57 protein-coding genes (2 of these 57 running past the window's edge) are annotated in these 57671 nt (G+C 31.8%); 20 read left to right on the top strand and 37 right to left on the bottom strand.

Annotation, left to right across the window (positions count from 1 at the left end):
- The 7 genes from PQF96_RS25595 to PQF96_RS25565 all read right to left on the bottom strand — a co-directional run.
- On the bottom strand, window positions 1-548 hold the 5' portion of the coding sequence (locus tag PQF96_RS25595; RefSeq protein WP_271769640.1) for a hypothetical protein. The gene continues 775 nt to the left of window position 1, outside the view; 548 of the gene's 1323 nt are visible here — the first part of the coding sequence; the start codon lies at window positions 546-548; its stop codon lies beyond the left edge, outside the window.
- Window positions 541-1176 carry a DUF4255 domain-containing protein gene (locus tag PQF96_RS25590; RefSeq protein ID WP_109433917.1) on the bottom strand — a complete coding sequence of 212 codons (636 nt, stop codon included), beginning with the start codon at window positions 1174-1176 and terminating at the stop codon, window positions 541-543. The genes PQF96_RS25595 and PQF96_RS25590 overlap by 8 nt, the downstream gene beginning before the upstream one ends.
- Window positions 1177-1417: 241 nt before the next feature.
- The gene (locus PQF96_RS25585; RefSeq protein ID WP_109433918.1) at window positions 1418-2329 is read right to left on the bottom strand and encodes a LytR/AlgR family response regulator transcription factor; all 912 of its coding nucleotides are present in this window, start codon (window positions 2327-2329) and stop codon (window positions 1418-1420) included.
- A 621-nt stretch (window positions 2330-2950) separates the two neighbouring features.
- Window positions 2951-3367 carry a DUF3052 family protein gene (locus PQF96_RS25580; protein WP_271769637.1) on the bottom strand — a complete coding sequence of 139 codons (417 nt, stop codon included), beginning with the start codon at window positions 3365-3367 and terminating at the stop codon, window positions 2951-2953.
- Between the two features lie 89 nt (window positions 3368-3456).
- Window positions 3457-5016: a PepSY-associated TM helix domain-containing protein gene (locus PQF96_RS25575; RefSeq protein ID WP_271769634.1), complete on the bottom strand. Its 1560-nt coding sequence runs from the start codon at window positions 5014-5016 to the stop codon at window positions 3457-3459.
- A gap of 16 nt (window positions 5017-5032) precedes the next feature.
- Entirely contained in the window at window positions 5033-5761 is a 729-nt protein-coding gene (locus tag PQF96_RS25570; protein WP_109433921.1) for a DUF4198 domain-containing protein, read from the bottom strand.
- Between the two features lie 14 nt (window positions 5762-5775).
- Window positions 5776-8208: a TonB-dependent receptor gene (locus tag PQF96_RS25565; RefSeq protein ID WP_271769631.1), complete on the bottom strand. Its 2433-nt coding sequence runs from the start codon at window positions 8206-8208 to the stop codon at window positions 5776-5778.
- 191 nt (window positions 8209-8399) lie between these two features.
- Between PQF96_RS25565 and PQF96_RS25560 the strand changes: the two genes are divergently transcribed.
- On the top strand, window positions 8400-9410 hold the full coding sequence (locus PQF96_RS25560) for a helix-turn-helix transcriptional regulator (protein ID WP_271769628.1): 1011 nt from the start codon (window positions 8400-8402) through the stop codon (window positions 9408-9410).
- 34 nt (window positions 9411-9444) lie between these two features.
- Here PQF96_RS25560 and PQF96_RS25555 read toward each other — a convergent pair whose 3' ends face one another.
- The gene (locus tag PQF96_RS25555; protein WP_143915682.1) at window positions 9445-9813 is read right to left on the bottom strand and encodes a hypothetical protein; all 369 of its coding nucleotides are present in this window, start codon (window positions 9811-9813) and stop codon (window positions 9445-9447) included.
- A gap of 95 nt (window positions 9814-9908) precedes the next feature.
- Here PQF96_RS25555 and PQF96_RS25550 point away from each other — a divergent pair, with 95 nt between their 5' ends.
- Entirely contained in the window at window positions 9909-10454 is a 546-nt protein-coding gene (locus PQF96_RS25550; protein ID WP_109433925.1) for a flavodoxin, read from the top strand.
- 4 nt (window positions 10455-10458) lie between these two features.
- Here the strand turns inward: PQF96_RS25550 and PQF96_RS25545 are convergent, their stop codons facing one another.
- The 8 genes from PQF96_RS25545 to PQF96_RS25510 all read right to left on the bottom strand — a co-directional run bounded on the left by PQF96_RS25545 (window position 10459) and on the right by PQF96_RS25510 (window position 21498).
- Window positions 10459-11286, bottom strand: a complete 828-nt coding sequence (locus tag PQF96_RS25545; protein ID WP_271769626.1) for a crotonase/enoyl-CoA hydratase family protein — start codon at window positions 11284-11286, stop codon at window positions 10459-10461.
- Window positions 11287-11298: 12 nt separating this feature from the next.
- Window positions 11299-12396: a heparan-alpha-glucosaminide N-acetyltransferase domain-containing protein gene (locus PQF96_RS25540; protein ID WP_271769623.1), complete on the bottom strand. Its 1098-nt coding sequence runs from the start codon at window positions 12394-12396 to the stop codon at window positions 11299-11301.
- Window positions 12397-12400: 4 nt separating this feature from the next.
- On the bottom strand, window positions 12401-14248 hold the full coding sequence (locus tag PQF96_RS25535) for an IucA/IucC family protein (RefSeq protein ID WP_271769621.1): 1848 nt from the start codon (window positions 14246-14248) through the stop codon (window positions 12401-12403).
- Window positions 14245-14871, bottom strand: coding sequence for a GNAT family N-acetyltransferase (locus PQF96_RS25530; protein ID WP_271769619.1), 627 nt, complete (start codon window positions 14869-14871; stop codon window positions 14245-14247). Before PQF96_RS25530 ends, PQF96_RS25535 begins: the two co-directional genes overlap by 4 nt.
- An 11-nt stretch (window positions 14872-14882) precedes the next feature.
- A complete protein-coding gene (locus PQF96_RS25525; protein ID WP_271769617.1) occupies window positions 14883-17342 on the bottom strand; it encodes a GNAT family N-acetyltransferase in 2460 nt (819 codons plus the stop codon).
- A gap of 7 nt (window positions 17343-17349) precedes the next feature.
- Window positions 17350-18510: an MFS transporter gene (locus PQF96_RS25520; RefSeq protein ID WP_271769616.1), complete on the bottom strand. Its 1161-nt coding sequence runs from the start codon at window positions 18508-18510 to the stop codon at window positions 17350-17352.
- A 131-nt stretch (window positions 18511-18641) separates the two neighbouring features.
- Window positions 18642-19979, bottom strand: a complete 1338-nt coding sequence (locus PQF96_RS25515) for a lysine N(6)-hydroxylase/L-ornithine N(5)-oxygenase family protein (protein ID WP_271769613.1) — start codon at window positions 19977-19979, stop codon at window positions 18642-18644.
- 13 nt (window positions 19980-19992) lie between these two features.
- Entirely contained in the window at window positions 19993-21498 is a 1506-nt protein-coding gene (locus PQF96_RS25510; protein ID WP_271769611.1) for a pyridoxal phosphate-dependent decarboxylase family protein, read from the bottom strand.
- Between the two features lie 242 nt (window positions 21499-21740).
- Here PQF96_RS25510 and PQF96_RS25505 point away from each other — a divergent pair, with 242 nt between their 5' ends.
- The 10 genes from PQF96_RS25505 (at window position 21741) to PQF96_RS25460 (ending at window position 32788) form a co-directional block, all read left to right on the top strand.
- Window positions 21741-22346, top strand: a complete 606-nt coding sequence (locus PQF96_RS25505) for a Crp/Fnr family transcriptional regulator (protein WP_109434448.1) — start codon at window positions 21741-21743, stop codon at window positions 22344-22346.
- Between the two features lie 69 nt (window positions 22347-22415).
- Window positions 22416-23045, top strand: a complete 630-nt coding sequence (locus PQF96_RS25500; RefSeq protein ID WP_271769609.1) for an NAD(P)H-dependent oxidoreductase — start codon at window positions 22416-22418, stop codon at window positions 23043-23045.
- Window positions 23042-23491, top strand: a complete 450-nt coding sequence (locus tag PQF96_RS25495) for a DMT family transporter (RefSeq protein ID WP_271769606.1) — start codon at window positions 23042-23044, stop codon at window positions 23489-23491. Before PQF96_RS25500 ends, PQF96_RS25495 begins: the two co-directional genes overlap by 4 nt.
- Before the next feature lie 4 nt (window positions 23492-23495).
- Window positions 23496-24224, top strand: a complete 729-nt coding sequence (locus PQF96_RS25490; protein WP_271769603.1) for a GNAT family N-acetyltransferase — start codon at window positions 23496-23498, stop codon at window positions 24222-24224.
- Between the two features lie 83 nt (window positions 24225-24307).
- Entirely contained in the window at window positions 24308-24724 is a 417-nt protein-coding gene (locus PQF96_RS25485; RefSeq protein ID WP_109433935.1) for an HYC_CC_PP family protein, read from the top strand.
- A gap of 107 nt (window positions 24725-24831) precedes the next feature.
- Window positions 24832-28548 (top strand): efflux RND transporter permease subunit, encoded by a 3717-nt coding sequence (locus PQF96_RS25480; RefSeq protein ID WP_271769600.1) that lies wholly within the window; start codon window positions 24832-24834, stop codon window positions 28546-28548.
- 135 nt (window positions 28549-28683) lie between these two features.
- Window positions 28684-29043 carry a four helix bundle protein gene (locus PQF96_RS25475; RefSeq protein WP_271769598.1) on the top strand — a complete coding sequence of 120 codons (360 nt, stop codon included), beginning with the start codon at window positions 28684-28686 and terminating at the stop codon, window positions 29041-29043.
- On the top strand, window positions 29040-30311 hold the full coding sequence (locus PQF96_RS25470; protein ID WP_271769596.1) for a TolC family protein: 1272 nt from the start codon (window positions 29040-29042) through the stop codon (window positions 30309-30311). Before PQF96_RS25475 ends, PQF96_RS25470 begins: the two co-directional genes overlap by 4 nt.
- Before the next feature lie 4 nt (window positions 30312-30315).
- Window positions 30316-31050, top strand: a complete 735-nt coding sequence (locus tag PQF96_RS25465) for a heavy-metal-associated domain-containing protein (RefSeq protein ID WP_271769593.1) — start codon at window positions 30316-30318, stop codon at window positions 31048-31050.
- A 1-nt stretch (window position 31051) separates the two neighbouring features.
- Complete coding sequence (locus PQF96_RS25460) at window positions 31052-32788, top strand: efflux RND transporter periplasmic adaptor subunit (RefSeq protein WP_271769590.1); 1737 nt, start codon at window positions 31052-31054, stop codon at window positions 32786-32788.
- Window positions 32789-32797: 9 nt separating this feature from the next.
- Here PQF96_RS25460 and PQF96_RS25455 read toward each other — a convergent pair whose 3' ends face one another.
- The 9 genes from PQF96_RS25455 to PQF96_RS25415 all read right to left on the bottom strand — a co-directional run bounded on the left by PQF96_RS25455 (window position 32798) and on the right by PQF96_RS25415 (window position 39092).
- Entirely contained in the window at window positions 32798-33961 is a 1164-nt protein-coding gene (locus PQF96_RS25455; RefSeq protein WP_271769588.1) for an acyl-CoA dehydrogenase family protein, read from the bottom strand.
- 48 nt (window positions 33962-34009) lie between these two features.
- Entirely contained in the window at window positions 34010-34840 is an 831-nt protein-coding gene (locus PQF96_RS25450; protein ID WP_109433942.1) for a DUF2306 domain-containing protein, read from the bottom strand.
- Between the two features lie 96 nt (window positions 34841-34936).
- Entirely contained in the window at window positions 34937-35389 is a 453-nt protein-coding gene (locus PQF96_RS25445; RefSeq protein ID WP_271769586.1) for a hypothetical protein, read from the bottom strand.
- A gap of 82 nt (window positions 35390-35471) precedes the next feature.
- Entirely contained in the window at window positions 35472-36161 is a 690-nt protein-coding gene (locus tag PQF96_RS25440; protein WP_271769583.1) for a DUF4386 domain-containing protein, read from the bottom strand.
- Window positions 36162-36242: 81 nt separating this feature from the next.
- The gene (locus tag PQF96_RS25435; RefSeq protein WP_271769580.1) at window positions 36243-36812 is read right to left on the bottom strand and encodes a GIN domain-containing protein; all 570 of its coding nucleotides are present in this window, start codon (window positions 36810-36812) and stop codon (window positions 36243-36245) included.
- On the bottom strand, window positions 36799-37179 hold the full coding sequence (locus tag PQF96_RS25430) for a GntR family transcriptional regulator (RefSeq protein WP_109433946.1): 381 nt from the start codon (window positions 37177-37179) through the stop codon (window positions 36799-36801). Before PQF96_RS25430 ends, PQF96_RS25435 begins: the two co-directional genes overlap by 14 nt.
- Window positions 37180-37181: 2 nt before the next feature.
- The gene (locus PQF96_RS25425; RefSeq protein ID WP_271769577.1) at window positions 37182-37934 is read right to left on the bottom strand and encodes a hypothetical protein; all 753 of its coding nucleotides are present in this window, start codon (window positions 37932-37934) and stop codon (window positions 37182-37184) included.
- Complete coding sequence (locus PQF96_RS25420; RefSeq protein WP_271769574.1) at window positions 37918-38769, bottom strand: ABC transporter ATP-binding protein; 852 nt, start codon at window positions 38767-38769, stop codon at window positions 37918-37920. Before PQF96_RS25420 ends, PQF96_RS25425 begins: the two co-directional genes overlap by 17 nt.
- Before the next feature lie 194 nt (window positions 38770-38963).
- Entirely contained in the window at window positions 38964-39092 is a 129-nt protein-coding gene (locus PQF96_RS25415; RefSeq protein ID WP_255412198.1) for a hypothetical protein, read from the bottom strand.
- 68 nt (window positions 39093-39160) lie between these two features.
- On the opposite strand from PQF96_RS25415, the gene PQF96_RS25410 reads away from it, so the two are divergent.
- Genes PQF96_RS25410 through PQF96_RS25380 form a run of 7 tightly spaced genes read left to right on the top strand, consistent with a single transcriptional unit; the run spans window position 39161 to window position 44978 of the window.
- Window positions 39161-39568, top strand: a complete 408-nt coding sequence (locus tag PQF96_RS25410) for a response regulator (protein ID WP_109433949.1) — start codon at window positions 39161-39163, stop codon at window positions 39566-39568.
- Window positions 39569-39588: 20 nt separating this feature from the next.
- Entirely contained in the window at window positions 39589-40134 is a 546-nt protein-coding gene (locus PQF96_RS25405) for a heme NO-binding domain-containing protein (protein ID WP_271769571.1), read from the top strand.
- Window positions 40127-41722 carry a PAS domain-containing sensor histidine kinase gene (locus PQF96_RS25400; protein ID WP_109433951.1) on the top strand — a complete coding sequence of 532 codons (1596 nt, stop codon included), beginning with the start codon at window positions 40127-40129 and terminating at the stop codon, window positions 41720-41722. The genes PQF96_RS25405 and PQF96_RS25400 overlap by 8 nt, the downstream gene beginning before the upstream one ends.
- Window positions 41723-41727: 5 nt before the next feature.
- Window positions 41728-42861, top strand: coding sequence for an FIST signal transduction protein (locus PQF96_RS25395; RefSeq protein WP_271769567.1), 1134 nt, complete (start codon window positions 41728-41730; stop codon window positions 42859-42861).
- 1 nt (window position 42862) lies between these two features.
- Window positions 42863-43924, top strand: coding sequence for a sensor histidine kinase (locus tag PQF96_RS25390; protein ID WP_271769565.1), 1062 nt, complete (start codon window positions 42863-42865; stop codon window positions 43922-43924).
- 3 nt (window positions 43925-43927) lie between these two features.
- Window positions 43928-44248 carry an Hpt domain-containing protein gene (locus PQF96_RS25385; RefSeq protein WP_109433954.1) on the top strand — a complete coding sequence of 107 codons (321 nt, stop codon included), beginning with the start codon at window positions 43928-43930 and terminating at the stop codon, window positions 44246-44248.
- Between the two features lie 13 nt (window positions 44249-44261).
- A complete protein-coding gene (locus tag PQF96_RS25380) occupies window positions 44262-44978 on the top strand; it encodes a LytR/AlgR family response regulator transcription factor (protein WP_109433955.1) in 717 nt (238 codons plus the stop codon).
- On the opposite strand, the gene PQF96_RS25375 is transcribed toward PQF96_RS25380, so the two are convergent.
- Genes PQF96_RS25375 through PQF96_RS25345 form a run of 7 tightly spaced genes read right to left on the bottom strand, consistent with a single transcriptional unit; the run spans window position 44973 to window position 50536 of the window.
- Window positions 44973-45779, bottom strand: coding sequence for a hypothetical protein (locus tag PQF96_RS25375; RefSeq protein WP_271769562.1), 807 nt, complete (start codon window positions 45777-45779; stop codon window positions 44973-44975). The two genes, PQF96_RS25380 and PQF96_RS25375, sit on opposite strands and share 6 nt — an antisense overlap.
- A complete protein-coding gene (locus PQF96_RS25370) occupies window positions 45776-46393 on the bottom strand; it encodes a hypothetical protein (protein ID WP_271769560.1) in 618 nt (205 codons plus the stop codon). Before PQF96_RS25370 ends, PQF96_RS25375 begins: the two co-directional genes overlap by 4 nt.
- Window positions 46390-47493 carry a glycosyltransferase family 4 protein gene (locus tag PQF96_RS25365; protein WP_143915654.1) on the bottom strand — a complete coding sequence of 368 codons (1104 nt, stop codon included), beginning with the start codon at window positions 47491-47493 and terminating at the stop codon, window positions 46390-46392. The genes PQF96_RS25370 and PQF96_RS25365 overlap by 4 nt, the downstream gene beginning before the upstream one ends.
- Window positions 47494-47880, bottom strand: a complete 387-nt coding sequence (locus PQF96_RS25360) for a hypothetical protein (RefSeq protein WP_109433959.1) — start codon at window positions 47878-47880, stop codon at window positions 47494-47496.
- A 6-nt stretch (window positions 47881-47886) separates the two neighbouring features.
- Complete coding sequence (locus PQF96_RS25355; RefSeq protein WP_143915653.1) at window positions 47887-48816, bottom strand: hypothetical protein; 930 nt, start codon at window positions 48814-48816, stop codon at window positions 47887-47889.
- Between the two features lies 1 nt (window position 48817).
- Window positions 48818-49969 carry a glycosyltransferase family 4 protein gene (locus PQF96_RS25350; protein ID WP_271769557.1) on the bottom strand — a complete coding sequence of 384 codons (1152 nt, stop codon included), beginning with the start codon at window positions 49967-49969 and terminating at the stop codon, window positions 48818-48820.
- Complete coding sequence (locus PQF96_RS25345) at window positions 49970-50536, bottom strand: LemA family protein (protein ID WP_235010876.1); 567 nt, start codon at window positions 50534-50536, stop codon at window positions 49970-49972. It abuts the gene before it with no gap.
- A gap of 300 nt (window positions 50537-50836) precedes the next feature.
- Between PQF96_RS25345 and PQF96_RS25340 the strand changes: the two genes are divergently transcribed.
- Window positions 50837-54847, top strand: coding sequence for a DUF6923 family protein (locus PQF96_RS25340; RefSeq protein ID WP_271769555.1), 4011 nt, complete (start codon window positions 50837-50839; stop codon window positions 54845-54847).
- Window positions 54848-55143: 296 nt separating this feature from the next.
- On the opposite strand, the gene PQF96_RS25335 is transcribed toward PQF96_RS25340, so the two are convergent.
- The 5 genes from PQF96_RS25335 to PQF96_RS25315 form a co-directional block, all read right to left on the bottom strand.
- Window positions 55144-55662 (bottom strand): hypothetical protein, encoded by a 519-nt coding sequence (locus PQF96_RS25335; protein ID WP_109433963.1) that lies wholly within the window; start codon window positions 55660-55662, stop codon window positions 55144-55146.
- Between the two features lie 2 nt (window positions 55663-55664).
- Window positions 55665-55790 carry a hypothetical protein gene (locus PQF96_RS25330; RefSeq protein WP_271769553.1) on the bottom strand — a complete coding sequence of 42 codons (126 nt, stop codon included), beginning with the start codon at window positions 55788-55790 and terminating at the stop codon, window positions 55665-55667.
- 127 nt (window positions 55791-55917) lie between these two features.
- Window positions 55918-56598: a hypothetical protein gene (locus tag PQF96_RS25325; RefSeq protein ID WP_143915650.1), complete on the bottom strand. Its 681-nt coding sequence runs from the start codon at window positions 56596-56598 to the stop codon at window positions 55918-55920.
- A gap of 26 nt (window positions 56599-56624) precedes the next feature.
- Window positions 56625-57410 (bottom strand): hypothetical protein, encoded by a 786-nt coding sequence (locus PQF96_RS25320; RefSeq protein ID WP_271769551.1) that lies wholly within the window; start codon window positions 57408-57410, stop codon window positions 56625-56627.
- Window positions 57411-57540: 130 nt separating this feature from the next.
- Window positions 57541-57671: the 3' portion of a hypothetical protein gene (locus tag PQF96_RS25315; protein WP_271769548.1), read on the bottom strand. It continues 385 nt past the right edge of the window; 131 of the gene's 516 nt are visible here — the last part of the coding sequence; its start codon lies beyond the right edge, outside the window; the stop codon is at window positions 57541-57543.

The raw sequence follows: 57671 nt of genomic DNA, 5'->3' as shown, positions 1-57671 counted from the left end.
ATAATCGGATTTGGAAGAGCATCAGCATCAATAAATATCTCGCTGGCTTCATAAGCGTAGGAATCATTAAAATCTGAAACGGGGCTGCTTAGATATAGAGTTTCATTATTCACTACATTATTTACTCTATTTGAAAAATAATATATGAATTGATCTTTGTTTTCCAGATCACTTTCTAATCGAACATTTGTAAAGTTATAGAAATAAGGGTTTTGTATATAAACAGCAAACTGTAAACTAAACGGTTCATCCAATGGAATAAAGGGAGTAAACAAATCACTTCCTAATGGACTGACTTGACCTGAAACAAAAAAACCTCGACTATTTCTTTTAAAAATTAAACGGTTATCCTTTAATAGTTTTTTAGTCGTATCGATGGGTTCTATATAGAGGTCACGCTCAATATTATATGTATTCACCTGATTTTCGAGTACATCTTCCATTAGATTCTCTGGTGTATTTTGATATAATCCAGCTTCTTCTGTCAAATAATAATCTATAAGCAGTTGAACTGAAAAAAGAGGACGATATTGAAAGAGGCTACTCATGGATATGGTTTATTTTGGTTTGAACATCTTGAATTAGGCCTCCTCGTGCAGTAATCTTTTCTCTTTTGAGTGGTAATACACGAGCTTTGTACATTACAAAAGGCATTTGTTTTCCACCAAGTGATCCCCATAAGTGATTTACTTGCTCAAAAGTTAGAGGATAGAGGTCAACAGCAATTCGTATATCCTGAAGCGATGGGTTCTGAATAATATCCATAGCAGGAGAATTTTGTGCTGTAAAAATATTTTGACTTTGAAAAAATTCAATTACCGTAGACAATAAAGTAATCCCATTATTATATGGAATTTGACTACTGCTTCCTGCTCCTTGTGGACTAGTAAAATTCGATGTAAACAATAAAAAAAGATTAACAAAAATAGGAGGGTTTTCTACTTCTGGCTGAAAAGATGCGCTACGATATGGAGATGAGTTTTTCATCGTAGTCTCTTCTATAAGATTTACCAAACTCAAAACAATTTTATCCTGCATATAGGATTCACTTCCTCCTAAAGCATTAGATAGTCCTATATTTCCGAGTACTACCGGAGGTTCTTCTATATCTTCATTTACTTGAAGTATATAGGAGGTTAATTGATTAACTAATAATTGTAAAATTGTTCGAATCATAATATAGCTATGAACTGCATGTATTATTGTAAAACTCTTTCTGGGGTGGGTATAGAATTATTTTACACTTTACTTTACATAGTAATTATCAATAGAATAACATCTGTTTTCTATTCTATGAAATGCATTTATAGCATATGTAATACGTTGGTTAAAATAATTCTACCTCTAAATTGAATGATTTCTATCAGTTTTACAACACTGATCTGACTATCGGTTTAGAATTAGGAAGCAACGTTTACTACCGAGGAATAATAGGAAACTTCAAATCTCTTTTAATACTCTGTAAAAACAATTCTTTTCTTCTTCGAGCAAGAGGTATATGGTGCCCACTATTCATAATAATAGAACCTTCTTTATAGTATTTCCTAATTTTTGATAGATTGATGAGAAAAGATTTATGTGTAGAGAAAAAACCAAAAGGGTGAAGTAATTTTACAAACTCTCCAATATTATAAGAACTAATCAAATTCGATTCGTTATTTGTAATAAGTTTGGTGCACTTCTGCATACCTTGACAACAAATAATATTCTCAATAGGCAAAAATTCATAACCTTCTAATGTTGGAATCCCAATGATATCTTTTTGAGATCCTATTCTAAAAGTATTCTCTAATAACTCTTTGCTTTTTTTTATCCTATCCTTTTGCTGTATGATCTTTTGTTGTACATCCTTTACAACATTCAATAATTGAATTTCTTGAATGGGTTTACGTAAATAACCAAAAACATTTTGTTGTAAAGTTGCTACATTTAAATATTCTTTTTCGGTAATATAAATGACTTCAAAGTTTGTATTACCTGTTTTTTTCAATGCACTAAATTCGTTTTTCTGTTCGGTGCCTATGCCAAAAAATACCAAATCCAAAGATTTCGTATCAATCCATGTCTTTGCTTGGTCTACACTATTGAGTTTTCCCGTTATAGTAACATATGGACAGTGATAGTTGAGCATGTTCTCTAGAATATTACATGCATTTATATCGGAATCAATGAGGAGAGAGGTGATTTTCTGTGAATCTTTATAGTGAATATGTTTTTTATCCCAAGCCTTTTCATTATAACCAGTCAAAGGGGGAATCATTGTTTCCATATCTGATACAGGAGTAGAAATTCTACTCATCTCATCTTTATAAATGTATTTTGTTGCCATAATTTTTAGTTAAATTATGTTCTCTCATTTATGATAAATATTCTTAAGTAATAGTCTCTGTTTATTAAACTATGAATTGTATCAGAACCTTCTTTTACTAATAACCGATATTATCAAAATTATTTTCCTTGCTAAGAAATTACATTTATATCCTAAATAGCCTGATATATCATATAATTCCTAAGCTTCAAAAAGAAACAGTCTAATTGGGGTAAGTTTTATTATTCAATTCAATTTTTAGATGAAAACAGTATAGAAATTGCTTTCATTAAGCTTATCTAAATATACAAAATTAAATAACTGAAAGACAAGGGTAAAACACCCTAAAGCTTAAGGAAAATACCTTAAAATTATTTTGATTTTTCAATACAATTACCTGAAAATCTATGCTATATAAAAACTTCATTAACAATAATATTAACCATAAGGATTAATATTATTTTGTATTATATAGTCTATAATATTGCTTTGGGATGGTTTTCAATATGAACCGTTACAAGCCATATCAAATCACAGATTTGTTTTTTGTTAAAAAACAAAGCATTCTATTTTATCTAAAGATAAACTCTTATCTCAATATTAATATTGTGAAAACGATTCAGGATATCATTCTCAAACGAGTTAAACTATCCTTCTATTTTCTTTTCTGATAACGATTTTCAGACCTGACCAAACAGCACTTACACTACATACCTTTATATCGACAAGTCCCAAAGGGAATGCTATTTCTCTAATGGTGTCTTCTGTAATATTTGTCTCTACTTTTGAAGTTTTTTTAGGCCAGGATACCCAAATCATTCCATTTTGTTGTATTTGCGAAATACCATTTACAAGGTACTCTCTAAGTTTTTCTTTATCCTTAGCAAAAATGTGCATCATATCTGCCAAATCTTCTCCTGATACTTTTGTTGGTTGAAATGGTATTTCGAGCCATTGATAATACGCTTCTGGTTCATTATAAAAAAGAACTTTATAATCTTCTTTGATTCCTAATTTTTGGTATAACGGTTTTCCTGAATATCCTGTTCTGGTTTTCATCCCAAAAAGATAATCATTTCTATCAAAATTGTCACTATTGGTTACGCGAACGATAGGCTCAGAACTATTATCTTGATATTATCGATGCATTAATTTTTAATCTTTTTCCATTTGTTAAGGGACAAAATCAACAGTATACTAACCGCAACCATCCATCCTAAAAGAATAATCTCTGACGTATTTGAAGCTTCATGTAAAATCGCTTCAACAACGTGATACGTATTAAATAACCCAAGCAGTATTGCCCATACAAAAGAAGTTATTTTAAACCATTTTTTAGTGAGTTCAAGACTAGCGAGTGATAATATCAAGATAATAATTTCAAATAATATTCTGTAATAGTGTGCCCATCCCGGGGTTTCTCCATTAGCCCCTTCTATAGCTAGTTCTTTACCAAAATAAATACCTGCTAATCCATAAATATGATGCAGTATGAAACCTACTGCAAGAAATAACCATAATAGTGCTATTTTATTCTTCATTTCTTCATGTTTTTGTTCTATTATCTCTTCATTTTGAATTGTTTCGGTTACAATTCTTTTTTTCTTTTTTCTTTTTTTTCTTCGATTCATATAAAGCATAACTCCAGTCACAGGTAATGATGCTCCTATAAGTCCAGCCAGAAATACTAATATTTTGCCCCCTAATCCTAATAAACTTCCTGTGTGTATATCATAATATAAACTGTTCAATTTCTGGCCTGCATTTTTTTCTTCATCGAACTTGATAGAAATAATCGATCCAGAACTGGGATCTGCATAATAATTATCGCTATTCCCAAAACGATCATCTCCGGGAGAGCTCATCACACGAACAGGTTCGGTGTTTGTATTAGGTAAAAAATAAATAAAGAGATCTTTATCTTCTCTCTGCGGTAGAACATACTCTTTTAATGCATCTAGCGATGTTGTTCTAAAATTAGTGCTATCGATTGCAATAGGTTTTTCTTCTTTTTTCTTCTCAAAAGTAACTGCTGTATACAAAGCATTATCAACCCAGGTAAATGTCCATGCAATACCCGTTATTGCAAGTACTATTAAAATGGAAGCAGCATAAAATCCCAAAACCTTATGTAGATCATAAGTAAATTTCTTTTTTGGAGCATTAATTTTTATCCCGAATTGTGATTTTCTCCCTTTCTTATTTTTAAAAACTCTGTTATTCTTAGGAAACCAAAGAATCAAACCACTAATTAGCGATATAATAAACACGATAACAGACCAACCTATGATTTGAGTGCCAATCTCTCCTAACAACAAATTCATATGAATATAAAGAATAATGGTAAAGAAGTCTCTTGCCAGAAATACTTCATTTAATATTTCTCCGGTATATGGATTAATGAAAGAATAATAATATGCTTTATTCTCTATAGTGAGTAGCATTGTTGATCGAGATGGTTCCTTAAAATCATAAATTCGCAATACCTGATGCTCGGATTGTTCTTGATAAGCATGTACAAGATCAGATAATGCTAATCTACCTTTTGCACTTTCCTCAACTTGATAGTATGGGTATACTAATAATTTAATTTCTTTTTGAAATGCATAAATAGATCCGGTAAGACAAACAATAAATACGACTAGGCCTGTAGTAAGGCCTAGCCATAAATGGATAAATCGAATCGTTTTTTTAAACGTGTTTTTCACAATGTAATAGGTAATTTTAAAAAGATTCATTGACAGTTAAGACTGCACAATGCCATGTAAATTGATATTTCAAACCATTATAACTTCCTGGTACTTTGTCCTCATGAGTTGCTTCGATTACATACCTGGTTTTAAATGGGAGGTTAAAAACTATCATTCCGTTTTTATCGGTATTTATCTTCTTTGACCAATTATCTTTCATAAATACAGTAACTTCTGCTTCTGCTAGAGGTTGCTCTTTAAAGAGCACTTGGATTTTTACCTTTTCTTTTTCTGAAGAAAGATCAATTATTGTAATGCTTTCTGGATTAACAGCAGCCGTTTTATGTTCGATATTATTGCCTATCTCTACCTTAGTAATCGAATGGTATTGAGGTCTAAAGATTCCATAATCATACTTAGTATAATCCAGAACTTTATATTTCTTATTATCAAGGATTATAGAATATGTACCCTCTAATTTTGGTATAAACTTACCTGTATAATAAGATTCGGTTGCAGTGGTCTTCAGTTCTGTTTTATTGCCTTTTTGATCAATAACCCAAACTATAAAATGTTTAGCATCTTGAAAAACTTCGCCATTGGTTTTTTCTACGACATTACTTCCAAATTCTCCAAAATAGATTCGTACTTCATGTTCTTTGTTAATAGTCCCTTTAGTATTTGTTTCTATCCAAAAGAAATGTGCAAAAGATTTTGTGCTGATCAATAACAATAGCAATGCTATTTTAAGTGTTCTTTTCATTTTTATTATCTTATCTAAAATCTATAAGAGACACTAGCTAATAAGCTTCTTGGTTGTTGCGCATTTAGGGTAGACCAACCTCTAAAATATTCCTTATCAAATGCATTATTAAGTTTTAGTGCCACTCGATAATCTTTGTTCTGATAGAATAATGAAGTATTCACTATGGTATAACTTGGAATAATAAACGTATCGGTTATCGAACTATCTAATGTTTTTCTATCACTTGCATAATTGAATCCTGCACCTAATCCAAAACCTTTTAAGGCAGATGATTCCTGGAATGTATAACTCGCCCATAGGTTAGCTAAATCCTCAGGACCTGCATTATCGGGTCTTCTTCCTACTTCATCAAATGGTCCTGGATTATTTGTAGATGTTAAAATTTCACTATCGTTATGACTGTATCCGGCAATAATATTAAGCCCAGGAACAGGATTCGCTACAATCTCTAATTCGAACCCTTTACTTTCTACTTCTCCTCCCTGAACGAATTCAAAACCTATAGGAGTTCCTGTATTGTCCAAAATAACATTTTGGAATACTCTATCTTTAACTTTTATATTATAATAACTTGCCGTTGCAGAAAGTTTCTTATCAAATAGGTCTGTTTTCACACCAAATTCATATTGATTTCCTTGCTCTGGATCAAAAGTTATTAATTCTCCAGTAGCAGAAGTATTAGGAGCTACATTTCTAAAACTGTTTTGATAGTTTCCAAAAATTGACACCTGATCTTTAATCGGCTGGTAGACCAATCCAAACTTTGGAGATACTGCAGTTTGATCATAATCATCATCTTCATTAAATTGATCACCTTCATTATCAAAAATATCTACTCGTAAACTTGCCATAACCGAAAGTTTTTGAGTACTTTCTTCTGGTAATATATCTAATTGATCTGAAGCATAAAATCCATATACATGTTCTTTGGTTTTTATGTTATTAATAGGATTATTTACTAATGCTCCATCTACAGAAGAACGATTTAATGGTAGATTAGTAGGCCCAGCTGTTCCATCAGAACGAAAACTCCCAATAGTAACAAAATTCGTATCACTATTATTCGTTATAGTACGATTAAAGTAATCAACCCCAATCAACACTTTATTTCGTAAACCTCCTAGGGTGAAATCACCTCTGAAATTTTGCTGAATATTAGTTGTTTCTGTAGTCGAATTTTCTTGCTTAATGAATTGTGCAAAGTTAAACTGACCATCGACATCAAATAAGAAAGAGTAATACCCTGTTGATTTTGTTACTCCGCGAGAAACCGCTGTCTGAGAATTCCAATGCTCAGAAATTTTATAATTCATTTGAGCTTGTAAATTGAAGGTTGGATTTTTTAATGTAAGATCATTACTAGTAAAAGATCTATCTCTATTAATACCAACATCATCTGCATTGAGAACCGCTGATGGAGTAGCTCTGTTTAGAAAAATAAACGGTTGATTTGTTTGTTCTCCATTTTTATATTCTGCCACTATCAAAAATGACAATCTATCATTGGCTCGATATGATAATGTAGGTGCCACAAAAAAAGATCTTTTAAAACCAGCATCTTGCCAACTTCCTCTGTACTCGTAAGCACTAGTTAGTCGAAATAAGTATTTCCCTTCTTCATCAAGATTGGTATTAATATCTGCCGTTATTCTATTTAATCCATAGGTTCCGGTTGTATACGATACTTCACCTCCAAAACCTTGATATGGCTTTTTGGTCGAAATATTGATTAACCCTCCATAGTTAGTTAAAGGTCCTCCATATAAGGTTCCCGAAGGTCCTTTTATTACTTCTATCTTGTCTATGTTGATTGGATCTGGACTACCATTTGTAAGTGCCGGTAAGCCATTAGAAAAATTGGGTTGAGCCTCAAAACCTCTAAGAACGAAGTATCCTGCCCCATCATTAGCTCTACCTGTAGATTCCCATAATCTATCTAATCCAGCAACATTATTTAATGCATCATCAAAAGTTGTCACTACCTGATCTTTTATTAATTCTGCACTCACTGTATTATACACCTGAGTATTTTCAAGATTTCCTAAAGGAAGTTTTGACACTGCTATACTCTCTTTTCTGGAAAATTTATTTACTCTATCGCCATTAACCATTACTTCATCTAATGACTGAACAGATTTATTTAAAACAATATCACCCATAGTACTAGTCTGACCTTCGGTAGCTGTAACCGAAATTTGTTTTGAAGTATATCCAATAAAACTTATTGTAAGTGTGTATGTTCCTACAGGTACATTAGAAATTTCGAATGTACCATCTGCCATTGTTTTGGCCCCTAGATTTGTATTCTTTAAAGCTACATTTACATTTTCCAGTATATTGCCTGTATTCGAAATCACTTTCCCATTGATGATTCCGGATTGTGCTAAAATAAAGTTAGAAGCACACAAAAAAGCTATTGCAAATAGCCAGTTTACTTTTTTCATTTTGATTGTAATTTTTGTTGATATAAAAGTGAAGACAAGAACAAAATCTACGCTTAAAAAAAGATTTGTTTCCTTTTTTGAAATAAGGATTTGTTTTATCCGTTCTCATTTCACTATCTTTGTTATTTATATTTAATCTAAATAAATTTAATGCAAAATTAGTGTCTAGGGAAAGAGAAAAATGACGCATTATGGATAAAAAAAGACGCGATAAAGAGCGTTCAAAAATATTACATTTAGAGAAACAAAAAAGATGCACATTACGAACTGTAACCGAGCTTATTAAATCACAAGAACATTGTGGTGTACGTTCTAGAAAATTTAAATTTTCTCCAGAATTTGGAGATGGATATTTTGAATATAATCACTTTGATGGGTTGTTTATAGGAATTTTTGATGTGTCCTTAAAAAAGGATGTTAAAACTTATGCTAGAAGTAGTATCAACGCTTTAGAACTATCGTATCTTATTGACGGTGAACAAATTATCAGAATTGATGGGAAAAATCATGACTTTATATATGAAAGTCAGGAAAGTTATCTTGTTTATATCACTCAAGTGTCTGGATCAATACAATATCACAAAAATAAATATTTTAAAGAAGTCAAAATACGTATGTACCCTGATTTTATCCAAAAGCATAAACTTAATTCGACATACGGAATCAGTAAAAAATATGCGTTAGATAAAATAGATCAAAACTCTATTCAGCCTTTATGTTCTAAAACGCAAGAAATACTTACTGAACTGTTAACCGATACCAGACAAGGATTATTAAAGCGTCTATTTCTAGAATCAAAAGTATTAGAGCTCCTAGCACTACATCTTGATATGGATAAGGGTACCAAAACTGAAGTATCCAACACAGATCATCTGATAAAAAAACTATATGAAGTTCAATTTATTATCAGTTCTGACCTCACCATTCAATACTCAGTACATGAATTAGCACGTAAAGTTGGACTTAATGACTTTATGCTGAAGAAAGAGTTTAAACGTGTTTTTGCCACTACTATCTTTGAGTATGCATTACAACTAAGAATGACCAAAGCAAAAAAGTTATTAAACCATAGTAAAAAACCTATCTATGAAATTTCAGAATTGGTAGGTTATAAAAACTCTACGCACTTTACAGCAGCATTTAAAAAGATTGAAGGTATTACTCCAAAAAAATACAGACAAAAAGGTCTACAAACTACATGACAACACCTTCCTTTTCAAGAAAACAAAAAAATCTTTAGCGCATATTTTTTATACTATTATCTTTTAAAATATTGTCATATTCTCCATAAAACAAAATTCCTAAAACCAGTTCCTCTAAACCATCCAAAATTTCTGGAGTTAATTTAAAATTGATTTCTGCATGTGGCGTATTACATTTTATTGTTTTATATGGAGCCTTACAATTACAGTCTTTACATTGACAACCTTTCTTTGCCGAACGAATAACTGTAAGAAATGCTTTTATTTCTATAATATCCATATAAATAGCAATATCACCTATTTGCAATTGTATTTTCTCTTTAACTTCCCCTGTTATATCTGGATTTTTTATACTAAAAGCAGAACCTGTGCTATTCTTAAATAATGGATCTAAAATATACATACATCTAAATTTGAATATTCAAATTTATTATATTATTTTTATTTAGAATAATTAAAAATAATATATTTTTGTAGAAATATTTAATCGATACTTATATGAAAAAAATAGCTTTATTCTATGGATCAGATACAGGGTGTACAGATGATATCACCAAAGATTTTTCTTCTATATGGGGAGATGAAAATTTAGACATCAGAGAGATTGGAGATGTATCCAAGAGTGACTTTGATCAATTTGAAATTTTCATTTTTGGATTATCAACCTGGTATGATGGAGATCTACAAAGTGATTGGGAATCCTTTTTTGATGATTTTCAAGAAATTGACTTCAGTAACAAAGTGGTTGCAATTTACGGATTAGGAGATCAGATAGGGTATGGTGAGTACTTTGTTGACGGAATAGGGATTTTGGCAAAAGTTGTCATAGAAAATGGAGGTGAAATTATAGGTCATTGGCCTATAGAAGGATATCGTTTTACCGATTCTGTTGCTTTGATAGAAGAAAAAGAAGGGTATTTTTATGGCCTGGCCTTAGACCATGATAATGAATCTCAATTAAGTGATGAGCGATTAGAAAAATGGGTACATCAAATAAAGCTAGAGTTAAAACATTATTTGACCAAAGAAGAAGTCACTCTTTAATCTATTAGAGTACAGCTTTTGTTTTTCTATATTGAGCTTTGGCAAGAATTTCCATTCTCCTTATGTCGAATAACTCTACTTTCATACAGGCATCAACCCAGATATCTGTAATATCTATTAATTCTGCTTTATCAAGCGGGAAAATCTTTTTCTTACATACATTATGATGATATTCAAAATTATAACGTTCTCTGGTTTTGGTTATATAAGAAAATAGTGTTTGTATCGATTTGTTTTCATTACTCAACTTATCAATACATCCCAAATCATATAATTCTTCTGCTTGGTAGATTTTTCCAGCCTTTAAAACAGTGTTAGCATCTTTTGTATTTAATTTTCTGTAGAGTAAACTATACGCTCCCATACCGGGAAAAAGGTTAAACTTATTCTCTGGCAAACAGAATTTTGCTTTTCTTTCTGCGATAATAATATCATGGCTCAAGGCACATTCAAACCCTCCCCCATATGCATTTCCTTCAACCATTGCAATGGTAAGAGCTTGAAGCCCAAATGAAGTATAAATCTCATAAATAGCATCAATACATAAATGTGCATATTGTGTTAACGCAGTCTTATTACAAGATTTGATACTTTCTACAAAAAAAGGTAAATCACCTCCCATATTATAAACACCATCATGCTCTGAAGCAGAAACAATAAATTTAACAGGCCTTTCTGGATGAGAAAAATAGCTTCTAACCCAAATCGCAAACTCTTTAAATTCCAGCAACCCTTTTAAGCAAAAATTAGGCATTCCGGTATCTTTTATTTTCCAAAGTAATACCTCGTGTTCTCTATAGTACTCTACATTCAGACAATTAAACTTTCTCATTACTACTGTATTTTATACTATTGACTTTCGTGATATTACCTTATTATTTTTTACTTTTTTCGGTGTCAAAAGTATATCTAACCCCTTTTGTAATAAAAGTGTAATTATCGTAAATATCGGCAGCAAAATCAAAACACCAGTTATTCCAAATTGTTGATATCCTAGTATGCCCATTCCCCAACAAATGATTACCCATTGAATAATGTAAATCGTTGTCACCCTTTTACTACAGTAATACAGAAAATCAAAGACCTTGTTAGGTTGAATTCGAGTGACCATCATAAATGCAAATCGCAATAATAGCAAGTTAAAACCTGTGAGATAGATTGCTCCTCCAGGGCCTAAATGAAAGTAATCTCCGAAATGATATTCAAAATTATAATAGCATAAACCACCTCCTATCAGCATTAAAATAATTCCAGCCGGTAACATTCTAACAAATATGTATCGTTCACTTTTATTATTTTCTTTGTACCACATTCCAAAGAACATCCCAATAAGTATAAAAGAAAACCATGGAAATACCGCAAAATACACATTCCATTCTGCTCCCCACATTAGATCAAATATATAATCCACTCCTGATATCCCTAGTTGAAACCCGTGTACTTCCTTGGTAGTAAGTATTATTAAAAATGCAATAATCAAAGGAACATACTTATTTTTTGACAACTTATTTATCACTCCCATAAATAATAGTGACACTCCTGCCAGTTGCAATATATCACCGGTTAATAACATAAAAAGCATATTATCCATATTGGCTGGAGGTGTCCAACCATAAGCTTCTATAAAAGAATCAGGAGTCGTTCCTATAATAGTTGGAACAACAAACTTTAATAGATTCATAATATATCCTGCCAAAAGAATATAGATTCCTCTTTTTATAGACAATATCATATTTTGATTTCTAGATAATGTAAACGATACTCCCATTGCCAGAAGAAACATAGGCGTTCCTTTTCCTATAAAATGTATTACTTCTCCAAGCCAGGTATCACCTTGTGTAGATAAATCTCCATATATCCATAACGTATGTACCATGATGACCATAAGTACACTTACTCCCCTAGCAAAGTCAATTGCTAAAATTCTTTTATTATTTTCCATTCTATTATTTTACTATATTATGTTGAGAAAATGATGCTTTAACTGTTCTTGTTTTATATACTGCAATAGGGTTTTTGAGTGTTCCTACTAATTGTAAACTCTCTATTGGATCTGCCAAATTCAACATTTGTTTTGTATTACTCAGTTGTAATCTATTCAGGCAGCATCGATCAAATTCTGGTGTAAAAAGATCATATCTCTCAAATTTTGCTTGTAATTCAGGATGTTCTTCCTGATAATTCAAAATACAATCAGCAACCAGTTCCCAAAATAGTTCTTCGGGATATTCATCGTGCTCTGCTAGTATATCTCCCATAAACCTAAAAAAACAATCAAATACATCTGTAAAAATTGATAACACCTTCATTTTATCAGAAGTTTCTGTATACAATCGTTTGACTTTTCCCGGTAGATCTAATTCTGAATTAAAAACAATAACTTCTTCTGTTATATCTTTCATTAATACTCTTACAGGGGTATGATGTTCCATCACCATAATCAGGTTTTCTCCATGAGGCATAAAGACCATCTCATAAGTATAAAAGCAATGTATCAAGGGGCTCAGATAACAATACAAGTATTTTTTTAACCAAGTCGTCGTATCAAAAGGAGATGCTTTTATCAACTCACTTAATAAAGAAGTACCCTCATCATCTATATGTAAAAAAGCAGCCATTGTCATTAATTGTTGACCTTCTTTAATTTTTGACATTGGTGATTCTCTCCATAATGCCGAGAGCATTTTATTATGGGCATTTGTTTTTCCTAAAACTTCGTAATTAAGGTTCCTATATCCAACTGTAGCCACTTCTCCTAACATTGTAAAACCAGTTTGCTTTAGATATTGATCGCTCATCAATAACGTTGTTATCCATGCTGTAATACTTGGAGTACTCTGCATGTAATATGGAGAAAGACCACGCATGAAGCCCATATTTAAAATAGAGAGTGCTGTTTTGGTGTATAGTTTACCTGGATTGGTTTTATTATATAATGTTCGGATAGATTGTTGTGCTGAATATTGATCATCTCCTTTTCCTAAAAGCACAAGGTTATTATTTGCTATATCAGCAGCAAAAACATGCAGTATTTTAGTATTCCATTGCCAAGGGTGGACAGGTATAAAAATATAAGAATCCAGATCTAAGCCTAAATCTTCTAGTATCGTATTAAATTTTGCAATAGTTGAAACACCAAGTTCTTGCCGCATTAATGATTTATATTCAAATCCTTTTATTGCAGTAAATGTAGCTTTGGTTTTATGTCCTGCTACCCAAATTATCTGAAAAGGGTGATCAGCTTCTGGCGAATACTTCATATAATCCTCTGCATCAAAACCGATTCTTCCGTTATTAGCAACAAAACAAGGATGTCCTTCTGTCATAGCATGTTCTATTAATTGAAAGCTGCCCTGCGTTAATTCTGAGGATGAATATCTTTTATTACAATATTTATACGCAGCTCCAGATAGTGTACTTGTGATCTCTTCGAAATAAGTAGGTAGCAGATTCGTTGGAATTTTCAACGTACTATTAAATTCCCAAATAAAATGTAATGCATCCAGTACTGTTGGGTTTCCATCTTTTCTTTTTATGATGCTATTTTCATTGATATTCCAATGATCCAAACACCTTTTTTTGGCGCAAAATTCATACGTAATTCCGGGGATATCAGAAATCAAAACATAACGTCCCCAATCCTTTTCCTGATATTGCAGTTTTGGTTTTATAAGTAGTTCATGCGCAAATTCACTAATTGCTTTTTTGACTAAAGTTCGATTTACTTTTTTCCAAATCTCGGGCTGTAGATGAGCAAAATGTACGGGTAAACTATTTAATTTTTTACCGCTCATGGCTTTTCGTTTTTAAGAGTACTATTTTTATTTTTCTTCTCTTCTAATAAAAGTGCTTTCTTATATGCTGATCTTTTACAGAAGGCAAGGGCTGCTTTTTTATGAGGTAATTGAATCTCCTTATGATATTGAAATCCGGCTCTTTTATTAAGCACATGGATTTTTTCATTTCTCACATCGGGTTCTACAACAATACGTTCTGTATGAATATCACTAAATAAATAGTCAAGTATCGTAGAAAATATGTGCCATGTAAAATTTGGGATCTTTTTTTGTGGAGGACTCACAAGAATATGCATGCCAATATCTCCTTTTTTTACATCATAATATGTCGATATTGGATCTTCTGAAACTTGATACCGTTCCATTAAAAAAATAGGTTGATTATCTAATATTCCTATAAATGCATCATGATAATCAGATTCAATAATTTCCTCGTACCCGATCCTTACTTCTTCCAAAGGGTATTCTTGCATACCCCAATAAGAAGCGTATGGTCTGGTAACCCAATCATGAACGGTTTCAATATCATTTTCTAAATCCAAAAAACGCAGGTGTATATCTCCAAGACCATGAATGGTTTTAGAAAAGATAGGTTTTGATATGATCTCAGTGTTATTCATAAACAGGTAACTTATACTTGTGATGTAGATTCTTCTTTTTTAAAAGTTGCAATCGGATTTTGTAATCTTCCTGCAAACTGAAGTAGTGCTACGGGATCATCCAGATCAATCATTTGCTTATTATTATTTAACTGAAGTCGATTGAGGCAGGATAAATGAAAATCTGATGCAAAAAGATCATATTGCTCAAACTTTGCTTTCTTCTCTGGATAACGATCCTGATAATCCCATATGTTTTCTGCTACAAGTTTCCAGAATTTTTCTTCAGTATACTCGGCATGCTCAACCAGAACATGAGACATGAATCTAAAAAAACCATCAAAAACATCAGTAAAGATCGAAAGTAACTTTACATCTTCAGGAACTGGAGCATACATTCGTTTTAAATGCTCTGGTAATTCAACATCAGGACTAAGAATACAAGCTTCTTCTGTAATATCTTTAAGTAATACTTTTATCGGAATATGATCTTCTAAAACCATAATGATATTTTCACCGTGAGGCATGAATACCAAATCAAAATGATAAAAGCAATGTAATAGCGGACTTAGATATGCTTTAAGATAATTACGTAACCAGTCTGATATCGACAGTCCCGATGTATCAATAATTTTAGGAAGAAATGCCTCTCCATGATGATCTATATGTAAAAAAGCTGCCATGGTCATCGGCTGTTGTTCTTTTTCTATTGCAGACATAGGACTCTCTCTCCACAACGAGGCTAACATTTTATTATAATCATTGTGCGGACCAAACTCTTCAAAATATGGGTTCACATAACTAATCGATCCTATTTCACCAAGCATTCTAAAGCCCGTTTCCTGAATATACGGGTCACTATATAATAATTTTTCTAACCACACCGCCATTTTTGGAGCTGTTCCCAAATAGTATAATGGTAATCCTCTCATGAATCCCATATTTAGAATAGAAAGTGCCGTTTTGGTATATAGTTTATGGGGATTAGAGATATTAAATAGGGTTCGGATAGATTGTTGAGCAAGGTATTGATCCGGCCCATAACCTAAGCAGATTAGGTTTCCCATAGCAATTTCTGGTGAAAATATATTGGCTAGTTTGTTAAACCATTGCCATGGATGCATTGGGATAAAGAAATAATCATCAGGATCAAAACCTTTATTTTTTATTGCTGTATTAAATGCTAAAATCGTTTCCTGATCTAATTCTTGTTGAATTAATTTATCATAGGGCAAGTCTTCTATAGCTGCATATACCGTATTTTTTTTATGCCCGGCTAACCAGATAAGACTAAAGGAATTTCCGGCTTCGGGAGCATACGATCTATAATCACTACTATCAAACCCAATACGACCATTATTCGCTACAAAACCAGGATGCCCTTCCATCATAGATTGCTCTATGGTTTGAAAATCTGCAGCTACCAAATCTTTAGCTTCTGGATTTCTTTTGATATGCTTAAAAGCACTTCCGTACAGTGTGCTAATGATTTCTTCCAGATAAACCGGCATTGCATTATCCTTAATTCCTAATTGTTTTCTAAATTCTTTAATGAATAAGATAGCATCAAGTTGTATTGTCATTGCCTCTTGATACTTTTTAATAGAAATTTCATTAATCCACAAATGATTTAATGCTAAAGGCTTTGCGCAAAATTCATATTGAATAGTAGAATCATCTGTTTTTAAAAGGTATCGATTCCATCCATCTTCTAGCTTTTCAATGATCTTAGGTTGTATAAGCAATTCGTGACTAAACTCACAGATTGCTTTTTTGATCAGTAATGTATTTACTTTTACCCATAATTCTGATTGTATATGAGCAACAGATTGTTGGGGTGAAACGGCGTTATCTAAAGTATTCATAGCACTTCGTTTATTGATTTGTGGAACTAATTTAAGTTGTTGGTGTTTTTGTCTGGTTAAGAATGCTAACTGAGCCGTTTTATGAGGGAGCTCTACTATTGCATTAAGCTGAAATCCTACTCGCTGGCATATCGCAAACATTTTTTTATTTCTAATATCGGGTTCTACCAATATGCGATGTACTTGTTGATTTTGAAAAATAAAATTCATGATCGTATTGAACATGTACCAGGTGAAGTTCTTTATTTTATTTTCTGATCGTGGAGCCACGATGATATGTATTCCGCAATCATTTTGCTGCGCCTTATAATAGTCTTTAATGATATCTTTTTGAGGATGATAACGCTCTACTATAAAAACAGGTTCTTCTTTATACATACCTACAAATACATCATAATGATCTGGAGTCATTAATTTAGCATATTCGGCTCTTACCTGTTCAATCGAATAGTGCTGCATACCCCAAAATATTGCATAATCACGATTTACCCAATCATGTAATACAACGCTATCTTTTTCTACATTAAAATGCCGTATATAGATGTCTCCAAAGTTTTCATAGGTAGATGAAAACTCATACCCTTCTTTTGACGTGGCTACAAAATCTGTTTGTTGCTGTACTGACATAAAATCTTTATGTTTTTGCTAGTTGTTTCACCTGTTTTTGCCTAAATACTCTATGAAATATGAAGTAATACACTCCAAGAGCTATTACAAAACCTATGCTAGTTATCACAAATGGAATTTGGAGCCCTTGAAACTCTACAAGAATTCCAACTGAAAAAGAAGCTAGTAATACACCTAAGTTTTGAAAAAAATGTACTTTACTATAATCAATTGCATAAGAATCTGGAGAACTAAATTCGAATAGTAATACATCAAAGCGAACTACTGCTTGAAAAATTGCCCACCCATAAATTATTCTGCCTACGATCACAATTACATCAACAGGAAAACCTTGAAGTAATGCCCCAATTATTCCCAAAAACAATGCAGATATAATACCGCTGTGTTTCTCTTTTGGGCTTCGTGTTTTTTGATGCCATAATGCAAACAAAGCAATGAAACCAGGTATAGCATATATAAACCCAGAAATTATTTTACTACTATATAACGATATGCTTTCCCAGTATAAAGAGAAAAAAGGACGAATTAGAAAATCACTGAAATATAAAACCATGGTCACTAATCCAATCTTAAGGATAAAGCCTTTGGGGATAATTCTATCCTTAATCTCAGGAGTGATTTTTTTTGTAATACTCTTATCAGTATTATATTTTTTACTTTGTAATAGAAATATACTCATCCCCATTTGGACAAAATCTCCTATCGCCATAATCAAGAATATATAACTGGCGTCAATCAAATCAACAGTTAAACCGCCGATTACTGCTCCCAAAATACCGCCTAAATGAACCACAACAGAGAGTACTCCTATTGTATTAACGTGTTCTTCCTTAGTAATAATTTTAAGAATATAAGGGTATACTAAAAGATAACTCCCTTTAAACAAAACCATACTTAGAGATACTATCCAGAAATTAAAATAAGAAGTTGTCCAATAGCAATATAAAGCCAATATCCCTGCTATACATTGTGTATAACTTAAGATATTAAGTTCGGCGACTTTTTTAGATATATAAGCCCAAAATGGAAACGCAATCATCACCATAAAACAAATAGCAGCAAAATAATAGCCAACATATTCTGGATTTGTAACCCCAAAACGAGCTTCAAAAAACTGTGGATAGAAAGGGTGAAGCAAATAATCGCTAACCACTGCTATCAAAGTCATGAGTATAAGAAAGTTTTTAAGATTCATTTGTTATTTTAAAGATCTGGCTTGATAAGTTTCTTTTATTCTACAATTTTTTCTTATGTATTAAACCTCACAGGTCTTAAAGATCAGTGAGGTTTGGAGATTTGTCATTTTAAAATGGGCTCTTCTATAGTTATTTCTTCTTCCTTGGTTACTTCAAACTGTTGGAAAGCAATGCGCTTTTCTATAGCGTAGTATTCTTTTCCTGTGAGTTCTTTAATGATAAAAGAATTACGATAACATGCCATTCCCAAATCCGGAGTTACAAACCCATGAGTATGCAATTCTGCATTTTGCACAAAAATGTCTTTAGCTTGTTTATCAATACTATAATTGCGATGCACAGCGTATCGACTTTGATCATCCCATTGAATTCGATCTGCGACACCATCAATAAACTCAGGTATTTTATAAGTATAACCTGTGGCTAGCACTAATGCTTCAGTTTGATGTCTATACATCTTATCTTGTTCGGTTTGGTGTAATTCTAAATTAAAAACGTCTTGATTGTATTCATATTTAGCCTTGGTCAATTCAGAATTAGTACGTAAACCTATCTTGATATTATCATTAGTCAACTGCTTTGTATAGATCATATCATAGATATCAGCAATAAGATTTTGATTAATACCCTTATATAAATGTTTTTGATTTTTAATCAAATCATCTTTTTTGATTTGCGATAGATTATAGAAATAATCAACATATTCTGGAGATGTCATTTCTAAAGTTAATTTAGAATACTCCAATGGAAAAAACCTTGGAGATCTTGTAATCCAATTAAGATGATATCCTTTTGTATCAATATCCTGAAGAAGATCATAAAAAATCTCGGCAGCACTTTGTCCGCTACCCAATATCGTTATAGCTTTTTTAGATTGTAGATCTGATTTATACTGCAAATAAGATGAAGAATGAATTGCCTTTCCTTCTAACTCTTTACAGCATGCTGGAACGTAAGGATGTGTTCCTGTTCCTAAAATCAACTTCTTTGCTCTATATATTTTTATTTCTTCTGTCTGTGTGCATCTAGAAGTTATAATATAACATTGCTCACTTTCATCATATTGAGTATGAATCACCTCAGTATTAAAAAATAAATTAGGTAATTTTTGTATTGCCCATTGACAATACTGATTGTATTCATTACGAAGCAACAAGAAATTTTCTTTAATATAAAAAGAATACATACGCCCTTGTTCTTTACTATAATTCAAAAAACTAAAAGGGCTTGTAGGATCTGCCAAAGTCACTAAATCTGCCATAAATGGAATCTGAAGTGTTGTGTCCTGAAGTAACATACCGGGATGCCAATCGAAACCAGAGCTTTTGTCTAAAAAAACACCTTTGAGATCATCAATTGGATTCGTTAAACAAGCCAACCCCAGATTAAAAGGACCAATACCTACTGCAACAAAATCTAATATTTTACTATCATTCATCATTATCTTATCTTTTTTAATTATTTGTAGTATAGTTTAACCCTTGTTCTTTAATCATTCTGATCACCTCAAAAAGATCTTCTTTTGTACTTCTTGGATTTAAAAGCGTAAATTTTAAATAGGTTTTGCCATTTAGTTTTGTACTAGCCACAGAAGCTTTCCCAGATTTGAAAAGTGTATTCTTGATATGAAGATTTGTAGTATCCAAAATCTTATCATCTTCAATTCCGGGAATTTTAAACCGAAATACAAGTGTACTTAGTTCTGGTTGATGCGCTACTTCAAAATAGATATCATCTTTAATATTGTGATATACCTCCTGCGCCAGATGATGCACCTTTTCCAGGAAAGAACCTAATGTTTTCTCTCCTGTAACCTTCAAAGTGAACCACAATTTTAATGCATCAAACCTACGAGTGGTCTGAATGGATTTTTCGATTAGATTAGGAAACTCTTCATCTCTACTTTCTAATGGATTTAGATAATCAGCATAGTAAGATACGTATTGAAAATGTTTAGTATCTCTAACTAGAAAAGCACTAGAACATACAGGTTGAAACAAGGTTTTATGAAAATCTATGGTTATAGAATCTGCATATTCAATTCCTTTAAGTTGGGTTTTGTGAGTATCGGTTAACACATAACATCCGCCGTAGGCACCATCGACATGAAACCATATCTTATATTCTTTTGCTATTTTGGAAATCGTTTCCAAAGGGTCAAAACTTCCAAAATCAGTAGTTCCTGCCGTGGCTACTATAGCAATCGGTATATTTCCTTTTTGCTTTTCTTTTTCAATAGCTTGTACCAGAGCATCCGTCTTCATTTTTAGTTTATCATCGGTATCTATTGGTATTACAGAATCGTATCCCATACCTAGTAATGCAGCATTTTTTTTAATACTAAAATGCGCTTTATCTGAACAAAAAATACGGAATTTGCTTACTTCATCAGACCAACCATTCTCTTTCAGGTTTATTCCGTAATGGGTAAATGCATAATGATCCCGAGCCATCAAAAGTGCTTTGAAATTTGATTGCGTTCCTCCACTGGTAAAAACACCATCAGATTGTGTAGGGAAATTCATCTTATTGCAAATCCAACGAATTATTTCCTGTTCGATCAATGTTGCAGAAGTACTTTGATCCCAGGTTTCGATAGCCGTATTAACAGATGAAGCTATAAGGTCACCCACTAACGCAGGTAATAATACAGGACAATTGAGATGTGCTACATAATGTGGATGATGAAATGAAATTGCATGATCAAGGAATACATCCTTAATTTCATGCAATGCGTCATCCAACGTTATATTTTCTTTAGCATTTACAGCAATACTTCTTTTACGAGACCTCAATTCTTCTACAGATGCTCCACTATAAAAAGAGGTATTGTCTAAAAAGTTTTTTATGTACTGTACTGCTTTCTCTATATGAGCTTCATACTCATATTTAGAATGAGCATCAAAAAGATAATCAACCGCCAGGTCAGGTTTTAGAGTAAGTTGGGTTTCTGATAACATAATTATTTTTATTTGGTCTAAATAAGCAAATCACAAAACTATGGCTACATAGAAATAATTAAATGACGTAAATCGGATAAAAAATGACGTGGATTTATAAGGCTCTATAAATTAGTATTCTTCTAACATTACTTTTATATTTTCTTAATACATAGTGTAAAAGAAACAATGCATTACAAAAAGTAATTGATATACCATTATTTTTGTATCACACTAGCCCGATATAAAACTTAAAAGTGAAAATGATAATGGATGAAGAAAAATACATTGATGATCTAAAATCAAAATTTGAAAGTTATGCTCCTATCAGTCGGGAATCCTGGTTACAAATTGAGTCGTTAATTACATTTCAAATTCTAAAAAAAGATGATACTTTATTAAGAAACGGACAAGTTGCAAAAAACATTCATTTTGTTTGCAAAGGAGCCTTAAGGGCTTTTTTTACTGATTTTGAAGGTAACATTTACAATAAAAACATTTTTCTTGAACACGATCTGGCAGGTTCTAAGGTTTCTCTTCTTCAAAAAACCCCTTCCAATTTTACCTTAGAAGCTTTGGAAGATACTGTTCTCATCAATATTAATTATACAAATTATAGAAAAGTAATTAATGAAAATGATGACTTAAAAGCCTTTTACATCGCTTATCTCGAAAAAAATTGGGTTATCGAAAAAGAAGAAAGAGAAATTTCATTAGTAATGCAAAATGCTACCGAAAGGTATAGTAAACTTATTGCACTACATCCGGATATCAATCAAAGAATACCTCAATTACATATTGCTTCACATTTAGGTATCACTCCAACACAATTGAGCAGAATAAGAAAAAGTTTAAAGAAAAACCTCTGAATCAACATATGTAAATGCACACCTTATCCGCTGAGTTTATTTTTGCTGTAAACTTTAAAAAAAAGTGATATGCATTTATTAAAAAACTCAAAATGGCGCTATGCGACTAAATTATTCGATACTTCTAAGAAAATTACTCCTGAAAATCTTGAGAAAATAAAAGAAGTAATTCAATTATCCACCTCCTCCTATGGGCTTCAATTATATAGGGTACTCATTATAGAAGATCCAGAAATTAGACATCAGCTAAAATCTGCTTCATGGGGACAATCCCAAATTACAGACGCTTCTCAACTCTTTGTGTTTTGTAATTATACCAAAGTACAACATAAACATATTGATGATTATTTAGAATTAACAGCAAAAACCAGGCAAATTAATATTGATAGTTTGCAGGGTTATGGAGATTTCATGAAACAAAAAATTAAAGAAAAAACTAAGATAGAACTACATCATTGGACCATAAGACAAACATATCTCGCACTAGGTAATTTACTAAATGCTTGTGCCGAATTAAAAATAGATGCCTGCCCAATGGAAGGCTTCGAAAATGATAAATACAATCAAATATTAGGGTTAAAAAACAAAAATCTTAATGCCGCAGTTATTGCCGCCATTGGGTATCGATCTAAAGAGGATAAGTCGCAATATTTTAAAAAAATCCGTAAACCTATAGATCATATATTCGAAATACTATGAATCAATACATATTATCTATTATAGCATTCATCGGAGGTGTCTTTTTAGCCGCTCAAGGAGGTCTCAATGCCCACTTAGGTGTTCTTCTTAAAAATCCAATACTCGCTTCGGTGGTTGCATTTTTCTGTAGCACTATTTTTGCTGTTACCTTTATCCTGTTAACCGTAAAGGATATTCCTACTTGGACGGATATAAAAGAGATCCCTGTTTACCTTTGGTTTTCTGGTGGGTTATTTAGTGTATTAGGTGTTAGTTTATATTATTACACTATTCCCAAATTAGGAATATCTACCATGATCTCTCTTGGTCTGTTTGGACAGTTAACATTCTCTATACTTGCTGGTCACTTTGGATGGTTAAACTTACCAACCGAACCTATTACTATTAAAAAAATAATTGGAGCAATTTCAATGATAGCTGGAATCGTACTAATCAATTTAAAATAAACTCATGAAAGATAAACATATAACACAAAATATTAATAACCTCACTTCACTTTGGAAAACCGCTAGTGCACCTTTTGATTCCCACTTTAAAAACTCGGTTTTTGAGTATTGTGAAGTCAAAGATTCTGATTGGCCAAATAGATTGTGGTTTAATCAACCCATAGACCAGAGTTCTATTGATATGGCAAAAAAGAAACTATCTACATTATCTTCTCCCCTCACCATCCCATATTTTAATATTAATACTAAAAATACATATGAACTCTTAGAAAAAAATGATTTCAAATTACAATTTGAGCAGGTTGCAATGTTTCTAAAATTAGAAGAAACCTTTAAAATTAGCAGTAATTTGACCATGGTTCATATTTCAAATGAAGCTCAAGCCGAATTATGGGCAGCTCTTTATCCAAGAGCATTTGGGTATCGCATCCCTAAAAAAATAATCACTAGCACCTGGAATGATATCCACTATTTCTTAGCATATTATCAAAACCAGCCCATAGGAACTGCAATAACATTCCAGACACAAAAAACAATCGGAATTCATGGTGTAGGCATCATTCCTGAAATGAGAAAAAGAGGTTTTGCATCAGAAATTATGAAACATCTAATCAATATAGCAATCGGTGGCGAAAGTGATTTTATGACCCTACAAGCATCCAGCATGGGAAAAATTGTATATTTAAAACTTGGATTTAAAGAGCAATTCCTGATCAAAAATTATGCTTTATAATATTTAATATATCATGTGTCATACCTTAAACTTTTATCAAAGAAAAATCTCTTATATTAATTTTTTGTAGTTTTGTATATCAGATGAAAAAAATAGTTCACAATATATCAGCATGCCTTTTAGCATTTGTAGTGTTATTTTCTACACTATCATTTACTGTAGACATGCATTATTGTGGAAAGACTTTGGTAGATGTTTCACTTTTCAAAGAAGCAAAAACTTGCGGAATGGAAATGCAAAAATCAAAAACAGCTACCACCTGTGCTATGACAAAAAAGAATTGTTGTTCTGATAAACATCTAAATTTTGAAGGACAGGATGAACTTAAAATTTCATATGATAAGTTCACTTTGGAGCAATATATTTTTGTAGCATCTTTTTACAATGCATACATTGACCTTTTTGAAGGTTTAGAAGAACATATAGTTCCATTTAAGGAATATTCTCCTCCGCTGGTCGTCAGGAACATTCAGCAACTTGACGAAGTATATTTAATTTGATTTTCAAACAATAGACTACAGTATCTAATGGACTTTTCTCCATTAGGTCAACCCTTTGTATTTGGTGTTTTTACGCACCCACGTCTAATTGTTTAATAATCAAATAAATGCTCAATAAAAGCATCAAGTTTTTAATAGAAAACAAACTGGTAGCAGTACTATTACTCCTCCTTTTTATAGGTTGGGGAAGTATTAATTCACCCTTTAATACCGATTTGAGTTTCTTACCAAACAATCCGTTAGCAGTGGATGCTATACCTGATATTGGAGAAAATCAACAAATTGTATTTACAAAATGGGATGGTCGTTCACCACAAGATATTGAAGATCAAATTACCTATCCATTAACTGCTTCTTTACTTGGGATTCCTGGAGTAAAAACTATTCGTAGCTCTTCTATGTTTGGTTTTTCTAATATTTATATCATATTCGAGGAAGATGTAGAGTTTTACTGGAGTCGAAGTCGAATCATCGAAAAACTGAATTCCCTCCCAAGTAGCTTATTACCAGAAGGTGTTCGCCCTTCATTGGGACCAGATGCCACAGGATTAGGTCAAATATTCTGGTATACACTCGAAGGTCGTGATGAAAATGGAAATGTAACTGGTGGTTGGGATTTACAAGAACTACGAAGTATCCAAGACTATTATGTCAAATATGCATTGTCCTCTGCAAATGGTGTTTCAGAAGTTTCTTCTATTGGTGGGCATGTACAGGAATATCAAGTGGATGTTAATCCAGAACTGATGCGTCAATATAACATTGGATTGAATCAGGTTGTAAAAGCAGTTAAAGAAAGTAATGAGGATATTGGAGCGCAAACTTTAGAAATTAATCAAGCAGAATATTTAGTTCGTGGTTTAGGATATATAAAATCAACTTCAGATATAGAAAATGCTGTTGTTACCTCATCTTTATATACAGCTATCAAAATTAAAGATATTGGTAAAGTTTCTTTGGGACCGACCACTAGAAGAGGAATATTAGATAAAGAAGGAGCAGAAGTTGTTGGTGCCGTTGTAGTTGCTCGTTATGGTGCAAATCCTTTAGAAGTCATTACTAATGTAAAACAGAAAATTAATGAATTAAGTGCTGGATTACCATCAAAAGTATTAAAAGACGGTAGAACTTCTCAAGTTACTATAGTTCCATTTTATGATAGAACAGAACTTATTCAAGAGACATTAGGTACTCTCAATGAAGCATTAACTTTAGAGATATTAATTACTATTTTGGTGATTATCATTATGGTTTTTAATCTCAGAGCTTCTGTCTTGATATCTGGATTATTACCGGTAGCTGTTTTGATAGTATTTATTGCTATGAAGTTTTTTAACGTTGATGCAAATATTGTAGCCTTATCGGGGATTGCAATTGCTATCGGTACCATGGTAGATATAGGAGTGATCCTTTCTGAAAACATCATAAGACATGTAGACGAAAACAAACAAAACCTTCCTATAAATACTATTGTTTATAACGCAACTACCGAGGTGTCAGGAGCAATTTTAACAGCAGTATTGACCACAATTATAAGTTTTATTCCTGTGTTTACTATGACTGGAGCAGAAGGCAAACTGTTTAGACCATTGGCATTTACAAAAACTTTTGCCTTAACCGCATCTGTAATCATAGCGTTATTCTTAATACCTCCTTTTGCCGCTTTCTTATTTAAAAAAAGATCTTTAAAAAACACAGTACAGTACACCCTGAACAGTATTTTAATACTATTAGGAATGTTTGCTATCATTTCTGGTTATTGGCTTGGACTCATACTAGTCGCATTTGGAGTTATCACATTTTTAAAATTAAGTAATAAACTCTCAGAAAAACATGCAAATCTTATCATCATATGTATATCTGCGGTAACCATTATATTTCTGTTAGCAGAATATTGGAGACCCTTAGGGGTAGACAAAAATATATTCTGGAATCTCATTTTTGTAGGTATAATATGTTTTGGTCTATTAACCGTATTTACACTATTCAGGAAGTATTATACTAAAATTCTTCAATGGGCATTAGGCAACAAAATTCTATTTCTTTCAATACCCTCTACCATTGTTATATGTGGGTTTCTCATTATGAAAAATACAGGGAAAGAATTTATGCCTTCTCTAAATGAAGGTTCATTCTTATTAATGCCTACATCAATGCCGCATTCAGGAATAGAAGAAAATAAACGTGTGCTTCAGCAATTGGATATGGCAGTAGCTAGCATTCCTGAGATCAAGACTGTTGTCGGTAAAGCTGGACGTACAACTTCTGCCCTGGATCCTGCTCCACTTTCTATGTATGAAAACATGATTCAGTATAAACCAGAATATATGCTGAATTCCAAAGGAAAAAGACAACGCTATAAAGTAAATGATGACAGATTATTTGAATTAAAAAATGGTGGATTTGTAAAAAATCCAAACCTAAATACAGAAGAAGATAATACATCAACAGCATTTCCTGTAGCTGCAGACAAATTGATTCCAGATCATGATGGTGAATATTTTCGCAATTGGAGACCTCATATTCAATCTCCAGATGATATTTGGAATGAAATTGTTAAGGTGACTCAATTACCTGGAGTAACTTCTGCTCCAAAATTACAACCTATAGAAACTCGTTTGATCATGCTACAAACAGGTATGAGAGCACCTATGGGGATAAAAGTAAAAGGGCAAGATTTAAAAGAAATTGAAGTTTTTGGCCTACAATTAGAACATATCTTAAAACAAGTCGAAGGTGTAAAAAAAGAAGCTGTTTTTGCTGATCGTATTGTTGGCAAACCCTATCTACTAATCGATATAGATAGAGAAAAAATCGCACGTTATGGTATTTCTATTAATGAAGTTCAAAACACATTAAAAGTTGCCGTTGGCGGAATGGTTTTAACCAAAACGATTGAAGGTCGGGAACGCTATGGAATTAGAGTGCGCTATCCCAGGGAATTAAGAGCGACTCCTACAGATCTGGAAAATATTTATATTCCGGTTCAAAAAGGCAACCCAATTCCATTAAGTGAACTGGCCACCATACGCTATGAACAAGGTCCACAGGTTATAAAAAGTGAAGACACTTTTTTAGTAGGATATGTATTGTTTGATAAATTAGATGGTTTTGCCGAGGTTAATGTAGTGGAAAATGCACAAAAATTACTACAACAAAAGATTGATTCTGGGGAATTAACAGTTCCAAAAGGAATTAATTATCAATTTACCGGATCCTATGAAAATCAATTAAGGGCAGAAAAAACCTTATCCATCGTTGTGCCTTTGGCATTGCTTATTATCTTTTTAATTCTCTACTTCCAATTTAGATCTACAACAACTTCATTAATCGTATTTACAGGAATTGCCGTAGCATTTGCAGGTGGTTTTGTAATGATATGGCTCTATGGTCAGGGTTGGTTCATGAATTTTAGTGTGTTTGGTGAAAATCTAAGAAACATATTTCAAATGCATCCTATTAATTTAAGCGTTGCGGTATGGGTAGGTTTTATTGCTCTATTTGGCATTGCCACAGATGACGGAGTCGTCATGGCAAGCTATTTAACCCAAACTTTTGATAGAAACACACCCAAAACAAAACAGGAGATTAGAGCTTCAATTATTGAAGCAGGAGAAAAACGTATCAGACCTTGTTTAATGACTACAGCCACAACAATTTTGGCCTTGTTACCAATTCTTACTTCGACAGGACGAGGTAGCGATATTATGATACCAATGGCAATACCAAGTTTTGGGGGTATGTTAATAGCTCTGATTACACTTTTTGTAGTACCTGTGCTATTCAGCTGGAGAGAAGAGATGAAAGTGAAAAGTGAAGAGTGAAGAGTGAAGAGTGAAAAGTGAAATACATAAGAAGTATTAAAAAACGTATTGTCACACTGAGCTTGTCAAAGTGATTCAGAAAACGGAAAGTTAGAAATGAAAAAAGGTTAAGTTGAAAATGAAAAAACAGAAATTATGAGTAAAAGTATATTAAAAGATAAAAGTTATGCTTTTGCAATCTTAATTGTGAAGTTATCTCAGTTCTTAGTTTCTGAAAAAAAAGAATATGTTTTAAGCAAACAATTATTACGAAGCAGAACAGCTATTGGCGCTCTAATCCATGAAGCTGAGTTTGCACAAAGTAAAAACGATTTCATTCATAAAATGAGTATTTCCCTTAAAGAAGCAAACGAATCTATGTATTGGATAGACCTGCTAAAAGATACGGGTTACATTAACAAAAAACAACATGAGACATCTCTTCTAAAGAACAAAGAATTAGTGGCAATGTTAGTGAGTAGTATCAAAACTTCAAAATCAAGTATTTCAAAATGAAAATAGTAAAATACATCTCAGGTTTTTGTAATCTCATATTCTGTTCTCTATGTAAAAGAGTAGTTGTTTTCGGTTGTTCACTTTTCACTTTTCACTTCACTAGTGGTCAACAACTCGAAACTTATATTGAAGAGGCACTAGCAAATAGTCCAGAAATTCAAAAATTCGAACTGCAATATCAAATTACAACAGAGAAGACAAATGAAGTTCGTACCATCCCCAATACAGAAATTGGTGTTGGATATTTTGTGAGTGAGCCTGAAACCAGAACAGGAGCTCAAAAAGCAAAAGTATCTATAAAACAAATGATCCCCTGGTTTGGTTCTATAACAGCGCGAGAAAATTATGCGAGTGCTATTGCAAATGCCAAATACGAGGATATTGTCATTGCAAAAAGAAAATTAATCGTTGCTGTCTCACAATCCTATTACAATTTATACAGGATTAATGCACAACAAAAAATCCTGCTACAACATATTGAATTACTAAAAACATATGAAACACTGGCTCTAACAGCTGTAGAAATAGGTAAAGCTTCAGCAGTCGATGTGTTGCGTTTGCAAATTAGACAAAACGAATTATCACAGGTATTGGCCGTATCAGAACAAGACTTTCTTGCTGAGCAAACCGTATTCAACACCCTTTTAGATAGAGATAAGTCTATAGAAATCCAGATCGTGAACGAATTAACTATTCCTTCAGAAAATGTATCCTTTACTTCTACTACTTTAGCATTACATCCTGAACTTATCAAATATGATAAATTATACCAATCTGTAGAGCAATCAGAACTATTGAATCAAAAGAAAAGTAATCCTATGATTGGATTTGGTATCGATTATATAGCCGTTTCAGAACGACCAAATATGAATTTTAGCGATAATGGAAAAGATATTATAATGCCTATGGTGTCATTATCTATTCCTCTTTTCAATCAAAAACACAAATCAAAAACAAAGCAAAATCAATTAAAGCAGCAAGAAATTAAGGTTCAAAAACAAGAACGACTTAATACATTAAAAACTGCACTGGATAAAGCAATTACAGATAGAAAAACAGCAAGAATACGTTTTGATACTCAAGCAAAAAATTTAAAGCAAGCAAAAGATGCAGAAGAAATATTGGTAAAGAGTTATGAAACCGGAACCATTGATTTTAATGATGTTCTGGACATTCAGGAATTACAACTAAAATTTCAAATGAATCAAATAGCATCGGTGAAAGCATATTTTAATGCTACAACCATCATCAATTATTTAAGCAATTAAAAACATGGAACACACATATACAATACAAGGAATGACCTGCGGCGGATGTAAAGCTTCTGTTGACAAATATTTGAGAAAAGTCGATGGAGTGACTCAAGTTTTAGTAAATCTGGAAAAAGCTGAAGCCAAAGTGACAATGAATACTCATATCCCAACTTCAATCTTACAAGAAGGGTTACCCGAAAAATATACAATTGCAGAAAAAGAATCTAAAAACATTTTCGAACCTAAACAAGATTCTAATACCCTTGTAAAAGAAAAAAATAAATTACAACAACTACAACCACTATTACTAATTCTCTTTTACATAACTGTAGCCAGTAATTTGTTACATTATAAAAACTGGAGTGTTAGTGAGGTAATGCTAGATTTCATGGGGTTGTTTTACATTGTTTTTAGCTTTTTTAAAATGCTGGATTTAAAAGGGTTTCCTGCATCTTTTAGCATGTATGACCCATTAGCAAAACGTTTACCTATCTATGGTTGGATATACCCATTTATCGAAACCGCTTTGGGAATCTTGTTTTTAATGCGACTCGAAATACAAATTGCTTTAATTAGTACACTTGTTATTTTGAGTATTACCACAATCGGTGTTACAAAAACACTTCTTGATAAAAAAACAATTCGCTGTGCCTGTCTGGGTACTGCTTTAAAACTCCCTATGACCGAAGCTACATTTATAGAAAATGCTATTATGATCATTATGGCAATATTTATGTTATTAAACATTTTTTAAGATGAAAAATTATCTCGTATATATTATAATATTAGCTACTGGATTATTCTTTGGATGGTTATTTTTTGGAAGCTCTTCTAACGAAAGTACTGTTCATAATCATGACAAACATGAGAAAACCGATCAAATGTGGACTTGTGCTATGCATCCACAAATTATGTTACCTGAATCAGGAGATTGTCCTGTTTGCGGAATGGATTTAATTCCTGTTGATACTGAAAACTCCGGGTTATTAGCAAATCAATTTAAACTGACAGAAAATGCAATGGCATTAGCCAATATTCAAACATCTATTGTTGGTCATAATGAGACTGAAAGTAACACCATAAAACTGTCTGGTAAGATTGTAGAAAATGAAGAAGCAAATACAGTGCAAGTCAGTTATTTTTCTGGAAGGATAGAACGTCTGAATATAAATTTCACTGGAGATCAAGTACGTAAAGGTCAATTATTGGCAACTATATATTCTCCAGAATTATTTGCAGCACAACAGGAATTGATAACTGCTGCTTCTTTAAAAACATCTCAACCGGCATTATATAAAGCAGTACGCAATAAGTTAAAACTATGGAAACTTTCTGAGCGTCAAATTAATACCATAGAAACATCAGGCCAGGTAAAGGAGAATATTCCTGTATACGCTACGGTTTCTGGAACAGTTTCAGAAAAACTAGTAGAACAAGGTGACTATGTTAAACAAGGGCAACCTCTTTTGAAAGTGGCAAACTTAAATACCGTTTGGGCAAATTTTGATGCCTATGAAAAACAAATTACCGGACTTAAAGAAGGCCAGCCTATATCGATTACTACAAATGCAAATCCAAATGCGACTATTAATGCAAAAATATCATTTATAGATCCTGTCTTGAATACTAAAACAAGAACAGTAATAGTAAGAGCTGTTTTAGATAATACAGCACTTCAATTTAAACCTGGAATGTTTATTGAAGGTAGCATTAGCGGTGATATTAATATGAACAAAAAGCAACTATTAAGTATTCCTTCAACTGCTATTTTATGGACGGGAAAACGATCTGTAGTGTATCTCAAAACAGACCTCAACGCTCCTGTTTTTGAAATGAGAGAAGTTACTTTAGGAAATAAAATAGGTGACCATTATGTAATAGTTGATGGTTTAAATACAGGAGATGAAATTGTTACTCAAGGTACATTTACGGTTGATGCTGCTGCACAATTACAAGGCAAAAAATCTATGATGAGTACAAAAAACTCAAAAACAAAAGAGCATCATGCCGTAGATGTATCAAATGCAATGACAAAGAATGAAACATCGTTAAAATTTCAAGAGCAATTAAAAAAAATACTCGATGAGTATATACTTTTAAAAGATGCTTTGGTAAAAGACGACGCTGATATAGCTAAAAAAGCGTCGATTGCTATGATCAAAAATATAGAAGCCATCAATGTAAAATTACTTATCGACATATCGAATCAGAATCAATGGATACAAATAGAAGATCAAATTAAGCGAGCTACACATGCTATAATCAACGCACCTGATATAAAAGAACAAAGAAATCATTTTATAGGTTTGTCGATAGGGTTAACCAATGCAATTCAAACCTTTGGTATTTCCCAAAAAGTGTATAGTCAATTCTGTCCTATGGCAAATAATAACAAAGGAGCATCCTGGTTAAGTTTAGATAAAGAAATTCGCAATCCATATTTTGGAAATAATATGCTCACCTGCGGTAGTATACAACAAACGATCGAATAAAACATGGATTTAAGTTTCATGATGCATCGCTTTTGTCCCAAAGTAATTTTTGATATCTAGATCAGTCATAGGCTGTAAAGGCCCATATACTATTTCTTTATAGATTTTATTGGTTATTGTACCAGGAGATAGAAACTTTGATCCCATTAAGGATCTGATTTTAGTAACAATTTCTTCAGCAATATGTGTAGAATAATATTTTGATAGCACAGAAGTTTCAAACATCTTTTCTAATAGTACCGTATCTCCTTTTTTAAAATTCGAAATTGACACCCCTGTATATTTACATAATTGATTTGCAGTTTTATACTTCATCATTAATTCTCCAATACTATCCAGGAAATTATCTGACTCAGAAAGTAATTTATCATGTCTGATTTTTTTCCTGCTAAATTCCTTCAAACACAAAATAACACTTAACGCTGCTCCCAAATAAGGCGCAGATATCAGCCCCTGGAACCAGGATCTTTGATAGATCAATAACTCATACTTTTCCTCTTTGGCACTGTTTAATTTAATAACGTTATTGCTATTAACATTTAAATTATCGAATCTTACTGATTTTGTAAATGATCCTAACATTTCATCTCCGAAGGGAGCATCATGAAATGTAATTCCATTAGTATTTGACGACACAAAAAACACGAGCTTATCCTCTTTTGATAACTCAGCAGTAAACACTATATAATCAGCAACTTCAGACAAAGACATAAATGGTGCTTCTCCATTAACTATATAGTTGTCTTTTTCTATTTGTGTAATTATGTTTTCATTTATAGAAGCATCTTTAAATGTTCGTATCGAGCCCGTGTTAGCTATCAACAATTTTTCTTTTCTAATTTTTTTTAATAACATTTCTCTTTTCCAATATTCCATACTTTGTATAGAAAAAGGATATGATGATAAAGATGCTAAAACATAATAGTGCATTGATAATGCTACGGCAACAGGAATTGAAATCTCACCAATACTATGCAAAGTATCAAAACATTCCTGATAAATCGCTTTTGCCTTTCTTTCATAACAGGGTATAAAGGGAACTTGTGTCGTTTTTATAAAAGTATAAAATGCTTTATAATCCTTAGTCTTTTCAAATTCTCTGAGTTTTATACATATTTTTTCTAATTCGTTTATTTTTCTATCGTGTTTATTCTTGATTGTTATCGTATTCATCTTCTAATATTTTTAAGAGAAAATTAGTTTTTGATTGAAACTCCTTTATTATATACGAGGTAACCACATCCCCATAGTAGCAGCAAAAATCCCAATACCCATTAAAATGGTCAATACTCCAAAACCAGTTGCCATAAGAATACGTCCAAGTGCACCTGAATTATTTTGCACATACAAATAGAGTTCTAAAATAATAAGCGGAATCACATATTGCCCAAACCCAAGAAAAATAAGAAATGGACCTCTAAAGGTTTCTGGATCAAATCCAACAGGACCACCATGGATAAATAACCACAGCATCAGGCCTATACGAAAAAACCAAACACCATTTACTACTAAAAACAGACGAAGTACCCACCGACGATGCGCATCAAACTTACGGGCAACAGCGGTACGCCAAGCAAGTGCTGCAAAAAGCATAATAAGGATTCCATTAATACTAACACTAATGTCGCCTATCAAACCGCTAACAGTTCCTTTGCTTAAAACCATATACACTCCACTAAAACTAATCACGAAAGCAGTTATGATGTATAATCGACCATTCCAACGGTGAAAGGATCTTGCACGCGTTCTAAGTTGCGGAATAAACTGAAGTGGACCTCCTACCATCATAATCACAGCTAATAAAAGATGAATAGCTACGGCAAGATTCCCCATGGTTTCACCTGGCGTGTATCCGTGTGGTAATACCTGATTCCATTTCATAAGGTCGCCTTGTAGAGCTGCTCCTCCATAAAAGGCAGTTACATAATAGGCAAATAACCATTGACCTGCTACTGCAACAGTAAACCAAAAAGTAACGGTTGCATTAAGTACTTTATCTGCACCTCTTTTTTTACGTTGCGGTGTAGCGACAACACTATGTTGTAAACTCATAATATTCGTTTTTTAACTGATGATGATTGATGAAACGGTTCTTGGTCATTTTACCAAAAACCTAAATTAAATACGTATATATCTAAATAACTTTTATTATCTAAACTTAAAAAAGCCCTTGATGTAATGTATCCATACGTATCCCCATGGAATCACAATAAGATCTACTGGAATTGCAATAAGAAATGGTCTAAGAAAATCTGCTGAAACCGAATCCAATTGATCCGCCGACCATAAAGGATATGCAATACCTATTAACCATACCGATTTATAAAATAATTGAAGTAATAAAAGTGGTAGCATTTTTATCGGATATCGAATTCCAATACCCATCAAAGTGGCATACGCCGCCCAAAAACTAAAGGTAATACCATCATAAGGCCCCCATTTTTCACTAGGTATGATAATTTCTAACCATGAATTGTATCCTAAACTCAAGAACGTAAGAAGGTAGAGTCCTCTCATTAAATACAATCGTATTTTTGACAGTTTTTTTTCACTTTTAGGGTTGCGTTGTTGTGTGTCCACAACCTGATTTTCTGTGGTCATAATATTCGTTTTTTGATTGATGATGATTTTAACTGCCTTGTAAAAAGCAATTGTATTGATGATGTTAAATATATTCTACGCTTTATGTTGCAGACTTAGTAATAATTGCGGATGGATTAAATCCTTTAACCATAAGCCATATAGAAAAAAATAATAGATACACTCCATTTTGAACGTAAAAAATAAAGTTTACGGTATAGTCAAAAACCTGTAGCATCGATGCTGAAAAGACCATTATGACTGCAATAAGCCCCCATATTGATAAAAACCGTGGAATCAACTTTGTTTTAAATAATGTATAATATAAAATTGAAGCTCCTAAACTAAAAGTGATTAATATTAAAAAATGTGCCCAATAATATTCTTCTACTTTTAGAAGACTTAACACCCTTAAATAGTTTTCATCCAGAGCTACACCTTTAGCTAACTCCTGACATAATGATATAAAAGATAGATGAGTGATATTACTCATTACAGTTATTGTAAATCCTACGACCAATACACTAACATACCCAATAGCTATTTTTTTGTTGTATTGTTTTAGAATAGAAAATAGTATGATACCAATATAAACTCCAATACCACTTGCAATTAAATCTAAAAGAATGGCTATTTTCATTTGTATTAAATCTTCTAAAACTTGGTTAAAAAAATTTTGAGATGCTATAAGAGACAACGACAACCCTCTAAGTGAATTACCCGTGGCACCGGTTATAATCATAAGCAAGAATAAACCTCCTGCTATTTTTCCGATTTTTTTATGTGATTCCATAATGTTCGTTTTTTGATTGATGATTGATTGATGATTGATTGATGATGATTTTATATTTTAAAATTTAAAATTTAATTTTCATTATTTTTCATGATATGTGGTAAAGTTTATTTCCTCTGTATCTCCTGTTAACGTTACATTACAACCTGGTGCAGTTTTACATTGCACAGACTCATAATACAATTCTAAATTCCCAGTATTATCGCCGTTAAATTCTAGTTTTAAATCTTTTCCTGAAACTTTTCCTATGGTTTCAAAATGTACTCCTGTACCCATGTTAATCTCCTCTAACTTATTTGCAGAGACAAACACTTTAATTGTATCTTTTTGTTTTACCCTCTCAATTTTTTCTATTACTAGTTTTCCATCTTGTACTTCGGTTTTAACGTAAGGCATCAAATTTTCCAGAGTTTCAACTTTCAACTGTATTACACTGTCTTGGTGAAAAAAAACTTGAATTCCATGTTTTACTGATATTTTACTAAAGTCTAAAATTGATCTTTTTTCAGTTATAACATTTCTATTAATCACTATCTCTTTTTCTTCTCTCTCTTCTTTTACCACATATCGATGTACCGATAATTGAAATGCCAGAAAAAAGAAAAAAATGACAATTAATACACTTAATAAGATCAGGTTACTTCTCTTCATTATCCTTATTATTTAGATATTGGTTGAAAGCATCTTTTACTTCTTCAAATTTTATCTCCAGGAGTCCCATTTTTTTAAATATATCCGGAAGAATTTCTTCTTTAAACTCTGTTTTCTTAATACTAAGAACTGTATTATATCCGTTTTCCGAAACGAAATATCCTATTCCTCTTTTATTATAAATCACCCCTAGTTCCTGTAGGTGGTTAAAAGCTCTAATGGCAGTATTAGGATTAACCTCTACCATTACTGCAATCTCTCTTACAGAAGGTATTCGCTCTTCTTCGGGCCATCTCTTTGAGAGGATATTTTCATAAAAAAAGTCCACGATTTGTAAATAAATAGGTTTACTATTATCAAAATCCATGATCAAACTTCCTTTTCAATTATCTTAAAATATGCAGCCAGAAGCATCACTGGCACCATAATAATCACAAATAAGAATATTCCAATTCCCGAAAAGTCCTCTCTTGCTAGGGAAAATGCATTAGAAACTATCTGATCCTCAGAAAATATATCATATCCAATATTGAATATTGAAAAGAGTATTCCATTAAAAATAAATAGCCCAAAAACAAGCAATACAACAAAGAGTAATGTTTTTATAATTCTATTTTTGGTAAATAGTATGGCTCCCAATAAAAAAGTAGGTTGAATAAAAAAATAGAATGTTACACCTTGCCAATAGCTTTCTGAAAATATTGGTAATAGGTGAAAATTAGTTTCAGAAAACATACTACCCAAAACTATAGCTACTTGCCCTATCAAAAAGCCGAATACTGAAAATAGCAATGTATACAAAGCGCTAGTCGTTAACCATATTGCAGTTACTCTTTCATAAGATGAGATTGGAAGCGAAAAGTAAAAAAGGTTTGATTTCTTATGATGAGCCTCTCTAAAAATGGAGAACGTAAATAATATCCCCAATACAACATAAAACTTCATAAAATTACTTGCAAATTCTTCTTCTGATATTATATGATCTCCTCTTAAATCATATAAAAAAAAGAATAATAAAAGTACACCAACTACAGACAAGGTTGTAATTATTGTATTTCTAAGTAATACAATATCCCTATAGATAAAATTACCTATTCTTCTAATATTAAACTGCTGAGTCATGATGGGTGTTTTTAATAGCATTACTAATCCGTACAGGCTCATTTAATACCGCATTAAATAAAAGCTCAAGATCAACCTCTGTTTCATCTTTATCCTGACGTGAGAGTATGGTTTTACCTCCAAATGATGCTTCAGAGTAAATAATAGACTCATTGCTATCGCGTCTGGTTTTTCCAAACCATAAGCATTCAGAAATAGTTGAAAGCGGTTGATCAAAAGCAACTTTGGACTGATCCAGAATCACTATATGATTGATTAAACTATGCAAATCCCGAATTTGATGGGTTGAAATCACAACACATTTACCTTGATCTACTACTGAAGCCATAATTTTCCTAAACTGACTTTTTGATGGAATATCCAAACCGTTAGTTGGCTCATCCATCAGTAATAACTTAGTATTTGTAGCAACCCCAAATGCAATCAGTACTTTTTTCTTTTGTCCAAATGAAAGCGTAGATATCTTTTCGCCAGGTGAAAGTTTAAACTCTTTTAACAATTCATAGAATTGCTCTCTCGAAAACTCAGGATAAAAAGGAGAATTTATATGCTCATAACTAGAAATCTTTATTCCCGGTAACTCAAAATCTTCTGGTACGATAAACATATGCTGAAGATACTTTACTGTATTTCTGGACATAGCCTCTCCCATAACATGATATTTACCAGACTTTGGAAACAATAACCCTGCTACAATTTTCATCAAAGTACTTTTTCCTTCTCCATTTTTCCCAAATACTCCATATATATTGCCAGGAACAAAATCCAATGAAATATCATCAAGGATTGTTTTTCCCTTTGGGTAATAAAATCTTATGTTTTTAAAATGTATCATGATTAGTGTATTAGTTACCTAGTACACTTCAAAATTATATAAGTAAATCAAATAAACCAAACCTTTTTTCATTTTTTTGATTCGTCGTTAAGAAAAAAGAATAGATCATTCTTCTATTTTCTTAAAAGAATGGCTATCAAAACATTAACTCCTAAAAATCAATCAACATAATAATAATGATAGTTTGAGAAGGTTTAAGTCTTCTCTATATCTTGATCATTTTGATATCTTGATGAGAAAAAAAATAATTTCCATTCATCTATAGAAAACTCCCATTCATCTACACTAAAAATAGGTTTTGGCGAAAGAAATACTAAATCCATCAATAAAAAGAACATCTTTATTGTTGTTAAAAAACAATTTTTAACTTAACTTAATAAACTGAAACGAAATGGGCTTGAACATTTTATTGATTGACGATGACGAAATAGAACGATTAAAATTTGCACGAGTCTTGCAAAAAAACAATTACCCCCACAACATTATTGAAGCTATTAATGGTGAAGAAGCACTAGATGTTTTAGCTCAAAAAGAGAAACTCCCAGATTTAATTTTTCTGGATTTAAACATGCCAAAAATGAACGGTTTGGAGTTTTTAAAAGAACTAAAGGCAGATGCAACTTTACAATATTTACCTGTAGTCATATTAAGCACTTCTAACAATCATCAAGATCTTAAAGAGGCTTATAGAATTGGTGCTTCAGGATATATTGTCAAACCATTAAAATATGAAGATTATGTACACAAGATCAAATGTCTTATCGAATATTGGACTGTAAATGAGCTTGTAAAAGGATAAACTAAAAACATAATAATTATATGAAGGGTATTGTATTTACTGAATTTTTAGAGTTAGTAGAAGATAAATTCGGACTAGAAGTCGTTGATAAAATCATACAACAATCCAACCTTCCATCTCAAGGAGTCTACACTGCAATCGGCACCTATGATTTCTCTGAAATGTTAGGTTTACTTAAACATTTAAGTGAACATACCCAATTGAGCATAGATGACTTGCTTCTTGTCTATGCAGAACATTTTTTTAGCGTTTTAGCAAGTAGTTATCCCGGTTTGATCGAAAAATACAACGATCCTATAGAACTTTTATCCTCCATTGAGAACCATATACATGTAGAAGTTCGAAAAATATACCCTGACGCCGAACTACCAACCTTTGAAGTATTAGAAAAAACTGACACCAAATTGGTCATGATTTATAAATCGAGTAGAGCCATGTATAGTTTTGGATTGGGGCTAATGAACAAAACTTTTGAACACTTTGACACTACTGCAAAGATTACCTTCGAAAAACTCAAATCAGATGGAACGGAAGTAAAATTTAGCATTGTAAAAACAAATGAGTAATGAAGATGTAGACATACTAAAAAGAGCCCTTCAAAGAGAAAAAGCTGCTAGAAAACAAGCAGAAAATATTCTAGAAGATAAATCACTAGAACTCTACCAAATCACCCAGGAACTAAAAGAGACTAATGAGAAACTAGAGTACCTAGTAGGCAAAAAAGAGTCTGAATTACAAGGTGTTTTTGACAACTTAGTAGATGCCTATGTATTGATGGATATATCAGGCAATGTACTAGAAATGAATCATGCTGCCAATCAATTATTTGGATATGATATCAGTAAGGACACTCTAAATGTCATGACTCTTATCTACAAAGAAGATTATCAATACGCCATGAACTCTTTTCAAGAACTTATCACTAAAGGTTCTTTTTCTAATTATCAAGCCAGAGTATATACAAAAAATAATGGTATTAGAACCGTACATATTAATGCAAGTATAATTAAAGATAAAAACAAAAACCCTATAGGAGCTCAAGGAATTGTAAGAGACATTACTGAAGAACTTCTGCAGAAACAGATATTTGAAGAACAAAAAAAACAATTATCTGTTATTGTCGAGAATTCATCTCTTGGTATTGCGCTTACCCAGGGAGGTAAAATAATTCAAACCAATAAAGCTTTTCAAAATTTACTGGGATATTCTGAAAAAGAACTCGTAAAAAAGGAAGTGAAAGATATTTCTTTAAAAGATGAATATGTTGCTTCTGAAGATAATATGAAACGAGTAAATGATGGAGAGATTGACAGTTTTACAGTAAATAAAAGATATCTCAAAAAAGACGGAAATACACTTTGGGCAAAAACGAATGTAGGTGCTGTTCGTAATCATAATGGAAGTGTAAAATATCAGGTTGCACTAATAGAGGATATTACAGAGCAGTTAGAGTTTGAAAAACAAAGAGAAAAGTTAGTAACCGATCTCGAAAAAACTAACCAAGAGCTTAAAGATTATGCACATATTGTATCTCATGATCTAAAATCACCATTGAGAAGCATTTATGCTCTTGTGAATTGGATTAAGGAAGATTATAGTACTGTCTTTGATAAGAGCGGACTTGATCATCTTTCTATGATAGAAAAAACACTAGAAAAAATGGAAGTCTTAATCAATGATATCCTTAGTTATTCTAGTGTAAGTAATAAAGACAACCTCAAAAGCAAAGACATCGATCTTAATAGACTCATAAATGAAATCAAAAGCATTGTACTAATTCCAGAACACATTGTGGTTTATAGCAAAAAACAGTTACCTATTATATATGGAGATGAGATAAGAATACAACAACTTTTTCAAAACCTAATTGGTAATGCTGTAATTTATATGGATAAAGAAAAAGGGGAAATAGAAATAGACCATAAGGATAAAAAAACGCACCATCTTTTTTCTATAAAAGATAATGGTATTGGAATCAAAAAGGAATATCATGAAAAAATATTCAAAATGTTTGAATCTGTTGGAGATAATGAAAATTCTTCAGGAATAGGACTTGCTATAGTCAAAAAGATAGTGGATCTATATGAAGGAAAGATATGGCTGGAAAGTACTCCTGATATAGGTACTACATTTTACTTTACACTAAAAAAATAAGTCTTATGAAATTTCAACAATTTGAAAAGAAAAAAAACCAAACGTGGACTATTAAAGATCATACGCAACCAAAACTAAAAAAGCCTTTAGTTTTAGTTTTTGGAAATCGATACGCATTAGAAAAAGAGAGTATTTATCAAGAAGTTAAAGATTTATTTCCTGATGGAGAAATCATTTTTGGTTCTACTGCTGGAGAAATCATAGGAGGAAATGTTCTAGATGAATCAATAACATTAACTGCTATAGAATTTGAAAAAAGCACCTATTCAATATTTCGTGAAAACAGTTTGGATAACGACAAAGATGCTATACAAATAGGTCGTAAACTTATTAAAAAAGTTCCCAAACAAGGTTTAAAGCATATTTTCATTGTTTCAGAAGGGAGTTTTATCAATGGCTCTGCTTTGATAGAAGGTCTAGAAACAATGCATGACGAAATTGCTATAACTGGTGGTTTGTGCGGAGATGATTCGAGATTTGAAAAAACCCTTGCTAGTTATAACGAAAACCCAAAAGAAGGTGAAGTTGTGTTAATTGCATTTTATGGCGAGTCTCTAGAAATTAGTTTTGCTCAATATGGTGGCTGGACACCATTTGGACCAGAACGAATTATTACGAAGTCTGAACAAAATATTCTCTACGAATTAGACAATCAACCTGCTTTAGACTTATATAAAAAATATTTAGGCGATAAAGCTGCAGAGCTCCCTCAATCTGCATTACTATACCCTCTTAGTGTAAAATCAAAGGATAAAAAAGAGTCTATTGTAAGGACTATCCTCACCATTAATGAAGAAGCTAATGCTATGATACTAGCTGGTGATGTTCCCGAAGGATCTGTCGTGCAATTGATGATGGCAAATATTGATCATATTGTTGATGGTGCATTAAGAGCAGCAGAAATAGGTATGGAAAACAGAAAAAACAAACCAGAATTAGCATTATTAGTTAGCTGTATAGGTCGAAAATTAGTTATGGATCAACGTGTAGAAGAAGAGATAGAAGAAGTCATGGAGCATATTGGCTCTCAATCTACTATAGCTGGGTTTTATTCTTATGGCGAATTGGCTCCTTTTTCGGGAAACGTAAATTGTGAATTACATAATCAAACTATGACATTAACCCTATTTAGTGAATAATATGCATTCATTATTAGTAAGACAAATTAGAAAATTCTTGAATATCGATCCAGACACCAAAGAGTTTCTGGACATGGAAAAATTCCTTAGTGCTATTGATAAATCTTATCATAATTTTGAAGATCAATTTAGCATGTTGCAAAGAGCTATGTCTATAAGCTCTCAGGAGTTATTTGAGGCTAATCAAAAACTCCAACAAGAAGCAGAAAGACAAAAAAAAGTGATTACCAGACTAACCGACGCAACCAAAACTTTACAATTATTAACATTCAAAAAACAAAAAGGAGATCATCAAGGACAAGAACTCACCGGAATAGAACTTGCAACATTAATAGAAGAACAAGCAAATCAAATTTCGGAAGTAGAAAAACAGAGAGAATTACTACTCAAAGATCTTGAAAAAAGTAACAAAGAACTTAATGATTATGCGCATGTGGTCTCTCATGATTTAAAATCTCCTCTTAGGAGTATTAATACACTAATTACCTGGATAAAAGAAGACAATCAAGGGAAACTTGAAACCACAACAGAAAACAATCTTAATTTGATTGATCAAAACATTGAAAAAATGGATAATCTAATCAGCGGAATTTTAGAATATTCTGTTATTGATGATAAAGCAAGAAATCTAGAATCTGATATTAATATGATTGATTTAATTGAAGGAATCATAAACTTAATACCGATATCAGATCATATTACTATTAGCATTCCCAATACGCTTCCTATTATACATGCAGATCCCTCTAGAATAAAACAAATATTTCAGAATTTGATTAATAATGCCATACATGCAATTGATAAGGAAAAAGGAGAAATCGTAGTTCTTTTTGAAGAACTTCCTGATTTCTGGAAATTTGGTATTCAAGATAACGGTAAAGGAATTCTTAAAAAATACCATAACAAGATATTTGAAATATTTCAAACTCTTGATGACAAAAAAGTTTCAACAGGTATTGGATTATCGATTGTGAAGAAGATAGTGGAATTTTATAATGGTGAAATCTGGATAGAATCAGAAAAAGGGATTGGTACTACTTTTTATTTTACATTAAAAAAATAAGAAATGAGCGAAATCCCTAACCTTATATATATCAAAGAACTAGCTGCCGGTTCAGCTGTTTTCGAACAAAAGTTAATAGGAATCGTAAAACGAGAATTTCCTGAAGAAAAAAAAGAATTCCTTAACAACTATACAACAAATGCTTATAGTAAAGCAGCAGAAAATGTACATAAACTAAAACACAAAATTGGTATGTTTGGATATGAAGAAGGTTACCAGACTGCAATAAATTTTGAAGAGGGACTAAAAGATAATGATCCTTCATTATATTCAAAATTTATGTTAATTTTAGAATCCATAGAACAATTTCTTAAAACTATTTAAAAATCAAAATCATATGAATTGTATTATTATTGATGATGAAGAAACTGCAAGAGCTATTATTCAACAACTTTGTTCGCAAGTTGATGAATTACATGTAATTCAGGATTTTCCTAATGCAATTCAGGCTATAAAATTTTTAAATAAAGAAGAAGTTGATCTTATATTTCTGGATATCCACATGCCTGATTTTACCGGTTTTGATTTTATTGATACACTAAAAAACCCTCCGAAAATTATTTTAACGACCTCTGACAAGAATTTTGCTCTAGAAGCTTTTGAATATGACTGTATTGTAGATTATTTGGTAAAACCAATAACGTTACCTCGTTTTCTTAAAGCAATTCAAAAAGCTGAAAACGCTACTGTTTCGGCAAAAGTTGAAACAAAAACGGAGTCTTCTTTAAACCCTACTTCTGAAGAAAATGAACTCTATATTAATATCGATAGAAGATTAATTAAAATTAATATTCCCACTATTAATGTAATTGAGGCAAAAGGAGATTATATCCTAATTAAAACTGAAAAACAGAATTATACGGTTCATTCTACATTAAAAAAGATTGAAGAAAAATTACCTGATGACCTTTTTTTAAAAGTACATCGTTCCTACATTATCAATATCAAAAAAATCATTGATATAGAAGATAATAGTGTCCTTATTGCTAAAGATGTAATCCCAGTAAGTCGATCAAATCGACCTGAACTCATGAGAAGATTAAACTTGTTATAATGGATTGTATTTTTTTCTTTTAAATTGATCGTCAAACCTTCTTTTAAAGGGTAAAAAATGTTGTTTTTGACGATAGTCTTGTGTTGCAAAAAAAGTATTAAATCCACAAGCTGTAAAAATTTTTACAGAACGTTCAAGTAAAGGTAGAATTGGTTTTTCAGAAAAAATAAAAGTCACATCTTTTTCATCAAATTCAGTTATTTTACTGAATGTTTGAATATAAATATGTTCATTGTTTTTTTGATATAACTGCGCCAGTTTATACAATTGAATCACTTCTTCTTTAGGTTCAGAATGAATAATAAAAAAGAATGGTTCTTTTAATGGTAGTTTTTGTTTTGAATATTCAAAATCTTCCTGAATAGATAGGTATATTAGATTTGAATACTTATAATAATCAAGTTCAATCCCCTTTTCTAGTAAAATTAAATCGTCATAATGAGGACAACTATATTTATCAAAATAAGATGTTTTAAGAATACGAGTTACTATTGTTTTTTTTACATTAACTCTATCTAGAATACTAAGTTCTCCATAAAAACCACATGGAAAAACATCAACTACAAGTTCATAGATAGCATACTTTTCAATACATCGAATAAGTGTACTAAAAAACAACTCATGATCCTTAAAAAAAGAATCTGGATAACACATCATTTTTATTTCTTGCGGAAGAAATTTTTTATGCTGCGAATTGGTTAGAATAATACAAGATGAAAGTTTTATTTTTCTAATCTTGATATAACTAAGTATTCTATTAAGGTGTCCTAATCCTGATCCATATACATAAAATAAGATCATTGTAGCTGTGACAACAATTCTGCAAGAATGAATATTTTTTGATCTTCTGGGATTTCTTTTATAGCTAAAATGGCGTATGCATAGCTATCTTGATCAGAAGACAATTGGTATAGCGCTTCATCATTGATAATAACCGAGGAAGAACCTAATTGGATAGCGTACAGTTCTTCTTCATTACGCTTTATTTTGATTTTATCTTCGTATCTCTTGATTTCAAAAGCATTTTCATTTTCTTCATTGTTTGATATCTTAATTTTATCTGGATATATTTTAATTTTCCATAATAACTCTGAATTTTTATCTCTTAATTTAAAACCTTCACTTTTAAACTTAACTTCATACACCATTGACCCGTTGGTATAAAACTTATGCTTATCAGGTTTGTTCTTGCTTGTATGCTTATTTCCTCCTGCATAAATCGTTAAGGGATCCAGAGTAAATCCTCCTATTTTTTCTCCTGTTGCTGTCGAAATAACCATTTGAGCATCAACATTAGTTGTTTCTACAACATGGTTTGCTTCGGTCTCTTTTGATGCATTATTTTCGGTATTTGTTTTACAGCTACTTGCGATTAAAAATAAGCAAAGTAATGCTACAGTATATATCTTTTTCATAATTGCAGTTTAGTTAAATAATTTATGATCTCTTTTTCTTCGGTATATTCATTGTTTATTTTGTTAAATAAACGATTAGAAATTTCAGCTTTTGCTTCTGAATCTAATTTATGTACTTTCATGAGCACTTCTAGAAGACTCGAAGGTTGTAATGGATTAAATAAAAAGCCATCTTTTTCATGCTCGATTACATCTTTTATGCCTCCAACTCTTGAGGCAATAACCACATTTTTTGAAGCTCCCGCTTCTAATAATACATTTGGCATTCCATCATAAAAAGAAGGGATTAAAATAATATCTGCCGCATGATAAAAGATTATTAATTCATTTTTATTTACAAATGAAAAAAAACATACTTTAATATCGAGTTGATTAATGTATTCCTTGACAGACTCTTCTATATCACCAACCATCCAAATTTCATATTCTTCTTTATTACTAAAAGAAGAAAAAGTAGTTGAAAATTCTAATATCCCCTTTTTGGCTTTTAATTGTCCAACGATAACAATTCGTTTTCTTTCCTCAGAATTCTTTTTTAATGCATCAATCTGTATTAATTGACTATTACCAGGTTCCCATAGTTTACAATTAATCCCATTATGCGTAAAATACACATTTGGATGTTGTATTAGTTTAACAATTTTATCTCTTTTCTCATCGGTAACTGTGAAAATAAATTTAGATTGTTTTAATGTATATAACAAAGCTTCGCGTCTCTTAGAAAAAATTGCTTCATCAAAATCATTACCTCTAATTAGAGTAATTAATGGTTTATCTATCCATTTTGAAATAATTGGTCCTAAAACAATAGGCAGATGTCCACCAAACGCAACAACATATTTTATATCACTTAATATGGATAATCCTTCTATAAATTGAGAAGCTAGATTAAGCGTAAACTCTTCTGAATTATAAACTGGCACCGCAGAATAACTTCCTTGTACAGCAGCTTCTGTGTAAAACTTTTTTCTTCTATTTGTAAAGTGAATGACGTGAACATCAACCTTATGCTTTCTGAAATTACGAATTAATCGATCGCAAGATTCTGCCATCCCTCCTTTGCTAGGGTGATAATGTTGAGTAATAAAAAGAAGACTCATTTAGCTATCAAAATAAGAAGTTCCATCATCGGTATCATCATAATTATCATAATAGTCATCAACCATAAATAGTCCTCCATAATCCTCTGCAATAAAGGTCATATACTCATATTCTTTATGAAAACGTTCTATCATTTTTCTACGCCACACATATCGGTCTTTCGAGTATAACTCAATATCTTTGGTTAATCTTGTGTCTTGCTCTGTAAAACACGTTAAACATAAGTTTTGTGCTCCTATCTCTGCATTAGTATTCTCTAAAGGCTTAAATGCATGAATATTACATATGGGTTTATCACATCTTTTACAATTATGAACCATTGTTGTATCACATGCTCGCAAAACAAATAATCCGATAGTCTCTTCGCAATTTTTTCTTTCTTCCATATAGGTTTACACTCTTGGAGTTACACAACTATAACTTACGTTTATCAAATTAATTAATTCTAAAGCAAAATAATCAGAAGAAAACATCTCTATAGAGCTTGATGAATACGGTTGATATTTTTCTGGGTGTTCATTTTTAATATCAAATTTTCTAGTGGTTTTAACAATATAAAAGTTTGTGTCTTCTGCTAACTGTATATTAGACTTATCCACCTCTTTTTTAAGTATATATTTCGTTTTTGGAATTTTCATTTTTAATACAAAAGGATATACCGATTTATACTTCCGTTTTGTTTTTCGTTTACCACTTACACTCCCTCTTTTGGTAATAATACGATTTCTTAATCGTTCTGTAAAATTAAAGGAAAGCATGCATCCGTCACTTAAAAAGCAAGATCCCTTACTAATCTCTTTTTCATAATAATAATTACTTCCCGAAATGAACCCAGAAGTGTTTGCCTCATGTTTTTCTTGTTTTACCAAATTTGTGGATTGCATTGTGTTTTTTACATTAGCTTCTAACGAAATTCTGGATTGAGGTTGTAAATCCTCTTCTATTAATGTAAAAAAAGCAGAAAAATAATCTGAAAAAAAATCAAACCCGTCTGTATATTTTTTCCTAAACTTACTATTAACATTTACAGTAAGTAGTATTCCACCACCTATGCTCGCTATAATCAATATGACTACGGGAAAATAATAAAAATAATTAATTATAAACCCAAGAACAATTAATGATACTGCCCCAATCCATATTTTTTTAATTTCTTTTTTCTTTTTATTATTTGCATGTTCTCTTTGTAATACACAAGCTCTAAAAAAACGAATCCATTTTAATGGTGTCTTTTTTGATGTAAAGCCCCTATGTAAATGTGCTCTTTCTATAGGAGCTCCACTAAATTGTTCGGCAGTTAAAACAGATCCTTGTTTATTCATATTAATTTCTTAAATCCTCATACACTTGGTTTAACTTTTTTACTTGTATTTGCCAGGTAAACTCCTCTTTCATTTTCTTTAATGCTCTATCTGACAAAGCTATACACTCTTCTGGAGTATCCAGTAAAAAACGGATACATCGAGCTAGATCTAACTCCCTGTCTGGTTCTACTAACATCGCTTCTTTGTCAGATACAAGTTCTCTTACTACAGGTAAATCTGATGCTACAATCGTAGTTCCGCAAGCCATAGATTCTAATATTTTTAAAGGATTACAGCCTTGAATAATATTTCTATTGCATGCTTTTAAAGGGGCTATTGATAATTTTGCGAAATGTATATAATTATAAAGTTCTTCTCTTTGTAATTTTGACTTTACTATAACGCGTTCGTTAATTTCTAATTTTTCTATTAGTTTTTGTAATGGTTTAAACGCTTTTTCTTTTACAGATGAGCAAATCACTAATTTTAAATCTTCGTAGTCCTGTAAAAAAGTCATCGCTTTCAAAAGCACTTCTATTCCCTGCCATCGTTGTAAAGCTCCAAAATAAATGATATAGTTATCTGGAGCGTCATTTGGTCTTTCAAAAGACTCAGGAATATATGCTCCGTTAGGAATCACTTTAATCTTATCTTCAAGAACATTATACTCAGACACTAACAGCTTTTTTGTTGTATATGAAGGTGTAATAATGACATCTGAATTTGCGAGACATTTTTGTTCTAAAAACCTAAGTTTACTTAGAAAATCATCTGTAAGATTGGGGTATCGATAAGGCAATTCTATTGAAGTAAGTGCATTAACTTCAAAAACTGACTTGATATTTTTATGAGCTATGATTCCCATACCACTCCATATATCTCTGAAATGGGCTATTTCTATATTATTTTTATTTCTTTCAATTTCTAAAAATATTTCTTCAGAGAACAGAGAGGCTTTTTCTAAATAATTTAATCTTTCATTAGAATAGTACCTCTTGATTAAGATATTTTCGTGCTTTTGTACTGCGGGAAGCTTATCATTTCCCCTTAGACATAATAATCTAAGTTCATCCCCATGTGTCGATAACTCAGATATCATTTCTTTTATATGTGTAGATGATCCTTTAGAACTAGGAAATACATCATAAGCAGCATAAACATTTAACATCATCTAAAAAGATACTTTTGTTGGCTCTCGCTGTGATGTTTCCTTGATTTCAAAAAAAGTTCCCTTATTAAAGTTGAACATATTTGAAATAATATTAGAAGGAAAACTTTCTATTGCTATATTATTCTCTTTTACTGTACCGTTATAATATCGACGAGCCATCTCAATCTCTTCTTCAATAGCACTTAATTCATTTTGCATTTCGATAAAATTCTGATTTGCTTTTAATTCTGGATAATTTTCTGCAATTGCAAAAAGATTCATCATAGAATTTTTTAGTGCATTTTCTGCGTTACCCTGATCAGATACCGTATTAGCATTCTGAACTAAGTTTCTCGACGCAGTAACGTTTTCAAAAAGCTCTTTTTCATGACTTGCATACCCTTTAACGGTTTCCATCAAATTAGGTATTAAGTCATTTCTTTTTTTTAGAAAAACATCAATACTACTCCATCCTTCTTCCATAAGGTTCTTTTTAGTAACTAAACTATTATAAATAGAAATCCCTGCCAAAAACAACAGGATAACACCACCTAAAACAATAAAAACAATAATCATAATTCCACTCATAGCTAAAACAAAATTTAGTCATAAAAAATTTAAATTGACCATACTATATAGATCGTCATTTTTTTCATGATTTGTTAAAAATAGAAATAAATATTGACAGATGATTATATAATGGTCTCAGAATAGTATAAAAATATTCTGAAACAATACTCTTATCAATCTGTACAATAATACTATAGACAGATACAACCTGATACAAAATCCATTCACCTACAGTAAATTACCTCTGATCGAATAACTCCATGATCAGGTGCAAGTATAGATTAATTTTAACCATCTGAAAACTTAAACTATACCGCTATGAAAAAAATTATTACTCTTTTGATTTTATGTTTTGGAGCATTGGGCTTTGCTCAACAGCCTTTTGATTGTAACGAAGGTAATTTCTATCAGGTTATTTCTGGTGTAATGAAAGCTTATGATCCTATCACAGGTTCATATTCTGATGCTTTACATACCTATTCCTCCTATAATGCAGGAGGATATAATGTAGTAGATAATTATTTATATGCTATTAAAAATAGTGATAAACACCTTTTAAGAATCGCCAAAGATATGGTTATCGACTTGGGTGCAGTAACACCGTCAGGAACTACAGCTTTTGGAGGAGGATATGCAGCAGATGTAGATACAGATGGTAATCTTTGGGTTTTTCAGAACAATAATAAAAAATCATTTCATAAAATAACAAACCTAAAAGATTATAATGGTTCTTCATCTCCGGTATTTGAGGTGATCGAGGCTGATGTAGCCTCTCCCAGTACATGTGCGGATATTGCATTTATCAACGGAAACATTTATGGAGGTAGTAGAGGAAAGCTATACAAATGGGATCTTTCATCTGGTACACCTGTATTTTCTAGTAAGACTGTTAGTAATCTTCCAAGAGGTACTTTTGGTGCTGCCTATGCAGATGCTAACAACAGATTATACTTATCTGATAATAATGGCGGGTTATACTTAATAAATGATTATGAGGGTAACACCCCAACAGCTACGTTACTTAACCTTACAGAAACTACAAATTCTAATGACGGATTTAAATGTGCTAGTGGCATCTCTCCTTTAGACAAAGATCAAGATGGCATTTTGGATTCTATGGATGCAGATTGTGATGGCGACGGTATAGCTAACACCATAGAATGCAACGGACTAGATCCTTATGGAGATGATGACGGTGATGATATGTATAACTATTTGGATAACGATATAAGTGGTAATGGAGACAATGTGGTACAAGACGCCTTTGATAGAGATGGTGATGGCAATCCAGATTTCTTAGATATTGATTCAGATAATGATGGGATCTATGATATTGTAGAAGCTGGTCAAGGAGATAAAGACACTAATAACGACGGAATTTATAATGGATCTGACACTAATTTTCAGGATACAGATAATGACGGTATAGCTAATTCTTTTGATCCTGATCAAACAGGTACTACTTTTATTCCTTTAGATACAGATAACGACAACATCTATGATTGTTATGATATTGATTCTGATAATGATGGAATTGTAGATATTATAGAAGGACAAGAAAGTAATGCATACATTGGTCTTTCTAATATTGATGAGGATAAAGATGGGTTAGATGATGCTTTTGATACTGATTTTGGAGGAACAACAAACGGAACGGTAAATACAGATGGTACAGATGGGTATGATCATTTGGATACTGATTCTGATAATAACGGTATTTTAGACAGCACAGAAGCTTATGATAGTGATGGTGATGGAGTGGCAGAAACAACCGCTTCTGGAATAGATAACGATAATGATGGGTTAGATGATAGTTTTGACTTAAGAAAAAGTAGTTTTGCTCCTGAAAATGGAGGACAAAGCCCAGACAGTTTCCCAATTCCTGAAATTTGTGACCGATACAATTACTTAGGAGATTTTTCTTCTGATGGTACCCCATTATACTTTGACGAAAAAGACGTAGTGAGTCAGGAAACTATAGATATGATTAATGATGCTTTACCAGAAGGATACCCTGTACCAGATTTTAATCCACATTATATTTCTTCAGGCTATGATACCGATGTTGTTGTTCAAGAACAAGCTGATGTTTGGGTAACTTTTGTAGGAGAAGGAGCAGGATATAAAAATACTTTAGGTTTCTATACCTATGACATTAATAATCCATCACCATCTATGCCTGTCCCAGAAGATATTACTATTATTTTCCCTAATGTATCTGCTGTTGGAAGTGGAGGCGGATTAGAAGTTGGTGATAAAGTAAATATTGGAAGCTTTCCTCCTAACACAGGAATAGGGTGGGTATTACTAGCCAATGCTTGGTCTGATGGTTGTGTAGGAACAGGAAACTGGCAATTACATTCTAATCCTGATTATAATCCAGAAACCGATCCAGAATTAAGATATCACAATGTATTATTATCTGATCCAGAAAATGAAAGAATCATATTAGGTTTTGAAGATATCAGAAGAGATTATGCTTCTTGCGATCAGGATTTTAATGATGCATTATTCTATATCACAGCTAGTCCATACACTGCCATAGTTACCGATAATTATGTTGATATTGATACTGCTACTGATGTAACTTCTGCTAATGATGGTGGGTTAGAAAGTAACGGAGATTTAGCAAACCTAATTGCAAAACGTAACTTTACAAGAACAAAGACAAATTCAATTTTTAATACTAAAAAATCACAAAAAAGATTTCAACCAGGAAAAAAATCATATACATCTGGTAACAAGGATGATTTAAGTATATATTTCCCAAAAACAGGAATATTTGGCACAGAAACTACGTATGTATCTAGCCCAGAAGATCTAATTTCTATCACCAACGCAAATGCAATTTTCTCTGTAGATTATTACAAAGGAAGTAAAAGAGTAGCAGCAGCATTAGCTACCTCAACAAAGGGTTCTATTTATGATCATTCAAAAACGATATGTGATCGATTAAATGGTTCTAAATTATTAGATGTACGAACGGTAAAAATAAAAAATCATACCATAGTAAGTACTAGAATTGAAAGAGCTACTGGAGAAATTGAATATGCCTTGACGTTCTCTATCAAGAAAGGTGATTCTGAAAATGAAATCTATAGCTTATGGAACATCGGAAACTATCCTGAAGGCGATTATACGAACTTCCAGGTATGGGGAGGATCAGTATCACAGGTAGCTAATATAGCCAATCATATCTTAAATTCGTTTACAACAGACAAACCATTAAGAAGTCATAAAGTGAGTCATCGAGTACCAACCGTATTTGTAGAAAAAGGATCTTACACTAATGGTAAATTGACGTTAAATATTATTAACAAACATGGTTCAAACCATATCAACTTTAATGGAAACGTAAGAAAAACAGAACAATCCCCAGAAGAAAACATTACAAAAACAATCACATTATCCGGAGCGTATCACGAGCAGGTAACTATAGATACAGGATATTTGTTTGATATAGGATTCTCGATTACAGGAGAAAACTCTCCACAATTAGATGCATTGTATTTGGCCGATGGACCATGGGGTATCGACTACTTACAACAAGGGGTTACTATTGATACTTTTGAAGTAATAGAACATGATAAAGAAACCAAAGAGAATACATATATCGTAGAGCGTAATAGTATTGTAAAGGGTAATGTAAAAGAAACATTAAACCTATTCAGAAATATTTTAGCTGGGGAACTTACATTAGATATATCTGATTATGACGCGCTGCAATTCGAAATGTTTAATGATAAAGATGTCGAAGTGATATTGGTAACAGAAGGTCTTACCAACTGGAATAATAGACTTAGATACAAAATTTATGCAGCTTCAGAAAAAAAGACACATACAATCTCGTTCTCTGACTTTACCAATGGTAGTAAAGCAAATGAAACTTTTCAAAAAGTAAGAAGTGTAGTATTCTCTATACAGGGAGATTATCAAAACTTTGCACCATTTCATGTAGAAGTTTCTGATTTAGCCTTTACAAGTACTGTAATTATAAATCCAGAAATTGATCCAGAAACTCCAGATGCTGGAGATGATGAAAATGATGAAGTGGCACAAGTAATGGATGAACAACCTGAGACCATCAGATTAATGAATTATCCTAACCCATTTAATAATCAAACTACGATCACAGTACCAGGTGTACATAATGAATTAGAAATGACAGTTATTGATATTATAGGAAGAACCGTTAGACAAGAACGTATAGTTCCTAATCAAAACACAATAACTTTTGAGACCAGAGATCTTATTCCCGGAGTATACTATTATACTATAAGAGGTAATAATAAAGAAAGATATAAAGGTAATTTTTTAATACGATACTAATATCAGGTTGGTTTCAGATTTGGGTAATAGCGAGAATAGTCTTATGATTATTCTCGTTATTTTTTTAATCCCATTATCTTTTTATTAAAAATAGGATTTTTCATAAAATACCATTTTAGCCTAAAACCAAGTTCTACGAAGTCTCCTCACTTTGTAGCATACATCAACAATAAAACTCCGCGAAGCCGGGAGGTTTTGCGGAGCTGGTGCATTTTTAATCTTTAGCACCTGTTTTTGATAACGTTCATTATTAAAAAAACCGCCACATATACGTGACGGTTTTATGATTTGGAATTCTAATACGTTGCGATGATTTTTTTGTCTTCTAAAGCCCATTTATCCTTCTCCTTATTGAAGATATAAATCCTTTCGTCACCTATAGCTTTACCTCCTTCATGTTTCTTACTTCTTATAGAAGTAGACGATAATACAACTTTTTTAGAGTTTGATAGAGATATAATTTTAGAGAAAAAGTATACCATATAATTTCCGTTTTCTCTAATTCTATCATCACTTAATAACACTTCTACTTGTTTTTTTAGTTTAGCACAAGGTTTATAATCTTCATTATCTATTGATTTTGTAAACCGTTCTATTTCATCTTTACTAAAAAGTTTCATTTCTATAATAGAATTTACAACAAACTCACTTGGTTTGTAACCAATATCAATTTCTGCCGCTTTATTCTTGAATAGCTTTGAATCCTCAAAAGCGAATTTGTAAAGATTCTCGTAACAAGGTTTTAACTCGTCTTGTGCTTTAGTTAGACTTATACTAAAAACTAATGTCGCTAAAAATAAAATTGTTTTTTTCATAATTACCAGTTCCCAATATTTCTAAATATTATTCCAACATTACTTCTCCAAACCGTTTCACCAAATACAGTTTCTTCAAAAAGGATGCCAGCCAGTTCTACGAAGTCTCCTGACTTTGTAGCATACATCAACAATAAAACTCCGCGAAGTCGGGAGACTTTGCGGAGCTAGAGGCAAGTCTTGGTTGTTAATTTCATAGATGTAAAGTGTTAAAACTAAGCCCTGAAATCAAGGCTTAGTTTATGATTTATTCTATTATTTAGACCTGATTGTTGGTCTAAATTCTTTATTGTTTCTTTTAAGAATAATTTTATCATCTTTTTCTATAATCTTATAACTCCACAATTCATCAATGATATTGCATCCATGAGATGTGTTTAAGTTTACAACAATATTATAATCAGCGTTATAGTTAAGATAAAAATCATACTGTTCATATCCAATAACATACACATTGCATTTTTTTGGCACAAGAGACTTTTTAACTTTAAAATTAACGACACCATCAACTCCTACTGTTTTAACAACTCCACTACCTAAGTCAATATTCGTACTAGGAATTACTTCATTCTCCTTATTAACTACCTTAATACTAACATATATAGAGTCAGAAGTGTTTTTTTTTCGTTCTATATTGTGATAATTTCCGTAACTTTCTTTTGTTAAATCAAAGTGTAATCGTAATGAGTTTTTATTGATTTCATAATGACCAACTCCATAATCAGAGCCAACATCGCCAAATCGACAATGCCCTTTGTATATGAATTTATTATTTTCTAAAAAAGTAATACAATTATCAACTTTTTGTCCTTTAAAATTCATGCAATACGTTCCCTTTAAATTTTGAGAAAACGATGTAAACGACAACAAAGTTAAAAACACTAAACATTTAAGGGCATTTTTCCCCTCTTGCAGCTGATTTTGCGAGTCTTTCATTTTTTATTATTTTCCTGCTTTTAAAACTACAAGTCAAAATTGGATATAAAACCGGGATGGCTTTTTTCTGGTGGATAAAAATAAAGCGGCAGTATTATTTTTGTCTTTTTTGGAATTTTCAATATCGACCTATAATTATATACTTTTACATTATCCTCCAGACATTTCATTAATTGTTCTTGAATTTCTAAATTATCAAAATTCTTTATTGAATGGACTTTTTCTATAGACAAGTCTTTGTTAATTGTTACTTCGTAAAGAGCAAATCTATCATTTTTAATTTGTACGCCTCTAAATTGTTTTAAACATTCAGAACTAACGCCTACTTTTAAATTATATTCATTCTTGAGATTGAGCTTTTGATTTTTGAGATAATGTAAAACTTGTGTTTGTAACTCTATAGAGCGTTTATGATTTTCATGTGCATTTGGGAACATCTCTTTATTAAATCTTTGATCAATTTGTTGCGCTCCAGAACAATAATTAAAAACAAGCTGTCCTTTTTTATTGTAATCTGCAAAAATTAACCATGTAGAATTTTCCGGAGTTAAAAAAGAACAAGAAGAATTTAATACACTAAATATTCTTAAAGAAGTGGTATTTTTTCCCTTATACAAGTCAAGTATTTCAACTTCAATGTTATGATAATCATTTGATTTATTGTCTTTTGTCACCTTCAAAATTTTCGCACTAGCTATAAAATCACTAAAAATGAATTGATCAATAAGTGGTGTTGAATCACAATCACAAGGGAACAAAAAATTTGAAAAAAATAAAAATGTGATTACCGTTACTATCTGAATTTGTTTCATATCTATAGGTTTTAAGTTACTTAGTTTGCAGGACAAGTTTTGGTTGTTAATTTCATAGATGTAAAGTATTAACTAAGCCCTAATTTCAGGGCTTAGTTTGTTTTTTGTTCTAATCTTTGTAAACATTAACTTAATCTATAGGTTCATTAGAATAAGAAAGTACATCTAACTCATAGCACTCAACAAATTTATTATTTAAGTCAGACTCAAAAATTAAAAAAATGTTTTGTCTTAAATCAGTTTTATATACATTTCCATCTA

The sequence above is a fragment of the Aquimarina algiphila genome (genome assembly GCF_947494415.1).
Lineage (GTDB): Bacteria > Bacteroidota > Bacteroidia > Flavobacteriales > Flavobacteriaceae > Aquimarina > Aquimarina algiphila.
This window is presented reverse-complemented; position numbering and strand designations above follow the sequence as displayed.

Bases quoted from the DNA above. Each gene is read 5' to 3' on its own strand.
- PQF96_RS25410 (WP_109433949.1), top strand. From the start codon at position 39,161: ATGGGCTTGAACATTTTATTGATTGACGATGACGAAATAGAACGATTA.
- PQF96_RS25535 (WP_271769621.1), bottom strand. From the start codon at position 14,248: ATGAGCGGTAAAAAATTAAATAGTTTACCCGTACATTTTGCTCATCTA.
- PQF96_RS25360 (WP_109433959.1), bottom strand. From the start codon at position 47,880: ATGGAAGAAAGAAAAAATTGCGAAGAGACTATCGGATTATTTGTTTTG.
- PQF96_RS25400 (WP_109433951.1), top strand. From the start codon at position 40,127: ATGAGTAATGAAGATGTAGACATACTAAAAAGAGCCCTTCAAAGAGAA.
- PQF96_RS25350 (WP_271769557.1), bottom strand. From the start codon at position 49,969: ATGATGTTAAATGTTTATGCTGCTTATGATGTATTTCCTAGTTCTAAA.
- PQF96_RS25460 (WP_271769590.1), top strand. From the start codon at position 31,052: ATGAAAAATTATCTCGTATATATTATAATATTAGCTACTGGATTATTC.
- PQF96_RS25380 (WP_109433955.1), top strand. From the start codon at position 44,262: ATGAATTGTATTATTATTGATGATGAAGAAACTGCAAGAGCTATTATT.
- PQF96_RS25370 (WP_271769560.1), bottom strand. From the start codon at position 46,393: ATGAAAAAGATATATACTGTAGCATTACTTTGCTTATTTTTAATCGCA.
- PQF96_RS25415 (WP_255412198.1), bottom strand. From the start codon at position 39,092: ATGGATTTAGTATTTCTTTCGCCAAAACCTATTTTTAGTGTAGATGAA.
- PQF96_RS25420 (WP_271769574.1), bottom strand. From the start codon at position 38,769: ATGATACATTTTAAAAACATAAGATTTTATTACCCAAAGGGAAAAACA.
- PQF96_RS25365 (WP_143915654.1), bottom strand. From the start codon at position 47,493: ATGAGTCTTCTTTTTATTACTCAACATTATCACCCTAGCAAAGGAGGG.
- PQF96_RS25385 (WP_109433954.1), top strand. From the start codon at position 43,928: ATGAGCGAAATCCCTAACCTTATATATATCAAAGAACTAGCTGCCGGT.
- PQF96_RS25545 (WP_271769626.1), bottom strand. From the start codon at position 11,286: ATGAGAAAGTTTAATTGTCTGAATGTAGAGTACTATAGAGAACACGAG.
- PQF96_RS25530 (WP_271769619.1), bottom strand. From the start codon at position 14,871: ATGAATAACACTGAGATCATATCAAAACCTATCTTTTCTAAAACCATT.
- PQF96_RS25485 (WP_109433935.1), top strand. From the start codon at position 24,308: ATGAAAAAAATAGTTCACAATATATCAGCATGCCTTTTAGCATTTGTA.
- PQF96_RS25510 (WP_271769611.1), bottom strand. From the start codon at position 21,498: ATGTTATCAGAAACCCAACTTACTCTAAAACCTGACCTGGCGGTTGAT.
- PQF96_RS25585 (WP_109433918.1), bottom strand. From the start codon at position 2,329: ATGGCAACAAAATACATTTATAAAGATGAGATGAGTAGAATTTCTACT.
- PQF96_RS25440 (WP_271769583.1), bottom strand. From the start codon at position 36,161: ATGGAATCACATAAAAAAATCGGAAAAATAGCAGGAGGTTTATTCTTG.
- PQF96_RS25445 (WP_271769586.1), bottom strand. From the start codon at position 35,389: ATGACCACAGAAAATCAGGTTGTGGACACACAACAACGCAACCCTAAA.
- PQF96_RS25560 (WP_271769628.1), top strand. From the start codon at position 8,400: ATGGATAAAAAAAGACGCGATAAAGAGCGTTCAAAAATATTACATTTA.
- PQF96_RS25430 (WP_109433946.1), bottom strand. From the start codon at position 37,179: ATGGATTTTGATAATAGTAAACCTATTTATTTACAAATCGTGGACTTT.
- PQF96_RS25570 (WP_109433921.1), bottom strand. From the start codon at position 5,761: ATGAAAAGAACACTTAAAATAGCATTGCTATTGTTATTGATCAGCACA.
- PQF96_RS25470 (WP_271769596.1), top strand. From the start codon at position 29,040: ATGAAAATAGTAAAATACATCTCAGGTTTTTGTAATCTCATATTCTGT.
- PQF96_RS25520 (WP_271769616.1), bottom strand. From the start codon at position 18,510: ATGACTTTGATAGCAGTGGTTAGCGATTATTTGCTTCACCCTTTCTAT.
- PQF96_RS25455 (WP_271769588.1), bottom strand. From the start codon at position 33,961: ATGAATACGATAACAATCAAGAATAAACACGATAGAAAAATAAACGAA.
- PQF96_RS25475 (WP_271769598.1), top strand. From the start codon at position 28,684: ATGAGTAAAAGTATATTAAAAGATAAAAGTTATGCTTTTGCAATCTTA.
- PQF96_RS25465 (WP_271769593.1), top strand. From the start codon at position 30,316: ATGGAACACACATATACAATACAAGGAATGACCTGCGGCGGATGTAAA.
- PQF96_RS25435 (WP_271769580.1), bottom strand. From the start codon at position 36,812: ATGAAGAGAAGTAACCTGATCTTATTAAGTGTATTAATTGTCATTTTT.
- PQF96_RS25450 (WP_109433942.1), bottom strand. From the start codon at position 34,840: ATGAGTTTACAACATAGTGTTGTCGCTACACCGCAACGTAAAAAAAGA.
- PQF96_RS25320 (WP_271769551.1), bottom strand. From the start codon at position 57,410: ATGAAACAAATTCAGATAGTAACGGTAATCACATTTTTATTTTTTTCA.
- PQF96_RS25425 (WP_271769577.1), bottom strand. From the start codon at position 37,934: ATGACTCAGCAGTTTAATATTAGAAGAATAGGTAATTTTATCTATAGG.
- PQF96_RS25590 (WP_109433917.1), bottom strand. From the start codon at position 1,176: ATGATTCGAACAATTTTACAATTATTAGTTAATCAATTAACCTCCTAT.
- PQF96_RS25515 (WP_271769613.1), bottom strand. From the start codon at position 19,979: ATGATGAATGATAGTAAAATATTAGATTTTGTTGCAGTAGGTATTGGT.
- PQF96_RS25390 (WP_271769565.1), top strand. From the start codon at position 42,863: ATGCATTCATTATTAGTAAGACAAATTAGAAAATTCTTGAATATCGAT.
- PQF96_RS25500 (WP_271769609.1), top strand. From the start codon at position 22,416: ATGCATTTATTAAAAAACTCAAAATGGCGCTATGCGACTAAATTATTC.
- PQF96_RS25525 (WP_271769617.1), bottom strand. From the start codon at position 17,342: ATGTCAGTACAGCAACAAACAGATTTTGTAGCCACGTCAAAAGAAGGG.
- PQF96_RS25345 (WP_235010876.1), bottom strand. From the start codon at position 50,536: ATGAGTGGAATTATGATTATTGTTTTTATTGTTTTAGGTGGTGTTATC.
- PQF96_RS25355 (WP_143915653.1), bottom strand. From the start codon at position 48,816: ATGAATAAACAAGGATCTGTTTTAACTGCCGAACAATTTAGTGGAGCT.
- PQF96_RS25540 (WP_271769623.1), bottom strand. From the start codon at position 12,396: ATGGAAAATAATAAAAGAATTTTAGCAATTGACTTTGCTAGGGGAGTA.
- PQF96_RS25565 (WP_271769631.1), bottom strand. From the start codon at position 8,208: ATGAAAAAAGTAAACTGGCTATTTGCAATAGCTTTTTTGTGTGCTTCT.
- PQF96_RS25505 (WP_109434448.1), top strand. From the start codon at position 21,741: ATGATAATGGATGAAGAAAAATACATTGATGATCTAAAATCAAAATTT.
- PQF96_RS25550 (WP_109433925.1), top strand. From the start codon at position 9,909: ATGAAAAAAATAGCTTTATTCTATGGATCAGATACAGGGTGTACAGAT.
- PQF96_RS25375 (WP_271769562.1), bottom strand. From the start codon at position 45,779: ATGATCTTATTTTATGTATATGGATCAGGATTAGGACACCTTAATAGA.
- PQF96_RS25555 (WP_143915682.1), bottom strand. From the start codon at position 9,813: ATGTATATTTTAGATCCATTATTTAAGAATAGCACAGGTTCTGCTTTT.
- PQF96_RS25325 (WP_143915650.1), bottom strand. From the start codon at position 56,598: ATGAAAGACTCGCAAAATCAGCTGCAAGAGGGGAAAAATGCCCTTAAA.
- PQF96_RS25330 (WP_271769553.1), bottom strand. From the start codon at position 55,790: ATGTATGCTACAAAGTCAGGAGACTTCGTAGAACTGGCTGGCATCCTT.
- PQF96_RS25405 (WP_271769571.1), top strand. From the start codon at position 39,589: ATGAAGGGTATTGTATTTACTGAATTTTTAGAGTTAGTAGAAGATAAA.
- PQF96_RS25395 (WP_271769567.1), top strand. From the start codon at position 41,728: ATGAAATTTCAACAATTTGAAAAGAAAAAAAACCAAACGTGGACTATT.
- PQF96_RS25580 (WP_271769637.1), bottom strand. From the start codon at position 3,367: ATGAAAACCAGAACAGGATATTCAGGAAAACCGTTATACCAAAAATTA.
- PQF96_RS25340 (WP_271769555.1), top strand. From the start codon at position 50,837: ATGAAAAAAATTATTACTCTTTTGATTTTATGTTTTGGAGCATTGGGC.
- PQF96_RS25490 (WP_271769603.1), top strand. From the start codon at position 23,496: ATGAAAGATAAACATATAACACAAAATATTAATAACCTCACTTCACTT.
- PQF96_RS25480 (WP_271769600.1), top strand. From the start codon at position 24,832: ATGCTCAATAAAAGCATCAAGTTTTTAATAGAAAACAAACTGGTAGCA.
- PQF96_RS25495 (WP_271769606.1), top strand. From the start codon at position 23,042: ATGAATCAATACATATTATCTATTATAGCATTCATCGGAGGTGTCTTT.
- PQF96_RS25335 (WP_109433963.1), bottom strand. From the start codon at position 55,662: ATGAAAAAAACAATTTTATTTTTAGCGACATTAGTTTTTAGTATAAGT.